This is a genomic window from Streptomyces sp. NBC_01352 (assembly GCF_036237295.1).
GTDB classification, from domain to species: Bacteria; Actinomycetota; Actinomycetes; order Streptomycetales; family Streptomycetaceae; genus Streptomyces; species Streptomyces plumbiresistens.
In genome coordinates this window covers 6,616,137-6,670,777 of record NZ_CP108354.1, presented here as the reverse complement: position 1 = coordinate 6,670,777, position 54,641 = coordinate 6,616,137, and the positions used below count along the sequence as shown (strand labels likewise).

Genomic DNA, 54,641 nt, shown 5'->3' with positions numbered 1-54,641 from the left:
GCTACCACGTCAGCGGTGACAGCGCGTACGCCGACACCGCCGTCGCGATCCTCAACGCCTGGTCGGGCAAGCTGACCAGTCTCGAAGGCAGCGCCGACCGGTTCCTCGCCGCCGGGCTCTACGGCTACCAGTTCGCGAACGCCGCCGAACTCGTGCGTGACCACGGCGACTTCGAGCTCGGCCGGTTCCAGGAGATGCTGAGCACCGTCTTCGCACCGCTCAGCGACGACTTCCTGGTCAGGCACAACGGCGCCGTCATCACCAACTACTGGACCAACTGGGACCTCACCGCCATGGCGTGCGTCCTGGCCACCGGCATCTTCTGCGACGACAAGGCCCAAGTCGCCCGCGCCGTCGACTACTTCAAGCACGGCGAGGGTCTGGGCGCGGTCAAGAACGCCATCCCCGTGGTGCGCGAGGACGGCCTCGCCGAGTGGCTGGAGGCCGGGCGCGACCAGGGGCACGCGCTGCTCGGCGTCGGCCTCATGGGCACCTTCTGCGAGATGGCCTGGAACCAGGGCGTCGACCTGTACGGCTACGACGACAGCCGCTTCCTCAAGGGCGCCCAGTACGTGGCCAAGTGGAGCATGGGCGGCGAGGTGCCCTACACCGCCAACACCCGTGCGAAGGGCGCCATCAACGGCTGGTCCGGCCAGGAGACCGCCGGCGACGCCGCCACGGTGGACCCGGCCATGCAGCGCCCGATCTGGGCCATGATCGCCAACCACTACACCAAGCGCCGGGGCCTGTCCGCCACGTACCTCACCCGGATCGCCGCGCAGGCCGCGCCCGAGGGGGGTGGCGGGGACTACGGTCCCAACAGCGGTGGGTACGACCAACTCGGCTTCGGCACGCTGGCGTTCACCCGGGACCGGGCGGCGGACACGTCGGCTTCCCCGAGCCCGGTTGCCAGTGCGGCTGCCTCCGGCGGTGCGGGGGGCGGTTCGGACGCCCGGCCGCAGACCGGGGCGTCGCCCTCCGCTTCCGCGTCGCCCAACGCCGAAGGTGACCTCGCCGCCACCGGTTCCAACGACATCGTCGGCTGGACCGCCGCGGCGGGTATCACGGCGGTTGCCGGCGGGGTGCTCTTCCTGCGGCGGCGCGACCGGGTGCGACGGGACGGCGCCCAGTAGCGCCCACCCGTGCCGCCCCAACGGTATTTCGCCCCCGCCGCCCCTTCCCGTCCCGTCCTGGGGGCTGCCGCCCCCAGACCCCCGCTTCGGCCCGAAGGGCCTCGTCCTCAAACGCCGGACGGTCTGAAAATCAGCCCCTCCGGCGTTTGAGGAGCGGGGGTTTGGGGGCGGAGCCCCCAAGGTCGGGAACGGGAAGGGGCGGCGGGGGCGAAACCGACTGCCCTGCCCCCTACGCCGTAGCCCTCGCCGCCGACGACGACGCCGCCGTCAAGGGCGTGGCGATGTCCTCCAGGGAGCGGCGTTCCGCACGCACCGCGAGGAGCGCCGCGACCAGGCCGGCCGCGCACATCAGTGCCGCGCCGATCTGGAAGGCGAGGACCGTGTCGCCGACCCTGCCGGTGCCGGTGAGGTCGGCGAAGAGGATGGGGCCGCTGATGCCGCCGGCGGCGGTGCCGATGGCGTAGAAGAAGGCGATGGACATGGCCCGGGTCTCCATCGGGAAGACCTCGGAGACCGTCAGGTACGCGCTCGACGCGCCCGCGGAGGCGAAGAACAGCACCGCGCACCAGCAGGCGGTCAGCGTGCCCGCGCTCAGGGAGCCGCGGTCGAAGAGCCAGGCCGTGCCGAAGAGCAGCAACCCTGAGAGCAGATAGGTCGACGAGATCATCACCTTGCGGCCGACCGTGTCGAACAGCTTGCCGAGCAGCAGGGGGCCGCAGAAGTTGCCGACGGCGATGACGGCGAAGTAGTAGCCGGTGTCGCCGGTCGGGACGTCGTAGAAGGTCGTCAGGATCGCGCCGAAGCCGAAGGTGATCGCGTTGTAGAGGAAGGCCTGGCCGATGAAGAGGGAGAAGCCGAGGATCGCCCGCCTGCGGTAGTCGGAGAAGACGGTGCGGCCGATCTCCAGGAAGGTGACGCTGCGGCGCTGGTGGATGGTGATCTCGCCCTCGGGCCGCGGCAGCGGTTCCTCTCGCTCGGCCTCGACGCGCTGCTCGATCGAGGAGACAATCCGTTCCGCCTCCTCGTCCCTGCCGTGGATCAGCAGCCACCGTGGGCTCTCCGGCACGTGGCGTCGTACGAGGAGGATCACCAGGGCGAGGACGGCGCCCAGGGCGAAGGTCAGCCGCCAGCCGACGTTCGCCGGGAAGATGGCGGTGTTCAGCGCGACGATCGACAGCAGCGAACCGCCGACCGCGCCCAGCCAGAAGCTGCCGTTGATCATCAGGTCGACGCGGCCGCGGTACTCCTTGGGGATCAGCTCGTCGATCGCGGAGTTGATGGCCGCGTACTCGCCGCCGATACCGAAGCCGGTCAGGAAGCGGAAGGCGAAGAACCACCAGGTGTCGAAGGCGATCGAGGTGAGCGCGGTCGCCGCGAGATACACCGCGAGGGTGATCATGAAGAGCTTCTTGCGGCCCCAGACGTCGGTCAGGCGGCCCCAGAAAAGGGCGCCTAAGCAGGCACCGGCCACGTAGAGCGCGGCGGCGATGCCGGTGACCTGGCCGGAGGTGATGGGCAGTCCGCTGCCGGGCTCGGACAGGCGCCCGGCGATGTTGCCGACAACGGTGACTTCGAGACCGTCGAGGATCCACACGGTGCCGAGACCGATCACGATCGTCCAGTGCCAGCGCGACCATGGGAGACGGTCGAGGCGGGCGGGGATGTCGGTCGTCACGGTTCGGCCGGTCTCGGCCTGCGCGGTGGTCATGGGCTCCCTCCTCATCGAGCGAGAACCCGGATCGAGTGCCCTCGACCGACGCGGCTACGCCCCCAGCGCCCGCGACACCGTGTAGATCAACAACCCGACCAGCGAACCGACCACCGTGCCGTTGATGCGGATGAACTGCAGGTCACGGCCGATGTTCGCCTCGATCTTCTTCGTCGTGTGCTCGGCGTCCCAGCCCGCCACGGTGTCGGTGATCAGGGAGGTGATCTCCTTGCGGTAGGTGGTGACGACGTACACCGCCGCGCCCTCCACCCAGCCGTCGACCTTGCCCTGGATCTTCGGTTCGGCGGCCATCCGGGCACCCAGGGACAGCAGGGAGGCCCGCACCCGCAGGCGCAGCTCGCTGCGCTCGTCCTCGGCGGCCGAGACGATCATGGAGCGTACGGCGGTCCAGGCCGAGGCGATCAGGTCCTGGACCTCGCCGCGGCCCAGCACCTCGCCCTTGAGCCGCTCGACCCGCGTGCGCGTGTCGGTGTCGGACTGGAGGTCGGAGGCGAAGTCGGTGAGGAAGCGGTCGAGGGCGCCGCGAGCGGGGTGGGAGGGCATGTCCCGCATCTCGGCGCAGAAGCGCAGCAGTTCCTTGTAGACGCGTTCGCCGACCCGCTTGTCGACGAACCTCGGGGTCCAGCCGGGCGCCCCGCCCTGTACGGCGTCCATGACGGAGTCGCTGTGCAGGATCAGCCAGTCGTGCGCGCGGGAGACGATCAGGTCGACGGCGCGACGGTGGCCGCCGTCCGCGACGACCTTCTCCAGCATCTTGCCTATGCCGGGCGCGATCTCCTGCGCGTCGGCCCTTCTCGTGATCGCCTCGCCGACCACGGCCTGGACGTCCGAGTCGCGCAGGACGGTCAGCGCGCCCCTGAGCGCCGCCGACAGCTCCGCCGTCACCCGGTCCGCGTGCTCGGGGTCCGCCAGCCACGCGCCGAGCCGGCTGCCGATGCCGACGGCGCGCAGCCGCTGGCGTACGACGTCCTCGGAGAGGAAGTTCTCCCCGACGAACTCGCCCAGCGACACCCCCAGCTGGTCCTTCTTGGTGGGGATGATCGCGGTGTGCGGGATGGGCAGGCCCAGCGGGTGCCGGAAGAGGGCGGTGACCGCGAACCAGTCGGCCATCGCGCCGACCATGCCGGCCTCGGCGGCCGCGGCGACATAGCCCGCCCAGGCGCCGGCGCCCTGGTGGGAGGCCCACTTGGCGAGGACGTACACCAGCGCCACGAACAGCAGCATCCCGGTCGCGGTGAGCTTCATCCGGCGTACGCCGCGCTGTTTCTCCTCATCGGCCTCGCTGAACGTGTTCATGGCGCGGTTCGTGAAGGCGCCGGGGCGGGCATGCTGCCCTTCGGCACCGGTTGATCCCGTTTCCGTACGTTCCATCCGCTCCACCCGTTCGGTGATCCCTCACACATTGTCCCTTCCCGACCGACTCCTGGAACGGAACAAGAGTTCCCGGCGTCTGTCCGGTCGGGGGAACGCGGCGGGGTCCTGTCAGTTTTCCCCAGCCCATGGCTCATCATGGGCTCATCAGATCGGAGCCTTGGGCTCCCATCGCCCGAGGAGAACAACACCGCATGACCCGGCGTCATGGATACGCCCTGCTCGCCGCGATCCTCTCCATGATCGTGGCCCTGTCCACCGCCATCTACGTCGGAGTGGCAACCGACGACGGTACGCATCAGCGCACCACGCTGGCCGGCGGACGCGCCCCCCACAACTCCGCCGCCCCCGCCTCCACCGGCGTCTGGGTCGGCACCTGGTCCGCCTCCCCGGTCGGCGGCGAGCCCGGCACCGAGACCGACGGCATGGCGGGCCGCTCGGTGCGCAACGTCGTCCACGCGAGCATCGGCGGTACGAGTGCCCGCGTCACGCTGTCCAATCTCTACGGCCAGTCGCCGCTGACCATCACCCACGCGTCGATCGCCCTCGCGGCCGGTGCCCAAACCGCCGAGGCGGCCGCGCAGACCATGCGGCGCCTGACCTTCGGCGGCAACACCCTCGTCGTCGTCCCGGCCGGGCAGCAGGTGCTCAGCGACGCCGTCGTCCTGCGCATCCCGGCGGGCAGCGACGTCCTGGTCACCACCTACTCCCCCGTTCAGTCCGGCCCGGTCACCTACCACCCGCGTGCCCGCCAGATCTCGTACGCCGCCGAGGGCGACCGTACCGAGGACCCGACTGGGACCGCGTACACCGAGCAGACCGAGTACTGGCGTTACCTGACCGCGCTGGACGTGCTCAGCGACGAGGCCGAGGGCACCGTCGTCGCCTTCGGCGACTCGCTGACCGACGGCGTCGGCTCCACGACCAACGCCAACCACCGCTGGACCGACCTCCTGTCCCGGCGGCTGCGCTCGGCGATCGAGGCGGGCCGGAACGTGCCCCGCTACAGCGTCGTCAACCAGGGAATCGGCGGAAACCAGGTCCTCGTCGACGGCCTCGGCCTCCCCCACTCTCGGCTTCGCTCGAGCGGGGGGACCCCCATCGCCGAGAACCAGGCCGGAGTCGCCCGCTTCGCCCGGGACGTCCTCGGCCGCTCGAACGTCAAGGTCGTGATCATCGACCTCGGCATCAACGACATCCTCCGCAACCCCCGACTGGCCGACCCCGACGCCATCCTCGACGGCCTGCGCACCCTGGTCGACCAGGCCCACGCCCGCGGCATCAAGGTCATCGGCGCGACCCTCATGCCCTTCGGCGGCCACCGCGGCTACACCGACGCCCGCGAGTCCGTACGCCGGCAGATCAACGCGGAGATCCGCTCGGGCAAGGTCTACGACGCCGTGGCCGACTTCGACAAGGCCGTCCGCGACCCCTACAACCCCCGCAAGTTCCGCTCCGACTACGACTCCGGCGACCACCTCCACCCCAGCGACAAGGGCTACGAGCGGATGGCCGCGGCCATCGACCTGGACGACCTGAAGGGCGCGGCACCGGCGGAGCTGTGATCTTTCCGGGAGGGGCAGGGGTCAGTACTCCCGGCGGCGCCGCCGGTCCCGCTCCTCCCGGCGTTCCTCCCGGCGCTCACGACTGCGGTCCCGCATCAGGTCGTGGTGGCCTTCGAGCATCCTGCGGTGGGAGTCGTGGAGCTCGTCCCGGGAGGACTCACCCAGCTCACGCAGCGACGCCTTGCGGTCCAGCTTCTCCTGGCGGCGCTCCTCCTTCAGGCGTTGCCGCTCGGCGCGGGTGAGCTTGCGTTCCACGCCGACGCCGCCCCAGAAGGCGAAGCCCGTCACGATCACGCGCGGGGCGCCCGGGTCGCCCGGCACGCCCTCCTCGCGCTGGTCGAAGCCGCCCATGATGCCGAGGCCGCGCACGAGGACCTCGACGCCGGGCGGCACGATCACCTGCATCCCGCCCATGATGGCGATGCAGTTGATCTCGACCTCGCTGTCCGCGAAGTTCGCCTCGCGCAGATCGATCTCGCCGCCGCCCCAGAAAGCGAAGCAGTTGAACCGCCTCGGCACCGTCCAGCGCCCCTTGCGCTGGAAGCCCGACATGATCGCCACGGCCCACGTCGACGACCCCTCGCCGCCGACGATCCGCCCCGCCCAACTCCCGCTCTGCGCGGGCTCCTTGGTCATCGAGATCCGAGGAGCGGGGGCGCCGCCCGGGCCGGACGGCAGGTCACGGGTGATCGGTGCGAGCTCGCCGTACGTGCGTGCCTTGTACGTCGCGTCCAGCCGTTCCCCGAACTCCTCCATGTCGAGGCGCCCCTCCGCGAGGGCGTCCCGCAGGACCTCGGCGACTCGTTCACGATCGGCGTCGGAGGCGCGCAGCTCCGGGGCATCCTCGGTCATACCCGCCAGCCTACGAGTTCCGGGCGACGGGCACTACGGCAGCCGCGCCCGCGCCCGCAGCCGCTACCGCAGCCACTATGCGGTCGTCGCCCGCTCCGGCGGGGGTTTGGGGGTGTCCCCCATTGAATGCAGCATCTTCGCGATCACGGCCTCGATGTCCGGCTCCCGCACGGACAGGTCCACCAGCGGGTACTCCGCCGCGATCCGCGCCACCAGCGGCGCAGCCGACGCCGACGCCGGGAACGCCAGCCACTGCCGGGGCCCCTCCACCTTCACCACCCGCGCGGGCGGCGGCGCCTCGATCGGCGGCAGTTCGCGCTCCAGGTCGACCACCAGGATCCGCTCGCTCTCCCCCGCCTCGTGCAGACCGGCGAGCGGACCGTCGTACATCATCCGCCCGTGGTCGATGACCATCACCCGCGAGCACAACTGCTCGATGTCCTGGAGGTCGTGCGTGGTCAGCAGCACCGTCGTGCCGTTCTCGGTGTTCAACTCCCGCAGGAACTCCCGCACCTTGGCCTTCGACACGACGTCCAGCCCGATCGTCGGCTCGTCGAGGTACACCACCTCCGGGTCGTGCAGCAGCGCCGCCGCGATGTCGCCGCGCATCCGCTGGCCGAGCGAGAGCTGCCGCACCGGCACGTCCAACAACTCGCCGAGTTCGAGGAGTTCGACGAGCCGGCCGAGGTTCTCGCGGTAACGGCCGTCCGGGATGCGGTACATGCGGTGCATCAGCCGGTAGGAGTCGATCAGCGGAAGGTCCCACCACAGCGTCGTACGCTGCCCGAACACCACCCCGATCCGGTGCGCCAGCCGCGACCGCTCCCGCGACGGGTCGATACCCGCCACCCGCAGCCGGCCGCCGCTCGGCGTCAGGATGCCGGTGAGCATCTTGATCGTCGTCGACTTCCCGGCACCGTTCGGTCCGATGTAACCGACCATCTCGCCGCGCGGCACGGTGAAGGAGATCGAGTCGACCGCCCGCACCTGACGCCGCTCCCGCTTCAGAAAGCCGGTCTTCTTGCGCACGTCGAAGACCTTCTCGACGCGGTCCAGTTCGATGAACGCCGTATCCATCAGTCCTCAGCTTCCCGTACTCCGATACGACCGCAGCCCCGTCCGCCACGCCAGTCCCGCCAGCGCACAGCTCGCCGCCGCCACCAGCGGCGGCGCGAACGCCGTCCACTCGGGCAGCCCCAGCGGATACGACCGCCCCAACACGTAGGCCGCGGGCACCCAGTTGACGAACGCCACCGGGAAAACAAAGGTCACCCCGCGCACCAGCTCCTTGCCGAACACGGTCGGCGGGTACTGCAACAGCGTCTGGCCGCCGTAGGTGAAGGCACTCTGCACCTCGGACGCGTCCTGCGCCACGAACTGGAAGGCCGCGCCCGCCACGAACACCGCGGAGAAGATCACCCCGCCGCAGACCAGCATCAACGGCACCATCAGCACCTTGACCGGCGTCCAGCCGATGTCCAGCGCGACCAGCGCGTAGCCCAGGACCAGCGCCCCCTGGGTGATCCGCCCGACCCGGCGCAGCGCGAAACGGTCCGCGGCGACCTGGGCCAGCACCGGCGCGGGCCGTACCAGCAGCGTGTCGAGCGTGCCGTCACGCACCCGCGTGCCCAGCCGGCCCGCCGAGCCGATCGTCAGGTCGGCGATCCCGAAGGACGTCGCCGACAGCCCGTACAGGAAGGCGATCTCGGGCAGCGTGTAGCCGCCGAGCACGTCGACCTGCGAGAACATCAGCAGGATCGCGACGAAGTCCAGCCCCGTCACCAGCAGGCCCCCGAGCACGGTCATCACGAAGGACACCCGGTAGGCCAGCGTGGAGCGGATCCACATCGCGGAGATCAGCCGGTAGGCCCGCAGCCCCTCCAGCACCGGGTTACGCCCCGCCACACGGATGCTCTCCCTCGCCCGGCTGTCCGCCACTACCCGCCCGTCCGCCACCACAGGATCGCCCTCACCCACCCTGGACCACCACCCGCCGCGTCGCCGCACCCTGCACCAGCCGCCCGGCCGCCAGCAGCACCACCGCCCACACCGCCTGGAAAGCGAAGGCGGGCAGCGCAGCCGTCTCCCCCATCAGCACGTCGGCGGGCATCTGAAGCTGGGCCGCCCACGGCAGCGCCCGTACGACATCGCCCAGCGCCCCCGGGAACGCGTTCAGCGGCAGCGCCATCCCCGAGCAGAAGATGCCGGTGACCATCAGCGCCTGCAGCGCGCCGGTGCCGTCCATCAGCCAGAACCCGCTCAGCGCTACCAGGAACCTGATCGCGAAGCTGACGATCATCGCGAGCACGAGAGCGACCAGGAAGGCCAGCCATGTCATCGGATCGTCCGGGAGCGCGGTCGGAAAGAAGAGCACCCCGAACGCGAAGGGGATCACACCGCGCCCCAGCAGCTGGAACAGCGCACGCCCCAAGTCGTTCGCCAGCCACCACAGTTGGAGGTCGGCCGGCCGGTACAGGTCGATGGCCACGTCACCCGTGCGGATGCGTTCCATGAACTCGTTCTCGAAGCCGCCGCCCTGGATCGCCAGCGTCGCGTACAGCGCCTGCCCCAGCCACACGAAGGTCACCGCCTGCGCCTGGTCGTACCCCCCGAGATGCGGCCGCTCCTCCCACAACGCCAGATACGTGTAGACGAGGATCAGCCCGAAGACGGTGTTCGTGAACACCCCCGCGGCCGTGGCCACCCGATACGTCGCGTACCGTCGGAAACCACCCGCCGCGACCGCCGCGTACAACCGCGCCGTATCCACGGCACACCGCCCTCCTCGCCCGCCCGGCCCTGTTCCGACACCGAAGCGCAGGAGCCTAGTCCGCAGGCTGTGGGCCACGCCACGCATTTTCCGGGCACGCGCGTGCCGATTGTCGGGAACGGAACGCGTGGTGCGAGAGTCTTCAACTGGGGGCGCACAAGGCGTACGAGACGTACGGGAACGTAAGACGCGAAACAGGAGTCCGTGCACGACATGAGCGACGAGCCGCAGCCGCAGCAGCCGACCCAGGGCTGGGCACCGAGAGAGCCGGAAGCGGCCGCCGAACCCGAGGGCAAGCCCAAGCGGCCCAAGCGCACCGGCTGGCGGCGGATCATCCCCACCTGGCGCATGGTGCTCGGCACCTTCGTCATCGGCGTGCTGGTCCTGGCCGGCCTGTTCTTCCTCGGCTACTCCCTGGTCAAGATCCCGGCCGCCAACGCCTTCGCCACCAAGCAGAGCAACGTCTACCTCTACGCCGACGGCAGCCAGCTCGCCCGGGACGGCGAGGTCAACCGGGAGAACGTCAGCCTCGCGCAGGTCTCCAAGGACGCCCAGCACGCCGTACTGGCCGCCGAGGACCGCGACTTCTACTCCGAGTCCGCCATCGACCCCAAGGCGATGCTCCGCGCCGGGTGGAACACCGCGACCGGCAAGGGCAAGCAGTCCGGCTCCACGATCACCCAGCAGTACGTCAAGAACTACTACCTCGCGCAGGAACAGACCGTCACGCGCAAGGTGAAGGAGTTCTTCATCTCGATCAAGCTGGACCGCACCGAGAGCAAGGACCAGATCCTCGAGGGCTACCTCAACACCAGCTACTTCGGCCGCAACGCCTACGGCATCCAGGCCGCCGCCCAGGCCTACTACGGCATCGACGCCACCGACCTGGACCCGGCCAAGGGCGCCTACCTCGCCGCACTGCTCAACGCGCCCAGCGAGTACGACGTCGTCGCCCACCCCGAGAACAAGGCCGCCGCCCAGGGCCGCTGGAGCTACGTCCTCGACGGCATGGTCACCAAGGGCTGGATCAGCGCCTCCGAGCGCGCCGGCATGAAGTTCCCGATGCCGAAGGAAGCCACCGTCTCCACCGGCATGTCCGGACAGCGCGGCTACATCGTCGACGCGATCAAGGACTACCTCACCGAGAACAAGATCCTCGACAAGGACCAGCTCGCCGTCGGCGGCTACCGCATCACCACCACCCTGCAGAAGCCCAAGCAGGACGCCTTCGTCGACGCCGTCAACGACCAGCTGATGGACAAGCTCGACAAGAAGAACCGCAAGGTCGACACCTACGTCCGCGCCGGCGGCGCCGCCGTCGACCCGAAGACCGGCAAGGTCGTCGCGATGTACGGCGGCATCGACTACGTGAAGCAGTACACGAACAACGCCACCCGCGGCGACTTCCAGGTCGGCTCCACCTTCAAGCCGTTCGTGTTCACCTCCGCCGTCGAGAACGACTCCCAGACGCAGGACGGCCGCACGATCACCCCGAACACCATCTACGACGGCACCAACAAGCGGCCCATCGTCGGCTGGGACGGCGGCACCTACGCCCCCGAGAACGAGGACCAGGGCTCGTACGGCAACATCACCGTCCGCGAGGCCACCGACAAGTCCGTCAACTCGGTGTACGCGCAGATGGCCGTCGACGTCGGCTCCGACAAGGTCAAGGAGACCGCCATCGACCTCGGCCTCCCGGCCGACACCCCCGACCTCACCGCCTCCCCCTCCATCGCGCTCGGCCCGTCCACCGCCAGCGTCCTCGACATGGCCCAGGCCTACGCCACCCTCGCCAACCACGGCAAGCACGGCACGTACACGATGATCGAGAAGATCACCAAGGACGGCACGAACGCCATCGAGCTGCCGGCGAAGAAGACCAGGCAGGCCGTCAGCCGCGAAGCCGCCGACACCACCACCTCCATCCTGCAGAGCGTCGTCGAGGGCGGCACCGCCACCGCCGCCCAGGCCGCCGGCCGCCCCGCCGCGGGCAAGACCGGCACCGCCGAGGAGGACACCGCCGCCTGGTTCGCCGGCTACACCCCCGACCTCGCCACCGTCGTCTCCGTCATGGGCCAGGACCCGGTGACGGCCGCGCACAAGTCGCTGTACGGCGCGATGGGCCTGGAGCGGATCAACGGCGGCGGGGCGCCCACCGAGATCTGGGCACAGTTCACCAAGGACGCCCTCAAGGGCGAGCCGGTCACCGACTTCGACCTCGAACTCCAGCCGGGCGCCGACGTGGTCCAGCCCCCCGTCACCGACGTCCCCTCCGACCCCGCCACGGGCGACGAGAACACCGGCGGCACCACCGGAGACACCACCGGCGGCCAGGACACCGAGGGCCAGACCGGGAGCCAGACCGGCGACCCCAGCACCGGCACCACCGACGGCACCACGGGAGACACGACGACCGGCGGCACGACCGGGGACACGACCACCGGCGGCACCCCGACCACGGACGGCGGCACGACCGACGGAACGACCGGCGACACCACCGGCGGCGACCCGGCCACCGGCGGCACCACGGGAGACACCACCGGCGGCGACACCGAAGGCACGACGGGCGGCGGCACGACGACCGGAGCGGGCCCGGGCTAGTGCCCGGAGGTCGCCTTCAGCCCCACCACGGCCACCAGCAGCAGACACACGAAGAAGATCCGGGCGGCGGTCGCCGGCTCCCCCAGCACCACCATGCCGAACACCGCCGCCCCGGCCGCCCCGATCCCGACCCACACGCCGTACGCGGTACCGATGGGCAGGGACCGGGAGGCGTACGACAGCAACAGCATGCTCGCGACGATGCCCGCACCGGTGAACAGGCTGGGGACCAGCCGCGTGAAACCGTCGGTGTACTTCATACCGATCGACCAGCCGACCTCGAGCAGACCGGCGACGAGAAGCAGAACCCAGGCCATGACAGGCACCTCCGAGACGAACGTCCTTGACTTCGGGGGCGTCGTCTTTGCCTGCGTCCCGGTACGGCGCGTCTCGTCGGGTCTCTTCCGAATGTAGCAAAGGGGCAGCAGAAAGGGCCGGTGACGATGGTCACCGGCCCTTTCGGCCGCTGTTTCACAGGTACAGCAAGGTTCTACGGCTCTACAGATCGGCTCTACAGATACAAGCCTGTCGAGTCCTCGGACCCCTCGAACCGGTCCGCGGCCACCGCGTGCAGATCACGCTCACGCATGAGCACGTAGGCGATACCCCGCACCTCCACCTCGGCCCGGTCCTCCGGATCGAACAGCACCCGGTCACCCGGCTCCACCGTCCGCACGTTCTGCCCCACCGCGACGACCTCCGCCCAGGCCAGCCGGCGACCGACGGCCGCGGTGGCCGGAATCAGAATCCCGCCACCCGAACGCCGCTCGCCCTCGCTGGCGTCCTGCCGCACGAGTACACGGTCGTGCAGCATCCGGATGGGCAGCTTGTCGTGCTGGTCGCTGTGCTGGTTTCTCTTGGCGCTCACGTCTCTGAACCTACCTGCCTTCGCCGGCCCAGGAGGCCGGAGGGTCAGCCCTCGCCCAGACCTCGCTCAGCCCTTACGCCGCCGGGTCCCCAGGGCGAGCAGCCCCACGAGCCCGACGACCACGAGCGCGACCGGCACGACCCGCTCCAGCCGAGGCGCGCCTTCCTCGTCGACGAACTGCGCCTTCACATCGCTCACGGCCCGATTGACCCCGACATAGGCCCGCCCGAGCGTGTGATCGATATTGGAGACGACCTTGGCCTTGGCATCGCCCACGATCGTCTTCGGGTGCACCCGCACCCCGATCTCGTCGAGCGTCTCAGCCAGCATTTCGCGGCGGCGCTTGATGTCCGCCTCGATCTGCGCCGGGGTTCTCGTGTCCGACGTGTCCGCCACCGTACGGCCTCCGAAGTCAGCTGATGCTTGTTCCGGACAGTCTGTCAGCTCGACGCCGGATCGCACCGTCAGGCTCCCCGTTACGCTGGACCGATGAGCGAGCGACTCCAGCCCGGGGACCTGGCCCCCGCCTTCACCCTCCCCGACGCCGACGGCACCGAGGTGTCCCTGTCCGACCACAAGGGCCGCAAGGTCATCGTCTACTTCTACCCGGCGGCCCTGACGCCCGGCTGCACCAAGCAGGCCTGCGACTTCACGGACAACCTCGAGCTGCTGGCCGGCGCGGGCTACGACGTCATCGGCATCTCCCCCGACAAGCCGGAGAAGCTGGCCAAGTTCCGCGAGAAGGAATCCCTCAAGATCACCCTCCTCGCCGACCCCGACAAGACCGTCACCGAGGCCTACGCCGCCTACGGCGAGAAGAAGAACTACGGCAAGACCTACATGGGCGTCATCCGCTCCACGATCATCGTGGACGAGGAGGGCAAGGTCGAACGGGCCCTGTACAACGTCCGCGCGACGGGCCACGTGGCGAAGGTCATCAAGGACTTGGGTATCTGAACGACACCCACACATCAGGAGCCAGGTCGGGCCGCTCGGGCACCGGCCTGCGCTCCTCGGTCCACTCCCCCGGGTCGATCTCGCCGGCCACCCGCCGCCAGAACCGAACGGCACCGGGGTTGGCGTCCTGAAAGGCGACCTCCCACTCCCCGGGATGCCGGGCCACAACCTCCCGCACGGCCCGCAGCCCCACCCCACTCCTCCGCACCCCCCGCACGACGAAGAAGCTGTTGAGCACGCGGGTCGGCCCACGAAGCCCCCGCACAAAGGCAAACCCGACGGGCTGCCCACCCAGGCTGAAGAGATACGGCGCCCAGTCGACGTCCCCTGAAAAGGCAGCCTCCAACCGCTCCCTCCGGAACGTCCCGTCAGGGTTGGGCAGTTGCCCCCCGAACTCGGACAGATCATGCCGGAAGAGAAGCCAGAGGCGTTCGACGGTGGGGCGATCGGCGATGGTTGCTGGTCGGACGTTCAACTCTGCTGAGGTCATGAAAAAGCCTCCCGAGCGGACAAGTCCGCACCTGGAAGGCCTCACCACTAAGCATATCAACCGCCTTTACGTTCCGAGCGTGACTGTCCGATAACCGGTCCGTTACTCCGTACGGGCCACGAACGCGTGGCCGGGATCGGAGGGGAACGATGGGGGCCAGTGCGTATCCGAAAGAGCGGTTGGAAGAGGCGGCTCGGGGGGCGCGGACGTTGTCGGAGGCGTGCGGGAGATTGGGGGTGGATCCGAAGAGCTGGAAACGGCGGTACATCTCCCAACGGATGAAGAAACTCGGGGTGGATGTCTCGCACTTCGAGCGCGAGGGAGCCAAGTGGACGAGGGAGATCCTTGAGCCGACGGTCGCGGCGTCGTCGAGCGTCAACGAGGTTCTACGGCGACTCGGGCTCGATGTGGTCGGCGGTCACCACACGCACATCTCGCGTCGCATCAAGGCTTACGGCATCAACACCTCCCACTTCACGCCAGCGGTCCGCACGGAGCGGCAGCGGCACAACCAGCGCCGTCGGACTGCCGAGGAGATCCTCACCGAGGACATGTCGGCCCACGCCATGCGGGTCCCGAGCAACCGTCTGAAGCGGGCGATGGGCGAGATGGGCATGGAGGAGCGCTGCGCCTTGTGTGGGATCGAAGGAGTGTGGCTCGGAGAGCCGCTCCCCCTTGAGGTCGACCACATCGACGGCAACTGGCGGAACAACCGCATCGAGAACCTGAGGCTTCTGTGCCCCAACTGCCACTCGACGACGGACAGTTACCGCGGACGCGGCAAGGGGCGCGCCTCGTGACCAGCGGCGTGCAGTACACCCATGAGCGCCTGGTCGAGGCAGCAGCTCGATGTTCCGACCTGGACGAGGTCATTGCCTTCTTCGGCACCCGTCCATACGGCTACCTCCGCAAGTACCTCACCAGGCGATTCGCCCACTTCGGCATCGACATCTCACACTTCGCCCCCTGCGGCCGATCCGCCCGGCCAACACGCGAAGAGTTGCGGGCAGCCGTCACCGCGTCCTCCTCCTTGGCGGAGGCGCTACGCAACCTAGGCTGTGCGGACAACGGTGCGCAGCGGAAGAAGCTTCGCAAGTGGATCGCCGACGATGACCTGACGACGGCGCACTTCCTGGGGCAGGCACACCAGCGGGGAAGGCCGGCCCCGAACGCTAAACGGCCTGAGGATGTTCTGGTACTGCACGAGGGCAAACAGCGGACGACGACAAAGCGCCTACGCCGAGCACTCAACGAGGTTGGCACAGCCGAAGAGTGCGCCAGGTGCGGCACTGGCCCGGAATGGCTCGGCAAGCCCATGAGCCTGGAGATCGACCACATCAACGGGGACTGGAGGGACGACAGGCGCGAGAATCTGCGGCTGCTCTGCCCCAACTGTCACGCGATCACCAGCACCTGGTGCAGGGGAGGCAACAAGCCCCGAGCGGCTCCCGGTACGATGGCAGACGGCTAGCGGCGGTGGTGCAATTGGCGACACAGCAGTTTTAGGTACTGTGGCCCCTGACCGGGCTTGAGGGTTCGAATCCCTTCCGCCGCACATAAACGGCCTGCGAATCGAAGGATCGATGCGCAGGCCGTTGCCGTAGGATCCTCAACCCAACAGCTCCCGAACCACCGGCACCAACCCCCTGAACGCCTTCCCCCGATGGCTGATCGCGTTCTTCTCCTCGGCGCTCATCTCCGCGCACGTCCGCGTCTCCCCCTCCGGCTGGAGGATCGGGTCGTAGCCGAAGCCGTTCGTGCCGACCGGTGTGTGACGCAGCAGCCCCCGCAGTCGGCCCTCGACCACCCTCTTCGTGCCGTCCGGCAGGGCAAGCGCCGCCGCGCATGCGAAGTGCGCGCCCCGGTGTTCGTCGGCGATGTCGGAGAGCTGGGCCAGCAACAGGTCCAGGTTCGCGCGGTCGTCGCCGTGCCGGCCTGCCCAGCGGGCGGAGAAGATGCCGGGGGCGCCGTTCAGGACGTCCACGCAGAGGCCGGAGTCGTCGGCCACGGCGGGCAGGCCTGTCGCCTGGGCCAGGGCGTGGGCTTTGAGGAGGGCGTTCTCGGCGAAGGTGATGCCTGTTTCCTTGACGTCGGGGACGTCGGGGTAGGCGTCGGCGCCGACGAGGTCGTGAGGCAGGCCGGCGTCGGCGAGGATCGCGCGGAGTTCGGTGATTTTTCCGGCGTTGCGGGTGGCGAGGATCAGGCGGGTCATGGGGGTCAGTATCCCGGCCTCCATGACCCGTACGCCTCCCGGTCGGCTTACGGCGTGCAGACCTTCGTCAGTTCGCCCGCCGCGTCCGTGATCGGGCTGAGGTCGGGGGTGCTGTCGCCGTTCTCGACGGAGGTGCGGACGTTGGTGACGGCCTCCGCGAGGTCGTCGACGGCCTTGTTGACGTCGGCGTTGTCGGTCTTGTCGCCTATTTCGTCGAGGTTCTTGTCGATGGCGTCGAGGGATTCCTCGAGCTGCGTCGGGTCGTTGGACGCGCTCTCCACGGCCTGCTGGAGGTCGGTGACGCTGTCGGCGATGGCGTCGGCGGTCTGGACGCAGTCCAGTGCCTTGTTCACGGCGTCGCAACCGGTGGTGAGGCCGGTCGTCAGTCCGACGGCGGCCACCGCTGCGACGATGGCGATTCGGCGACTGCGGCGGCGTCGGCTCGCGGCCATGGATCTGTTCCCTCCCGTTGGCAGGGCCCTGGGACAGTCCCCGTCGGCCCTCATGCTGGCCGGGCGTACAGCGGTGAGCCGCACGCCCGTACCCGTAGTGACGCGAGGACGGGCGGCCGGGTTGCGACCGGCGGCCGTCCTTCTTGGTGCGTCCTTTACTTTTCGAGGACCGTATCAAGTGCCTTGCGCTGCAGGGCGGCCAGGTCGGTGCAGCCGGTGACGGCGAGGTCGAGGAGGGCGTTGAGTTCGTCGCGCGCGAAGGGTTCGGCTTCGGCGGTGCCCTGGACCTCGACGAAGCGTCCGTCGCCGGTGCAGACGACGTTCATGTCGGTCTCGGCGCGGACGTCCTCCTCGTAGCAGAGGTCCAGCAGCGGGACCCCTCCGACGATGCCGACCGAGACCGCGCTGACCGTTCCGGTCAGGGGCTGGCGGCCGGCCTTGATCAGCTTCTTGCCCTGGGCCCAGGAGACGGCGTCGGCGAGTGCCACGTAGGCGCCGGTGATCGCTGCGGTGCGGGTGCCGCCGTCGGCCTGGAGCACGTCGCAGTCGAGGACGATGGTGTTCTCGCCGAGGGCCTTGTAGTCGATGACCGCGCGCAGGGAGCGGCCGATGAGGCGGCTGATCTCGTGGGTGCGGCCGCCGATCTTGCCGCGGACGGATTCGCGGTCGCCGCGGGTGTTGGTGGCGCGGGGGAGCATGGAGTACTCGGCGGTGACCCAGCCTTCGCCGCTGCCCTTGCGCCAGCGCGGGACGCCTTCGGTGACGGAGGCGGTGCAGAAGACCTTGGTGTCGCCGAAGGAGACGAGGACGGAGCCTTCGGCGTGCTTGCTCCAGCCGCGTTCGATGGTGACCGGGCGGAGTTGTTCGGGGGTGCGGCCGTCGATTCGAGACATGGCGTTGAGCCTAGCCGTACCTGCGGAAGGGGTCCCTCCCCCGGTGGGAAGGACCCCTGAAGCGGTGAACGGTGAGCCGGCGGGCTCACATCATGTCTTCGATCTCCGTGGCGATGGGGTCGGCGTCGGTGCCGATGACGACCTGGATGGCGGTGCCCATCTTGACGACGCCGTGGGCGCCGGCGGCCTTCAGGGCGGCCTCGTCGACCTTGCCGGCGTCGATGACTTCGGTGCGCAGGCGGGTGATGCAGCCTTCGACCTCTTCGATGTTGTCGATGCCGCCGAGCCCGGCAACGATCTTCTCAGCCTTGCTGGCCATGTTGTTTCTCCCTGATCCGAACCGCTTTGTCGCAGTAACCCACAGTTGGCCCATCTTCGCGAGCGATCGTGCCGCGTGTACCGAAGGATGACGTCACAGCACCGAAATCGTCCGTAGCTGGTCTACACCACCTGACAGGCGGTCGCCAAACCATGAGTGCCGAGAACGCCGGGGGTGCCGGGGGTGCCGGGGGTGCCGATACGGCGGTGAGTCCCGCGCGCGCTCGCTGGAACAACGTGTTCCAGGGGCTGCAGAAGATGGGGCGCAGTCTTCAGCTCCCGATCGCGGTGCTGCCGGCCGCGGGCATCCTCAATCGTCTTGGTCAGCCTGATGTGTTCGGGGACGACGGGCTCGGCTGGACGAACGTGTCGAAGGTGATGGCGGGCGCGGGTGGTGCGCTGCTCGACGGTCAGTTGGGGTTGCCGCTGCTCTTCTGTGTCGGTGTGGCGATCGGTATGGCGAAGAAGTCGGACGGTTCGACGGCGCTCGCGGCGGTGACGGGGTTCCTCGTCTACTACACGGTGTTGCTGGAGTTCCCGGAGGACTGTCCCGAAGGCGCGAAGGCCATTCCCGACATCGGTTGCCAGGCGACGGTCGAGGGCACGGTGACGGCGTTCACGTTCCAGAATCCGGGGGTGTTCGGCGGGATCGTCATGGGGCTGATGTCCGCGTACTTCTGGCAGCGGTATCACCGTACGAGGCTGGTGGACTGGCTCGGTTTCTTCAATGGCCGTCGGCTGGTGCCGATCATCATGGCGTTCGTGGCGATCGGGTTCGCGGCGCTGTGTCTGTGGGTGTGGCCGCCGATCGGTGACGGCCTGGAGAACTTCAGCGACTGGCTGGACGGTCTGGAGGCGTGGGGTGCGGGCATCTTCGGGGTGGCGAACCGTGCGCTGCTGGTGATCGGGCTGCACCAGTTCCTGAACGTGCCCATCTGGTTCCAGTTCGGCACGTACACCAAGCCGGACGGCTCGGTGGTGCACGGCGACATCAACATGTTCCTGGCGGGTGACCCGGACGCGGGTCAGTTCACCTCGGGTTTCTTCCCGATCATGATGTTCGCGCTGCCGGCGGCGGCGCTGGCGATCACGCACTGTGCGAGGCCGGGCCGTCGGAAAGAGGTCGGCGGTCTGATGCTGTCGGTGGCGCTGACGTCGTTCGTCACGGGGATCACCGAGCCGATCGAGTACTCGTTCCTGTTCGTCGCGCCGCTGTTGTACGTGGTGCACGCGCTGCTGACGGGTGTGTCGATGGCGGTGACGTGGGCGCTGGGGGTGCACGACGGGTTCAGTTTCTCGGCCGGGTTGATCGACTACGTCATCAACTGGAATCTGGCGACGAGACCGTGGGCGATCATTCCGATCGGCCTGTGCTTCGCGGTCGTGTACTACGTGATCTTCCGGGTGGCGATCACGAAGTTCGATCTCAAGACTCCGGGCAGGGAGCCGGAGGAGGAGGTCGAGGACACGACGAAGGCGTAGCCGTTTCGTCACAGAAAATCGCGGGTTCCTTATCCGCCCTTCACCGTGCTACAACAGGTCTACACCACTGAGTGGTGTAGACCATGCGGTGTTTCCGCGTGGCGAAGAGAAGCCGCCGTCCCCCTTCCCATGTCCCCGGGCGGCGCCATGCCCTCTGGAGGAACTTGTGACCACGGCCAGCGCCGCTCCCGCGGCCGACAAGAAAAAGGGCGCGGGCGTGATGGCTGTCATGCAGCGTATCGGCCGCAGCCTGATGCTGCCGGTGGCCGTCCTGCCCGCCGCCGCTCTCCTGGTCCGCCTCGGCAACACCGACATGCTGGGACGCCCGGAGTTCCCCGCGTTCATCACGAAGATCGCCGGTTTCATGGCGGCCGGCGGCAACGCGATCCTCGACAACATGGCGCTGCTGTTCGCCGTGGGCATCGCGATCGGCTTCGCCAAGAAGTCGGACGGCTCGACGGCTCTCGCGGCCGTGGTCGGCTACCTGGTCTTCAAGAACGTGCTCGCCACGTTCACCGACAAGAACCTGCCGAAGGTGGCGACGGCCGTCGACGGCAAGGTCGTCATGGTGGACGCGCCGGTGGACGCCAAGGTCCTCGGCGGTGTGGTGATGGGCATCGTGGTGGCCCTGCTGTACCAGAAGCTGTACCGGACCAAGCTGCCGGACTGGGCGGGCTTCTTCGGCGGCCGTCGTCTGGTCCCGATCGTGTCGGCCTTCGCGGGCCTGGTCATCGGCATCGTCTTCGGATACATCTGGCCGGTCCTCGGCACGGGTCTGCACAACCTCGGCGAGTGGCTGGTCGGTTCGGGCGCGGTGGGCGCCGGCATCTTCGGTGTCGCCAACCGTGCGCTGATCCCGATCGGCATGCACCACCTGCTGAACTCGTTCCCGTGGTTCCAGGCGGGCGAGTACGAGGGCAAGAGCGGCGACATCGGCCGCTTCCTGGCCGGTGACCCGACGGCGGGCCAGTTCATGACCGGCTTCTTCCCGATCATGATGTTCGCGCTGCCGGCCGCGTGTCTGGCGATCGTGCACTGTGCCCGTCCGGAGCGCCGCAAGGTCGTCGGCGGCATGATGTTCTCCCTCGCGCTGACGTCGTTCGTCACCGGTGTGACCGAGCCGATCGAGTTCACGTTCATGTTCATCGCGCCGGTCCTGTACGGGATCCACGCGGTGCTCACCGGTGTCTCGATGGCCCTGACCTGGGCGCTCGGCATGAAGGACGGCTTCGGCTTCTCGGCCGGCGCGGTGGACTACGCCCTGAACCTGGGCATCGCGACCAACCCGCTCGGCCTGGCCGTGGTGGGCTTGTGCTTCGCGGTGGTCTACTACGTCGTCTTCCGCTTCGCGATCATCAGGTTCAACCTGCCGACACCGGGCCGCGAGTCCGACGAGGAACTGGCGGAGCTGCAGAAGGCGGAGGCCAAGTAGGCCGTAGGCCGCTCACGCACGCAGGAAGGCCCCCGGAGCGCCGAGCTCCGGGGGCCTCGTGTCGTTCGGGGAGTCAGATCTCGTACGACTTCCTCGGCGCCGCCAGTTCCACCGGACCGTCGTACACCGCGCGCGCGTCGGCCAGGTTGGTCTGGGGGTCGGTCCACGGGGGGATGTGGGTGAGGACCAGGCGGCGGGCTCCTGCCCTGCTCGCCGTCTCGCCCGCCTCGCGGCCGTTGAGGTGCAGGTCGGGGATGTTCTCCTTGCCGTGCGTGAAGGCGGCCTCGCACAGGAACAGGTCGGTGTCGCGCGCGAGTTCGTCCAGGGCCGGGCTGATGCCGGTGTCGCCGGAGTACGTCAGGGACTTCCCGGCGTGCTCGACGCGGATGCCGTACGCCTCCACGGGGTGGGCCACGCGTTCGGTGTGGACCGTGAACGGGCCGATCTCGAAGGTGGACGGCTTGACCGTGTGGAAGTCGAAGACCTCGCTCATGGAGGAGGCGGTGGGAGTGTCCGCGTAGGCCGTGGTGAGGCGGTGCTCGGTGCCCTCGGGGCCGTAGACCGGGATCGGGTCGCAGCGGCCGCCGTCGTGGCGGTAGTAGCGCGCGACGAAGTACGCGCACATGTCGATGCAGTGGTCGGCGTGCAGATGGCTGAGGAAGATCGCGTCGAGGTCGTAGAGACCGCAGTGGCGCTGCAGCTCGCCAAGGGCACCGTTGCCCATGTCGAGAAGCAGCCGGAAGCCGTCGGCCTCGACGAGGTAGCTCGAGCAGGCCGATTCCGCGGACGGGAACGACCCCGAGCAGCCGACGACGGTGAGCTTCATAAAGCAGAAACCTCCGCTGGCGGGAACTTTTCTGGGAAGGAGACGGGGGTCGTGCGGTGCGTCGAGCGTAAGGCGCAAAACTCATGGTCGCTCCTCCACCAGGGGCTGTTGTGGGCGAACTCACCTGTGGTGTCACCGGTTCGGCTGGCCCCGGGGCGTGCGCGGCGTGCGGAAGGGCGCGCGGGCGTTGGAGCGCCGGTAACGTCATGCCCATGGATACGTCCTGGTGGCTGGCGCTCGCGGCGGTGGTACTGCTCGCGATGGTCGCGACGCTCGTCGACGGCTGGGGGCGCGGCCGGCGTCCCGCGGGGCGGCGGACCCGGCCGCCGGGGCGTCCGACGGGGCCCCGCGGGCGGCCGGGGACACGTCCGCGGCCTGCGGAGATCTGGTGGGCGACCGTGCCGTACGAGGACGGGCCGGGGAGTAAGGACCGGCCCTGTCTGGTGCTGGTGGTGCACGGGGAGCGGGCGACCGTCGCGAAGATCACCAGCAAGTACCGCGACGAGCGGGCCGGGGTGATCCCGTTGCCGCCGGGCGCGGTGGGCGATGCACACGGGCGCGCGAGCTTCCTGGAGACGGACGAGCTGCGCGAGGTGCCGGTGTGGGAGTTCCGGCGCAGGGCGGGGGTGGTGGACCCGGTCCTGTGGGACCAGGTCCGTCACCTCGCCACGTAAATAACGGATCCGGCGGGGGCTTACGCCCAGAGCTGGCCCTGGAGGGCCTCGATGGCCTCCTCCGTGGTGGCCGCCGTGTAGACACCCGTGGACAGGTACTTCCAGCCGCCGTCGGCGACGACGAACACGATGTCCGCGCTCTCGCCGGCCTTGACAGCCTTGTTGCCGACGCCGATCGCCGCGTGCAGCGCGGCGCCGGTGGAGACGCCCGCGAAGATGCCCTCCTGCTGGAGGAGCTCGCGGGTGCGGGTGACCGCGTCCGCCGAGCCGACGGAGAAGCGGGTGGTGAGGACGGAGGCGTCGTACAGCTCCGGTACGAAGCCCTCGTCGAGGTTCCTGAGGCCGTAGACCAGGTCGTCGTAGCGCGGCTCGGCGGCGACGATCTTGACGTCCGGCTTGTTCTCGCGGAGGTAGCGGCCTACGCCCATCAGGGTGCCCGTGGTGCCGAGGCCGGCGACGAAGTGGGTGACGGACGGGAGGTCGGTGAGGATCTCCGGGCCGGTCGTCGCGTAGTGGGCGCCCGCGTTGTCCGGGTTGCCGTACTGGTAGAGCATCACCCAGTCGGGGTGCTCGGCGGAGAGCTCCTTGGCGACCCGGACGGCGGTGTTGGAGCCGCCCGCGGCGGGCGACGGGATGATCTCGGCGCCCCACATGCCGAGCAGGTCACGGCGTTCCTGCGAGGTGTTCTCGGGCATCACGCAGACCATGCGGTAGCCCTTGAGCTTGGCGGCCATGGCGAGGGAGATGCCCGTGTTGCCGCTCGTCGGTTCCAGGATCGTGCAGCCGGGGGTCAGGCGGCCGTCCTTCTCCGCCTGCTCGATCATGTGCAGGGCGGGGCGGTCCTTGACCGAGCCGGTCGGGTTGCGGTCCTCCAGCTTCGCCCAGATACGGACGTCGGCGGACGGCGAGAGCCGCGGCAGGCGCACCAGAGGGGTGTTGCCCACCGCGGCCAGCGGGGAGTCGTAGCGCATGGGGGCAGCGGGCCTTAGACCATGCCGCCGGCCACGGCCGGCAGGATCGTGATGCTGTCGCCGTCGGCGAGCTTGGTGCTGATGCCGTCGAGGAAGCGGACGTCCTCGTCGTTCAGGTAGACGTTGACGAAGCGGCGCAGTTCGCCGCCGTCCACGATGCGGGCCTGGATGCCCGTGTGCCGGGTCTCGAGGTCGGTGAAGAGCTCGGCGAGGGTGTCCCCGGTGCCCTCCACGGCCTTCTGGCCGTCGGTGTACTGGCGGAGGATGGTCGGGATGCGGACCTCGATGGCCATGGCTCAGGGCTCCTGTCGGAAGGTGTCTGGTCGGTGGGCGCGCGGCAGCGCTGTACAGCGGGGGTGGTGCGGGTCAGGCGCCGCGGCTCACGGCCGTACGGCGGCAGGGCAGCGTCAACAGATGGCGCTGGCGAGCCTGCACAGGTCGACGTGCAGCCGCGCCACGAGCAGCATGCCCGGCGTCTTTTCGCTCACGTCGTGGGAAACCATGGGCTCATCGTATCGATTCCCGGTCGGGGTCCCGGAATGTGATCCCACATGCCGGACGGATTCCGGCCGGGGAATGAGACCGCGCTGCTGAGGCGGGCCCGCGCGGGGCCGGTCAGGCGGAGTCGCGCAGGACCAGCCGGGTCGGTACGACGACGGAGGGCGGCGCCTCGGTCCGGCCGGTGCGCTCCGTGCGGTCGGCCCGCTCCGTGCGGTCGAACAGCAGCCGGGCCATCAGGCGTCCCATGCCCTCGACGTCCTGGTGGACCGTGGTCAGGGGCGGGTCGGTCGACTCCGCGATGTCGGTCAGGTCGTCGAAGCCGACGACGGCGACGTCCTCGGGCACCCGGCGTCCGCGTGCCCGCAGGGTCTGCAGGGCGCCGGAGGCCATGAGGTCCGAGGCGACGAACACGGCGTCCAGGTCGGGGCACCGGTCCAGGAGGGCGGCCATGGCGTCGGCGCCGCCCTGCCGGGTGTAGTCGGCGCGCTCGGTCAGCTCGGGCGGCGCGTCGAGGAGGACGTCCCGGTAGCCGGCGAGGCGGTCGGCGGCGGAGGTCTCCTGGTCGTGGGGGCCGGTGACGGTCGCGACGCGTTTCCTGCCGAGCGAGACCAGGTGCCGGACGGCCTGCCGGGCTCCCCCGCGGTTGTCGCCGTCGACGTAGGCGTGGCGGTGCACGGTGTCGCCGGCGCGCAGCAGCGGCCGGCCGCCGAAGACGGCGGGCAGGCCGATCCGCTCGATCATCTCGTGCAGCCGGTCGCCGGGGCGCAGCGAGAACAGGACGGCTCCGTCGACGTGGCCGCCGCCGAGGTAGTCGGCCACGCGCGCGTAGTCGTCCGGTTCGTCCAGGAAGAGCAGGACCGCCTGGGCGCCGTGCCGGGCGAGTTCCCGGCGGATGCCGCGCAGGAGGCAGTCGAAGAACGGGTCGAGGAAGAGCCGGTTGTCGGGCTCGGTGGCCACGACCGCGACGGCGTTGGTGCGGTGGGTGACCAGCTGGCGGGCGGCCTGGTTCGGTACGTAACCGAGCTCGGTGATCACTTCCCGGACGCGGTCGACGACCTCGGCGCGCACCTTGGGCTCGTCGTTGATCACCCGGGACACCGTGGACTTCGAGACGCCGGACCGGCGGGCGACGTCCTCCAGGGTGGGGCGCCGTGGGGTCGGCCGCTGCGTCAACACCATCTCCGATACGGCGAGTTGCTCGGGTGGGTACGACGCTCAGTATGCCTCGACGACCTTGATCTCCTCCTCGGTGATCTCGCCCTCGACGATCCGGAAGGAGCGGAACTGGAAGGGGCCCGCCGCGTCGCTGTCCGCGGTCGAGACCAGGACGTAGTGCGCGCCGGGCTCGTTGGCGTAGGAGATGTCGGTGCGGGACGGGTAGGCCTCGGTCGCGGTGTGGGAGTGGTAGATGATCACCGGCTCCTCGTCGCGGTCGTCCATCTCGCGGTAGAGCTTGAGCAGGTCCTGCGAGTCGAACTCGTAGAAGGTGGGCGAGCGGGCGGCGTTCAGCATCGGGATGAAGCGCTCGGGGCGGCCGGTGCCCGCCGGGCCCGCGACCACGCCGCATGCCTCGTCGGGGTGGTCCTCGCGCGCGTGGGCGACGATCTGGTCGAACAGGACCTGGGTGATGGTCAGCATGCTGGCCAGGATAAGCAGAGGGGCCGCCCTGTACCGAGGGGTGGTACCGGGCGGCCCACATGGTGAGCGGAGAGGTCAGCCGATCTTCTCGAACTCCGGCTCGCCGCCGCGGTCCGCGATCCGCGGGTTGCGGCTCTTCAGGATCGCCCAGCCGATGCCCAGGGCGGCGGCCCAGACCGCCATCACGTAGAGGCAGACGCGGGAGTCGGCGTCGTACGCGATCAGGCCGGTGACGAAGAGCAGGAAGGCGATCGCGACGTAACTGCACTTCGAGCCGCCCGGCGCCGGGAAGGGCGAGGCGGGCAGGCGGCCGGCCTCGACCGCGCGGCGGTACAGGACGTGGCTGATCAGGATCATCAGCCAGGTCCAGATGCCGGCCGCGGTGGCGACCGAGACGACGTAGCCGAAGGCCTTCTCCGGGACGATGTAGTTCAGGATCACGCCGACGCCCATGAAAAGGACGGAGACCGTGATGCCGAAGGCCGGCGCCTTGGTCGAGGACAGCTTCTTGAAGACGGCCGGGGCCTCACCGCTCTCGGCCAGGTTCCGCAGCATGCGGCCGGTGGAGTACATGCCCGAGTTGCAGGAGGACAGGGCCGCGGTCAGCACGACGAAGTTGACGATGCCCGCGCCCGCCGGGATGCCGATCTTCGCGAAGGCCTCGACGAAGGGGCTCACCCCTGGTGCGAACTCGGTCCACTTGACCACGCACAGGATGACGGTGAGGGCACCGACGTAGAAGAGCGCGATGCGCCAGGGCAGCGTGTTGATCGCCTTGGGGAGGGTCTTCTCCGGATCCTCGGACTCGCCGGCCGTGACGCCGACCAGTTCGACGGCGAGGTAGGCGAACATGACGCCCTGCAGGGTCATCAGGGACGAGCCGATGCCCTTGGGGAAGAAGCCGTCGAAGGCCCAGAGGTTGGAGACGGCCGCGGTGTCGCCGGCGCTGCTGAAGCCGAAGGTGAGGACGCCCAGGCCGATCACGATCATGCCGATGAGGGCGGTGACCTTGACCATCGAGAACCAGAACTCCAGCTCGCCGAAGAGCTTCACGGAGATCAGGTTGACCCCGAAGAGGATCACCAGGAAGACCAGGGCCGTCACCCATTGCGGAATGGACGGGAACCAGTAGTTGACGTAGATCGCGGCGGCCGTCAGTTCGGCCATGCCGGTGACCACCCACATCAGCCAGTACGTCCAGCCGGTGAAGTAGCCGAAGAACGGGCCGAGGAACTCGCGGGAGTACTCCGCGAACGAGCCCGAGACCGGGCGGTAGAGCAGGAGCTCGCCGAGCGCCCGCATGATGAAGAAGATGATCACGCCGGCGATGGCGTACATGAAGATGAGGCTGGGTCCGGCCTTGGCGATGTTCGCCCCGGCACCCAGGAAGAGTCCGACGCCGATGGCGCCGCCGATCGCGATCATCTGGACCTGGCGACTGCCGAGCCCTCGTTCGTACCCCTCTCCCTCGGGGGTCTTCTCCGTGTCGACCTGCGCTGAGGTCATGTGTGGTGCGCCTTCCTCCATGCCGACCCGGGCCTCTCGTCGGCCTCGGATCGGGTTCCGATCCCCCCGGATTGATGGAGCTGAGCGGGCCTTGCGGGCCCGCTCGTGCCTGGCCGGCGATCCGCCGGCTCGGTGGCGCACCCGGCCGAACATTCGGGTGGTGTTCGCCGGGCGGTCGTGAAGATTTATCACGGCCGCAATGATGATCGCCTGAGCGACGTGTGGCGCAGCACACAGGGAGAGTTGGACAAAAGCCACCCTGGAGGGGCATAGGTGTCCGTCACGGTGACGCGATCGTTATCCGGATTTGAGCGTCCGCTGAGCGAACACACAACCGTCACAAGTCAGGGCATGAGTGTCGAAACGAGGGTCTCCTGGAGCCCGCCCAGCCACAGATACGCCATGACCATCGGCTTGCGGGGGTCCTCGTCCGGCAGACGGTAGAGGAGGTCCGTGTCCTCTTCGTCCGTGATGTCCAGCCGGGAGCCGATCGCCAGGCGCAGGTCGTTGAGGGCGCCGAGCCACTGCTGGGACTGCTCCGGGGACAGCTTGAGAACCGCCCCGCCCTCGCCCGCGGCGTTGAGCTCGTCCAGGGCGCGGATCACCGCGAGGGCGTTCTCACGCTTGCCGGCCCGCAGGTCGTTCTCGGTGTAGCGGCGGAACTCGGAGGAGTACGCCCGCTGTTCCTCGGCCTCCTTGGGGCCCGGGGTGCCCTCGGGGTCGCTGTAGGCGTCCGGGAAGAGACGCATCAGGACGGGATCGGAGGGCGGCTCGCTGGGGCCGTCGGCGAAGAGCTCGGCGAGCGGGTCCTCTGGGGCGTCCTCGCCGGGGCCGGGGCCGATGAGCTCCAGGAGCTGGACGGCCAGCGACCGGATGATGGAGATCTCGACGTCGTCGAGGGCGACGGCCGCGCCGCCGCCGGGGAGCGGTTCGAATTGTCCTGGCATCAGGGGTTATCGCTACTTCCGGTCCTGCGGGCGGCTGGGGCGGGTCACTTCCGGTGGGTCACTTCCGGTCCTGCTGGAGGGTGGCCCACAGGCCGTAGCCGTGCATCGCCTGCACGTCGCGTTCCATCTCCTCGCGACTGCCGCTGGACACGACCGCCCGGCCCTTGTGGTGGACGTCGAGCATGAGCTTGGTGGCCTTGTCCTTGGAGTAGCCGAAGTACGACTGGAAGACGTACGTCACATAGCTCATGAGGTTGACGGGGTCGTTGTGGACGATGGTGACCCAGGGGACGTCCGGCTCGGGGACGGCGAAGACCTCTTCCGCCGACTCGGTGCGTTCGATCTCTACGGGAGCGGGTGACGTCACACGGCCATGCTGCCACGCATGCCACAAATCGTCACACTGACGCAAATGGGGGTAGCATCTCTTGCCATGAACACAGCGGACCTTGGGCTGCCGGTGGACGTTCCCTCGACAGCGCTCTTCACGGACCAGTACGAGCTCACGATGCTGCAGGCCGCCCTGAAGGCGGGTACCGCCGAACGGCGCAGCGTGTTCGAGGTCTTCACCCGGCGGCTGCCGGAGGGGCGGCGCTACGGCGTCGTCGCGGGCACCGGCCGAGTGCTGGACGCGGTCGAGAACTTCCGTTTCGACGCGGACGTCCTCGGCTTCCTGCGCGAGGGCGGCATCGTCGACGACGAGACCCTGGACTGGCTCGCCTCGTACCGCTTCTCGGGTGACATCTGGGGCTATCCGGAGGGGGAGGTGTACTTCCCGGGCTCGCCGATCATGCGGGTCGAGGGCTCCTTCGCCGAGTGCGTGCTCCTGGAGACCGTGATCCTGTCGATCCTCAACCACGACTCGGCGATCGCCGCGGCCGCCTCCCGGATGTCCTCGGCCGCCGGGGAGCGCCCCCTGATCGAGATGGGGGCCCGCCGCACCCACGAGCTGGCCGCGGTCGCCGCCGCGCGCGCCGCGTACGTCGGCGGCTTCACCACCACCTCCGACCTGGCGGCGGGCTTCCGCTACGGCATCCCCACGGTGGGCACGAGCGCGCACGCCTTCACCCTGCTCCACGACCACGAACAGGACGCCTTCCAGGCCCAGGTGAACTCGCTGGGCCGGGGCACCACGCTGCTGGTGGACACCTACGACGTCACGGAGGCCGTCCGTACGGCCGTCGAGGTCGCCGGGCCCGAGCTGGGCGCGGTGCGCATCGACTCCGGTGACCTGCTGCTGGTCGCGTACCGGGTACGGCAGCAGCTGGACGAGCTGGGCGCGACGGACACGCGGATCATCGTGACCTCCGACCTGGACGAGTACGCCATCGCCTCGCTCGCGGCGGCGCCCGTGGACGCGTACGGCGTCGGCACCCAGTTGGTGACCGGTTCCGGGCACCCGACCTGCTCGATGGTCTACAAGCTGGTCGCCCGCGCCGAGTCCGCCGACCTCAAGGCCCCGCTGGTGCCGGTGGCGAAGAAGTCGTCCGGCGGCAAGACGTCCATCGGCGGCCGCAAGTGGGCGGCGCGGCGCCTGGACGAGTACGGGATCGCGGAGGCGGAGGTCGTCGGCACCGGGGCGGTGCCGGGCGAACTCGTCGACCGGCAGCTGCTCGTCGAGCTCGTCAAGGCCGGCGAGGTCGTCGCGCGGGAGCCGCTGGACGTCGTACGCGACCGGCACGCGGCCGCCCGGGCCAACCTGCCGCTGTCGGCGACGCAGTTGTCGCGCGGAGAACCGGTCATCCCGACGGAGTACGTGCACGGGCGCTCGGGTAGCTAGAGCCTGACACAGGATCCAAAGGGGGGGCCGTGCTTCACGCCCTGCCGTGCCCCCTCCCGTCCCGCCCCACAAGTCCGTAGGCTCGGAGGTTCACCGGCCGGGCCCGCACCCCTGCTCCACCCCGACCCCATAGTCGAAGGACACCGACCATGCGCCGCGCCTTGATCGTCGTTGACGTGCAGAACGACTTCTGCGAAGGGGGCAGTCTCGCGGTGGCCGGGGGTGCCGATGTGGCCGCCGCCGTCACCGAGCTGATCGGGCAGGCGGCCGGCTCCGGCTACCAGCACGTGGTGGCCACCCGCGACCACCACATCGCCCCCGGCGGCCACTTCGCCGACAACCCCGACTACGCCCACTCCTGGCCCGCGCACTGCGTCGCCGGCACCGAGGGCGTCGGCTTCCACCCGAACTTCGCCCCGGCCGTCGCCTCCGGCGCGGTCGACGCCGTCTTCGACAAGGGCGCGTACGCGGCCGCCTACAGCGGCTTCGAGGGCGCCGACGAGAACGGCGTGACACTCGCCGACTGGCTGCGCGCCCGGCAGGTCGAGGAGGTCGACGTCGTCGGCATCGCGACCGACCACTGCGTGCGCGCCACCGCCCTGGACGCGGCCCGCGAGGGCTTCCGTACGCAGGTGCTGCTGGACCTCACGGCCGGGGTGGCCGAGGAGACCACCGAGCGGGCCGTCGAGGAGCTGCGCGCGGCCGGCGTGGAGCTGACCGGGAAGCCGGTCGTCTAGGGCCTGTTGCGAAAGTGGCGTCGTCGCCCGAAGGGCGGCCGCGCGGCGTCCGGTGCGTGCTCTCGGCGTGCCGCCCGGAAGCCCTCGTACCGGGCGTACTCGGGCTTTCGGGCGGTGCGGCGAGTGGGGGCACCGCCCACGCCCTCAAGGCAGTGGGGGAGCGTGCCGGGCGTCGCGCGGCAGGCGCCACTTTCGCAACAGGCCCTGGAGCCCGCGCAGCCCCGCGCAGCCCGGCGGGGTCACGCCGGGGCCGGGGGGCGTCTGAGCAACGCCCTGATCGGGTGCCAGAGCTCCTGGACGAGCTCCGGTCCGCCGACAGCGTTGTCAGGCGCCGTACGCCATATCAGGCCGTCCGGATGGTGCAGGACCGCGGTGATCTCGTCGGGGGTCGGCGGCGCGGCGTTGCCACGCAGGTAGACCGCCCGCATGCCGAGGTTGCGGAGCCTGGTCAGGGCGCGCGCACGGTTCTGGGCATGGACGAGGAAGCGGACACTGCCCGTGCCGTCGGCGGTGGGGCTGGGCAGGTTCAATGCCACCACCACGCTGCCGGTCGGCAGCTTGCAGAAACCTCCTGCGGCCATGCGGTCACACCCCCGTGCGAGTCGGCGTCAACATCGGTGTCAATAAGAGAACCACAGGACGCACCTAAACACGATCGGCGGCAACCCGCCAGGGGGTCACCGCCGATACGCTTCTGACCTGCGAAAATACTGTCTACTTCGCGGACGGTCCGACCTGGAGCGTGATCGTCGAGCCGCTCAGCGGCTCCTTGACGATCTTGATCCGGGTGTCGGTGTCAGTGACCCTGACGCCCGCGAGCGGGGTCGACTCGTCGTAGTACGTCGACGTGCCGTCGTCGAAGACCGGGACTCCGGGACGCGACTTGATCTTCGTGGCGACGCCCGCGTTGTGGAGCGTGAGCGCGTCCGTCGGGTACCAGCTGAAGGTCGAGTCGAAGGACTGGATGCGGTTGCGCATCAGCGAACCGTCCGACCACTTCAGCGGCGTCGGGTGGGAGTCGACCGGCAGGATCAGACCCTCACCGGGGTGCTGGCTGGTGTTGTCGTCGGCCTGGGAGGTGTCCCACTTCCAGATCAACAGGCCGTTCTGGTAGGCGTAGTGCTCCACCCAGTCCGGACGGGTCGTCGAGAAGCCGAAGTTGTACGGGCCGACCTTGAGGGTCTTGTCGTACGACACGTACTGGCGGTTCTCGGCGATGTAGTACTGCGCGTAGTCGTCGGTGATGGACGCGCCGATGCGGGAGAAGCCGTTCGCCGTCCAGGCCGCGTCCGCGGACTCGGCGGTGTCGGAGAACAGGGCCGCGCCGTCTGCGGTCACCGTGATCTGGTCGGCCGCGAAGCCCTTCTGGGCCACGCCGCCGTCGGTGGCGTAGCGGAAGCGCAGGTCGACCTTTTGGCCCGCGTAGGCGTCCAGCGGGTAGGTCAGCTTCTGGTAGGCGTCCACCGTGCCGGTGAGGGCGGGCTTGCCGCTGCCGTCGCGCGGGACGGCGGTGCCGTCGGCCAGAGTGCCGTCGATCGGCGTCCAGTTGGTGCCGCCGTCGGTGGAGACCTCGGTGTAGAGGTAGTCGTAGTCGGCCTCGATGTCCCACCAGCCGTCGAGGGTCAGCGCCGCCGACGCCTTGCCGGTCAGGTCGACCGTACGGGCCAGGGTGTTGCGGAGGTTGTCGCCGCTGCCGCTCCACCACTGGGTGGCGCCCTGGGCCGGGGTGACCACCTCGGTGGTGACCTTCTTGTCGGGCAACTGCACGATGAGGGCCTGCGGGTTCTTGGTGTTGTACTCCGCGACGCCCAGCGTGTGGGTGGACTTGGTGCCGGCCTTGGCCACGTCGTAGTCCAGCCAGCCCAGTTGCAGCTTGTCCCAGGCGTTCATGTCGCCGGGCAGGTCGCCGATGGAGTCCTTGCCGGTGCCGAGCCAGGAGCCGGACGACATCAGGGTCCAGAAGCCGGTGGAGTTCTCGCCGCCGCCGGAGGTGTCGTACTCGTCGGGCAGGCCGAGGTCGTGGCCGTACTCGTGGGCGTAGACGCCCAGGCCGCCGTTCTCCGGCTGGATGGTGTAGTCGCCGACCCAGATGCCGGTGTCGCCGATCTGGGCGCCGCCGAGCTTGTTGGTGTCGGGGCCGGTGGAGCCGGCGTCGGTGCCGAAGGCGTACCAGCGGTGGGCCCAGATCGCGTCCGCGCCCTGGGCGCCGCCGCCGGCGGACTCGTCCTCACCGGCGTGCACGATCTGGAAGTGGTCGATGTAGCCGTCGGACTCGTTGAAGTCGCCGTCGGCGTCGAAGTCGTAGCGGTCCCACTGGTCGAACTCGGCCAGCTCCGCCTTGATCTCGGCGGCGGTGGCTCCGGCGGCCTCGCGCTCGGCGACCCAGGCGTTGACGCCGTCCTGCACCGCGTACCAGGCGCCGGTGGCGGCGTCGTTGGAGCCGTAACGGGCCTCGTTGTAGGGGACCTTGACCCAGTCGGTGACCTCGCCCTCGACCGAGTAGCGGCCCGAGGACTGCTTCTCGTAGTACTTCTTGAGGGACTCGGTGTTCTTGCCGGTGCCGAAGTACAGGTCCTGGAAGTGCGCCTGGTTGTAGTCCGCCTGCCAGGCCGTGCTGTTGTCCACCGCGCGGTCGGGCTCGGCTATCTCGTTGTGCAGCGGGCCGACCGTGCCGCCGTAGCGGCTGTCGATCTGGTCGCCGAACTCGACGAGGATCGTGAAGATCTTGTCGGTCTTCTCGCGGCCGAGCTCGACGTACTTGTCCTTGCCCTTGGAGCCGTCGAGCCTGACGACCTTCGAGCCGTCCCGGTCCTTGACCGTGGCGGCGCCGGATATGACCTGGTCGAGTGCTTCCTTGCGCTGGGCCTCCTGCGTCTTGGACAGGGGGCCGTCGAGGTCGTGCTCCCTGCTCTTCGCCGGCTGCGGGTCGTGCCCGTCGGCGGTGGCGGGTGCGGCGGCCGGATCGGCCTGCGCCACCGCGAAGGTGGAGATGGTGGCGGTGGCGGCGGCGAGCGCCACCACGGTCGCGGCGGCTCTGAGCTGCCAGGGTCTACTGGTCACTTCAGTCTCTCCCCATTGGTCAAGTGCCGGTATTCGACTAAAGGTTGGGGAGAAAAGACAGACCTTGACTTGAGCACGCCAATTGCACTATGCGGAGACCCAGTTCACATTGCGGACACATGACGGAGTGCCGAACAGGCGCGCGAGTCCGTCCACTTGCTGGACGTCATGACTCCGTGCGCCCCCCGTGCTCCGGCACTGTTGGTCAGGTCACGCTTACCGTTCGTTCCACTCGGGCATGCAGGCGATTAGAGTCGATTGGCGGAACGCCCGGAATACGGCGGAAAGCCAGGCCGACACCCCCCGTGGACCCCACTTCCGAGGACACGATTGACATGCCTCGTCCGACTGTCACGCCTCGCCCGACGGCCGCACAGCTCGCCTACGGTTCGTGCACCGTGATTTTCTCGACGCTCGCCATGCTGCTGCTGTCACAGACGAGTTCAGGTGTGGGGATCGCGATCATCGCCTTCTCGGCGCTCGTCCTCGGGCTGCTGGTGGCGATGACCGTACCGGTGCACAAGCCCCGCGTGGTCGCGGTACACCGCCCCGCCACGGAAACGGCACAGGCGCCCGTACCGGCCTCGGTCGCCTCGCTGGCATCCGAACAGCCCGTGCACGAGCGCGCTGCGTCCTGACGTAAGCCTTCTGTCGAGACCTCTCCGGTCGAGTCTTCTCTGATCGACACTTCTGTGGTCGGTGGTCAGGTGGTCCTGACCACCACCGTCTTCGCCGCCTTGTCGTGCAGGCCCTGCTTGTAGGGCTTGTCGAAGTAGCTCCAGCCGCCCGAGATCGCGGTCCAGATACAGGCGCAGCAGAACGCGAACGGGATCCACAGCACCGCGGAGCGGGTCAGCGTGCTCTGCATGGACGGTGTGGCCCCGTTGTCCAGGTTGGCCACCCGCATGCCCAGCCACTTCTTGCCGAGCGTCTGCCCCGACTTGACGATCATGAAGGTGTCGTAGCCGATGTAGAGCAGGGCCGCGACCAGCGACTGACCGAGCGACTTGCCGTACTCCACGTCGTCGCCGTCCACGTTGTACTCGTTGACGCCGAAACCCCACGTGAGCAGCCAGACGACGATGCCCACGAGGATCATGTCGATGATCCGGGCGAGCGTGCGCCGGCCGCTCTCGGCGAGCGGGGGCATGCCGGCCAGCGGATCGCCGGGATACCCGCCACCGCCGCCGTACGGGGCGCCACCTCCCCCGTAGGGGTCACCGCCGCCCTGGTAAGGCGGGGGCTGGCTGCCGTACGGGGGCTGATCGCCGTACGGCGATCCCGAGCCCTCGGCCGGAGGGGGCTGCTTCCTGAACGGGTCGTCTTCCGGTGGCTGCTGACCGGAGCCGGGAGGCGGTTCGCTGCTCATGGCCCGAGTCGACCGTGAACCCTCCCGTTCCGCATCCGGCGAGCGGCCGTCCGGGCTACCGAATCGTGTACGCCGTCCGCTGTACGCCGTCAGCCCGCCACGAACGTATGCGCCGCCTTGTCGTGCCAGCACTGGTGCCACGGCCGGTCGAACAGGCCCCACGCGACGCCCACGAGCCCGATGCCGAGCAGGCCGGGCACACTGTAGACCAGCCAGCGGCGCAGGGCCCCGCCGAAGGTCGGCGGCTCGCCGCCCTCGATGTCCCGCACCTCCAGGCCGAGCAGCTTCTTGCCGAGGGTGCGGCCCCACTTGGCGGTGGGCAGCGCCTCGTAGAGGACGCCGAAGAGCAGCAGGACGGCGAGGATGATGCCGAGGTAGACCGACGTCGTGCCGTCGAGCAGCCAGACCGTGACGGTCTCACCGGACAGCTTGGCCGCGTCGATCTTCTCGTTGACGTGGTCGATCGCCTTGGTGCCGAGCGGTACGGCGGCCCCGGCGGTGACGGCCGCGAGAACCAGGGTGTCCACCAGACGGGCGGCCAGCCGCTTGCCGAGGCCCGCGGGGCGGGCGGACGCCTGACGCCGGGCGGCGGCCTGGAAGATGTCCTCCACCGGCGGCTTCCAGGGCGCGACCGGCTGCTCCTCGTCGGACGCGCCCGCGAGCCGGTGCACCTGCTGCGCCCAGGAGGGCTGGCCGCCACCGGCGCCGCTCGCCATCGGCGTGCCGCCGGAGGCGGCGGGCTGCGGCTGCGGTGCGCCGGGCTGCTGGGGCACGCTCGGGGCGGCCTGCTGCGGGCCGGACGCCGGGGACGCCGGGGGCGTCTGCTGGGGGCCGGAGAGGGCGGCGGGGGCGGCTGCGGCTCCCCCGGGCCCGGCCTGCCCCTGTGCCTGGTGCCCCTGCGCCGCCGAGGCCCGGGATGCGGCGGCCTTTCCGGCGGCGAAGCCGGGGGCGTCGGGAGACGCGGGCTGCCCGGCGGGGGCGGACTGGGGGCCGTAGCCCTGCGAGGGGGCTCCGGCCGAGCCGCTCGCGGCGGCCGGTCCGGTCGTGGGCCGGGCGCCGAAGCCCGGCGTGCCCGCGCCGCCGGCCTGCCCGGCCCCTGCGCCCGCCGAGTGCTGGTCGTCGGCCCCGGGCGCGGGCTGCGGCCGCAGGCCTGCCGCCTCCGCGCCGGCTGCCGCCCCGCCCGTGCTCCCCCGCTGCGCCCCCGCCGCCCCGCTCTGCTGTGCCGTGCGCGGGGAGAGCGCGCGGAAGGTCATGGTGCCCTCGTCGTCGCGGGGGTCGCCGGGGCCCGGGACGCCGGGAGCCGCCGGGGCCGTACGGCCTGTGGTGCCCGGGCCGGAGCCGTCGGCCGCCGGTCCCGCGGGCCCCGCTGTGGCCCGGCGGAAGACGAACGTGTTGCCGGAGGCGACGTCGCCCTGGTCCGGCTCGGCGGGCGGAATCGTCGCCGAGCCGTCCGTGCGGGCGGAGCGGCCGTCCGGCTGGGCCGGGCCGTCACCGGGCTGCGCGGGACGCGGCAGCCGGGGGTCGCCACCCTGCCCCTGGGCACCCTGGGGAGCGCCCTGCGGCGAGCCCCAGGAGACCCGGCGGTCCTGGTCGCCGCCGAAGCCCGACTGGCGGGAACGGTCGGCGCCCCAGGCGGACGCGGGCTCGGGCCGGCTGCCGTGCTGGGCGTCGCCCGCCGAGGCGGGGCCGGAGGCGTCGGCCGGGTCCTCGTCGAAGAAGTGCGGGCCCGTCTCCTCGACCGGAGCCGCTCCGGGACCGGACGCGGCCCGGGCGCCCGGCGGTGGGGCGAGCGGTTCGCCGTCCGCGGGGGCCGGGCGGCTGGTGCCGGGAACCCAGGAGGCACCGTTCCAGTACCGGACATATCCGGGAATGGACGGGTCCGGGTAATACCCGTCGCGGGGCCTGTCGTCACCGGGTGCCGGGGTTGGGGCGCTCATGTCCGTCGTCCCGTATCTGCTCGGGGGTCAAATGGGGGCCTCCACATCTATCAGACCGGCGCAACAAGCACCGCCAGTCCCACCGGACCCACTCCATTTGAGCACCCTCGTGACGCTGCCGGGAAAAAAGTTCCGCGAACCCGCGTAATGCTTCCGGCCCCGCCCCCTCTCCACTCGTACGGGCCCACCGCGGGTCCCGTGCACGAGGCGCGAGAGAGGAAACACACCATGCACTACACCGTTGTGGAGCGCGAGTTGGAGCTCAGGCTCATCCTGTCGCCGGAGCGCGGCATCCCGGTCCCGGCCCTGTTGATCTACCACACCGACGACCCGTACGCCATCCACATCGCCTTCCACATCAACTCCGACCACCCGGTGCACTGGACGTTCGCCCGCGAGCTCCTCGTGGAGGGGGTGTTCCGGCCGTGCGGGCACGGGGACGTACGGGTGTGGCCGACCAAGGTCGCGGGGCGCAGCGTCGTCCTGATGGCGCTGAGTTCACCTGATGGTGACGCCCTCCTGGAGGCCCCGACGCCCCAGGTGTCCGCCTGGCTGGAGCGGACGCTGCGGGTGGTGCCCCCGGGGACCGAGGGCGAGCAACTCGGTATCGACGAGGCGCTCGACCAGTTGCTCGCCCAGTGACCGTGCCGAGGGAACGCCGGGGAAACGGGGATCAGAACAGCTTGCCCGGGTTCAGGATGCCCAGCGGGTCGAACGCCGACTTGATCGCCCGCTGCATCTCCACGCCCACCGGGCCGATCTCACGGGCCAGCCACTCCTTCTTCAGGACGCCCACGCCGTGCTCGCCGGTGATCGTGCCGCCGAGTTCCAGGCCGAGGGCCATGATCTCGTCGAAGGACTCGCGGGCGCGCCGGGACTCGTCGGGGTCCTGGGCGTCGAAGCAGACGGTCGGGTGGGTGTTGCCGTCGCCGGCGTGGGCGACGACGCCGATGGTGAGCTGGTACTTCTCGGCGATCCGCTCGGTCCCCTCCAGCATCTCGGCGAGCCGCGACCGGGGCACGCACACGTCGTCGATCATCGTCGTGCCCTTGACCGCCTCCAGGGCGGTGAGAGACAACCGGCGTGCCTGGAGGAGGAGTTCGGACTCGGCCGCGTCGTCGGCGGGGACGACCTGGGTGGCGCCCGCGGCCTCGCACAGCGCGCCGAGGGCGGCGAGGTCGGCGGCCGGGTCCGTCGTGTCGAACGCGGCCAGCAGCAGGGCTTCCGTGCTCTCCGGGAGCCCCATGTTCGCGAGGTCGTTGACGGCCTTGACCGTCGTACGGTCCATCAGTTCGAGGAGGGACGGCACGTGGCCGCCCGCCATGATCCGGCACACGGCGTCGCACGCGGCGGCCCCGGACGCGAACTCGGCGGCCAGCACCAGCTGCTCGGGCGGCTGCGGCCGCAGGGCGAGGGTCGCCCGTACGACGATGCCGAGCGAGCCCTCGGAACCGACGAAGAGGCGGGTGAGGTCGTATCCGGCGACGCCCTTCGCCGTGCGGCGGCCGGTGGACATCAGGCGCCCGTCGGCGAGGACGACGTCGAGTCCGAGGACGTACTCGGCCGTCACCCCGTACTTCACGCAGCACAGACCGCCGGAGGCGGTGCCGATGTTGCCGCCGATCGTGCACATCTCCCAGCTGGAGGGGTCGGGCGGGTAGTAGAGCCCGTGTTCGCCCACCGCGCGGGAGAGCGTGGCGTTGACGACACCCGGTTCGACGACGGCGATGCGGTCGACCGGGTTGATCTCCAGGATCCGGTCCATCTTCGTCAGGGACAGCACGATGCAGCCGTCGGAGGCGTTGGCCGCGCCCGACAGGCCCGTGCGGGCGCCCTGCGGGACGACCGGGATCCGCAGCTCGGTGGCGACGCGCATGACGTGCTGGACCTGTTCGACCGTGCGCGGCAGGACGACCACCGCGGGGGCGCCGGCCGGGCAGAAGCTGGCCATGTCGTTGGCGTAGGAGGCCGTGACGTCCGGGTCGGTGAGGACGGTCTCGGCGGGGAGGCCGCCGAGCAGACGGTCGACGAGGTTGCCGGTCGCTGCGATGTCTTCGTCGCGGGGCGCTTCGATACGGCTCATGATCACAGGGTCGCACCGGGGGCCATCGGTGTGAACCCCATGTACACCAGCCTCCGCGTGCCGGGGTGTGGTCGTCGTATTGACGCACAGTGAGCGCCATGGAGAACCAAGAGGAGGCACCCGCGCAGCCACGCTCGTCCGGGCGGAGGCGGGTACTGATCGCCTCCGTCGCCGGGTGTGCCGTGCTCGGCGGTGTGCTGATGCTGCTGCCCTGGGAGCGGACGGCGACGCGGGCTCCCGGGCCGGCCCCGGGGGCGCAGGCGCTGACGGCGGTCACGGCCGGGGTGCCGGCCGCGCTGCCCGACCTGGCGGCGCTGATCGACGAGCGGACGTCGTATCTGCGGGCGCACCCCAGGGACGCGCTGTCGTGGGCGGTGCTCGGGTCGGCCTATGTGGAGCAGGGACGGCGGACCGCGGACCCCGCGTACTACCCGAGGGCCGACAAGGCGCTGCGGACCTCGCTCAAGGTCGCCGCCAAGGGCAACACCGAGGCCCTCGGCGGACTCGCGGCCCTGGCGAACGCGCGCCGGGACTTCCGGGCGGCGCGGACGTGGGCCGAGGCCGCCCGGAAGCTGGAGCCCGGGCGGTGGACGACGTATCCGCTGCTGATCGACGCCTACACCGGCCTCGGCGACTACAAGGCGGCCGATGCCGCCCTGGAGCGGCTGATGGACCTGCGGTCCGGGCCGGCCGTGAAGGCGCGGGCCGCGGCCGTCTACCGCGACCGGGGCCGGCGTGAGGACGCCGCCGCCCACCTCGCGGACGCGGCGGCCGGGGCCGAGGCGCCGGCCGAGCAGGCGGCCTATCTGGAGCGGGCCGGGCAGCTGGCCTGGGAGCGCGGCGACCGCGAGGACGCGCTGCGGCACTTCCAGGAGGCGGTGCGCATCGACCCCGACCAGCGGGCCGCGCTGGCCGGACAGGGGCGGGCGCTCGCGGCGCTGGGCCGCACGACGGAGGCGCTGAACGCGTACCGGATGGCCCTCAGCAAGCAGCCCTGCCCTCAATATGCCCTGGAACTGGGCGAGTTGTACGAGTCGCTGCGGCTTGGACAGGCCGCGCGGGTGCAGTACGACCTGCTGCGCGAGAGGGTGCGGAGTGCGGCCGTGGGCGGGGCCGACGAGGAGCTGGTGCTCGGGCAGTTCGAGGCCGACCACGGCGATCCCCGGGCGGCGGTACGGCGGTTGCGAGCCGAGTGGGCCCGCCAGCCGGGGATCGCGGTGGCCGACGCGCTGGGGTGGGCGCTGCACCGGGCCGGCCGCCACGAAGAGGCGCTGCGCTTCGCCGTGACGGCGACGGACCGGGCCAAGGGGGGTGGCGTACGCAGCGCGCTGTACATGTACCACCGCGGCATGATCGAGCGGGAGTTGGACCGCCACGGACCCGCGCGGCGGCACCTGGAGGAGGCCCTGCGGATCAACCCCTACTTCTCGGCTGTGCGGGTGCGGGCGGCTCGGGCTGCGCTGGCGGCGCTGGGTGAGCCGTCAGTGGAGAAGGTGCCGGAGAACTGGTAGTTCCACGCATTCCCGCATACCGCTCTCACAGGTTGCCGCGCCTGGCCTGCTCCCGCTCGATCGCCTCGAAGAGCGCCTTGAAGTTGCCCTTGCCGAAGCCCATGGAACCGTGGCGTTCGATGATCTCGAAAAAGACGGTCGGCCGGTCCTGGACCGGCTTGGTGAAGATCTGCAGCAGGTAGCCGTCCTCGTCGCGGTCCGCCAGGATCTTCAGTTCGCGCAGGGTCTCGACGGGGACGCGGGTGTCGCCGACCCACTCGCCGAGGGTGTCGTAGTACGAGTCGGGGGTGTCGAGGAACCGCACCCCGGCCGCGCGCATCGTCCGTACCGTCTCGACGATGTCGTTGGTGTTGAGCGCGATGTGCTGGACGCCGGCGCCGCCGTAGAACTCCAGGTACTCGTCGATCTGGGACTTCTTCTTGGCGATGGCGGGCTCGTTGATCGGGAACTTGACCTTGAGGGTCCCGTCGGCGACGACCTTCGACATCAGCGCGCTGTACTCGGTCGCGATGTCGTCGCCCACGAACTCCTTCATGTTCGTGAAGCCCATGACCTTGTTGTAGAAGCCGACCCACTCGTTCATCCGGCCGAGTTCGACATTGCCGACGCAGTGGTCGATCGCCTGGAAGGTGCGGTGGGCGGGGGGTTCGACCAGGGGGTCGGCCGCGACGTATCCGGGGAGGTAGGGACCGTCGTAGCCGGTCCGCTCGACGAGTGTGTGGCGGGTCTCGCCGTAGGTGGCGATCGCGGCGAGTACGACCGTGCCGTGCTCGTCCTTCAGCTCGTACGGCTCGGCGAGCGCGCGGGCGCCGTGCTCGATCGCGTAGGCGAACGCGGCGCGGGCGTCCGGGACCTCGATGGCGAGGTCGACCACGCCGTCGCCGTGTTCGGCCACGTGCTGGGCGAGGAAGTGGCCCCAGGGGGTGGCGGGCTTGACGACGGAGGTGAGGACGAAGCGGGCGGAGCCGTTCTCGAGCACGTACGAGGCGGTCTCGCGGCTGCCGTTCTCCGGTCCGGAGTAGGCGACCAGCTTCATGCCGAAGGCGGTGGAGTAGTAGTGCGCCGCCTGCTTGGCGTTGCCCACGGCGAAGACGACCGCGTCCATTCCCTTGACCGGGAAGGGGTCGGCCTGCCGGGCGGTGTCGGGAGTGTGGTGTGTGGTCTGCGTCATGCCGGAAGCGTCACCCGCGACGGCAAGGTGCGCAATAGTTCGCGAATGTGCTGGGCAATATGTTCAGTGCGGTGCCCGTTTCTGCGGGCCTTCTGTACAGGATGACCAGCGCCGGGAGGCTGCCGTGGGGACGACCGACGGGATCGACGCGCTCGACGGGCGGATCATCGTGCTGCTGGCGCGGGAGCCGCGGATCGGGGTCCTGGAGATGTCCCGGCGGCTGGGGGTCGCCCGGGGCACGGTGCAGGCGCGTCTCGACCGGCTTCAGTCGAATGGCGTCATCCGCGGATTCGGTCCGCAGGTGGACCCGGCGGCGCTCGGCTATCCCGTCACCGCGTTCGCGACGCTGCAGATCCGGCAGGGGCAAGGGCCCGACGTGCGGGCGCACTTGGCGACCGTGCCGGAGGTGCTGGAGCTGCACACCACCACCGGCAGCGGGGACATGCTGTGCCGCCTGGTGGCCCGCTCGAACGCCGATCTCCAGCGGGTCATCGACCGGGTGGTCGGTTTTGATGGGATCGTCCGGGCCTCCACCGCGATCGTCATGGAGAACCCCGTTCCGCTGCGGATCATCCCGCTGGTGGAGCAGGCGGCGGAGGACCGGGAGCCCTCCTGACGGCGACCTGAGGTGAGCGGATGTGAACTTCTGGGAGTACCTGGGCAACCGCCACCAGCAGCTGCTGACGGACGCCTACCAGCACGCGAGTGCCGTCTTCCAGTGCATGGTCGTGGCGACGCTGCTCGGCGTCCTGATCGGCATCCTGACCTATCGGAGCGAGTGGGCGGGCAGCCTCGCGACGACGACCACCTCGACCATTCTGACCGTCCCGGCGCTCGCGATGATCGGTCTGCTCATCCCGGTCGTGGGGCTGGGCGTTCCGCCCACGGTGATCGCCCTGACGCTGTACGGGCTGCTGCCGATCGTGCGGAACTCGATCGTCGGCCTGCGCGGGGTCGACCCCTCCCTGGTGGACGCGGCGACGGGCATCGGGATGTCCCGGGCGATGCGGATGGTGCGGGTCGAGCTGCCGCTGGCCTGGCCGCCGATCCTGACCGGGATCCGGGTCTCCACGCAGATGCTGATGGGCATCGCGGCGATCGCCGCCTACGCCTCCGGACCCGGCCTCGGCAATGTGATCTTCCGCGGTCTCGGCTCCCTGGGCAGCAAGAACGCGCTCAACCAGGTGCTCGCGGGCACGCTCGGGATCGTCGTCCTGGCCCTGCTGTTCGACGCCGCGTACGTCCTGATCGGGCGGCTGACCATTCCCAGGGGGATCCGTGTCTGAGACATCGACGAGCGGGACGGCATCCACGAGCGGGACGACACCCACGAGCGGCGCGACGACCGGCGCCACCATCGAGCTGGAGAACCTCACCAAGCGGTATCCGGGCAATCCCAGCCCCGCCGTGGACAACGTCAGCATGGAGATCAAGGCGGGCGAGATCGTGATCTTCGTCGGCCCGTCGGGATGCGGCAAGTCCACGACACTCAAGATGATCAACAGGCTGATCGAACCGACCGGCGGCCGCATCCGCATCAACGGCGAGGACGTCACCGACATGGACCCGGTGAAGCTGCGCCGGAAGGTCGGGTACGCGATCCAGGCCTCCGGCCTCTTCCCGCACATGACCGTCGCCCAGAACATCGCACTCGTACCGAGGATGATCGGCTGGCCGAAGGCGCGGATCAGGAACCGGGTCGAGGAGATGCTCGACCTGGTCGGACTCGACCCCGGCGAGTTCCACGGCCGCTACCCCCGCCAGCTCTCCGGCGGCCAGCAGCAACGTGTGGGCGTGGCCCGGGCGCTGGCCGCCGATCCTCCCGTGCTGCTGATGGACGAACCGTTCGGCGCGGTCGACCCGATCACCCGCGATCACCTCCAGGACGAGCTGATCCGGCTCCAGCACGAACTGCACAAGACGATCGTCTTCGTCACGCACGACTTCGACGAGGCGATCAAGCTCGGTGACCGGATCGCCGTCCTGCGCGAGCACTCGCACATCGCTCAGTTCGACACCCCGGAGGCGATCCTCACCAACCCGGCGGACGACTTCGTCTCGGGCTTCGTCGGGGCCGGGGCGGCGCTGAAGCGGCTCAACCTCACCCGCGTACGGGACGTGGAGATCACCGACTACCCGACGGTGACCATCGACGACCCGCTCCAGGAGATCTTCAACAAGCTCCGTTCCAGCGGCACCAGCGAGATCCTGCTCCTCGACAAGCGGGGCCGCCCCTACAAGTGGCTCAGGCGCGGCGACCTGATGCGCGCCAAGGGCTCGCTGGCCCGGGCCGGAACGCTGGTGAGCGACACGGTGACCCGGGACGCCACCCTGCGGGACGCGCTGGAGGCGGTGCTCATGGACAGCTCGGGGCGGGTCGCGGTGACCGGGCGGCGCGGCGAGTACACGGGGGTGGTCGACGTGGAGACGCTGATGAACTCGGTGCACGAGCTGCTGGAGGCCGACCGGCTGGAGGCGATGGCCCACCGGCACGACCTGGAGGAGCTGCGGGCCGCCCAGACGCACGCCGAGCAGGAGGGCGTCGGAGGCGTCGTCGAAGGGGGCGTCGGAGGGGTGAAGAAGGCGTGACCACCCCCGAGCTGGAGGAACCGGAAGGTCTGGAACGGCTGGAGCAGCCGCGCCGGGGAGACCGGGAAGAGATCGAAGGCGAAGCCCCGCCGCCACCGCCGGGCCCCCTGAAGCCGCGCATCACCTGGCAGAAGCTGACCCTCCTGCCCGCCGTCCTCATCGCCCTGCTGCTGGCGACCTGGCTGTGGTTCGCACAGGCGGACCTCGACCCGCTCACCGAGAACGCGCTGTCGGACGGCCAGGTGTCGAAGGCGCTGTGGCAGCACATCGAGCTCACGGCGATCTCGACGTTCTTCGTGCTCATCATCGCGATCCCGCTGGGGATCCTCCTGACCCGCAAGGCCTTCCGGAAGGCGACCCCGGTGGCGATGACGATCGCCAACATGGGCCAGGCGACCCCGGCGATCGGTCTGCTCGCCCTGCTGGTCATCTGGCTCGGCACGGGCATGAAGGCGGCCTTGGTCGGCATCATCGCCTACGCCGTGCTCCCGGTGCTGTCGAACACGATCGCCGGGCTCAAGGCGAACGACCCGACGCTGCTGGAGGCGGCCCGCGGCATCGGCATGTCCCCCACGGGGGTGCTCAGGAAGGTGGAGCTGCCGCTCGCCGTCCCGCTGATCCTCGCGGGCGTCCGCACGGCCCTGGTCCTCAACGTCGGTACGGCGACCCTCGCGACCTTCGGCGGGGGCGGCGGCCTCGGCGTCCTGATCACCACCGGCATCACCAACCAGCGGATGCCCGTGCTGGTGCTCGGCTCGATCCTCACCGTCGCCCTGGCCCTGCTGGTCGACTGGCTGGCCTCGCTGGCCGAACTGCTGCTGCGGCCGCGGGGCTTGGAGACGGGCACATGAGCCGGCTTACGTGTCTGCTGCTGGCCGGCGTGCTGGTGTCGGCGAGTGCGTGCGGCCTGACCAGCGGTTCCCCGATGGTCGACGATGTGCGGCCGGGCTCGATCGGCAAAGGAGAGCCCCTCAAGGGCGCCGACCTCACCGTGACGTCCAAGGAGTTCACCGAGCAGCTCATCCTCGGCGCGATCATGGGCATCGCCTTCGAGGCGGCCGGCGCGGACGTGCTCGACCGCACGGGCATCCAGGGTTCCATCGGCGCCCGCGAGGCGGTCAAGTCCGGTGACGCGGACGGCATGTACGAGTACACCGGCACCGCCTGGATCACGTACCTCGGCAACAGCGAGCCCATCGCCGACCCGCAGGAACAATGGCAGGCGGTGCGCGACGCCGACCTGGAGAACGGCCTGACCTGGCTGCCCCCGGCGCCGCTCAACAACACCTACGCCCTCGCGATGAACCAGGCCAACTTCGAGAAGTACGGCACGAAGACCCTCTCGGACGTGGCCGCGCTCTCGAAGAAGGACCCCGGCGCGGTCACCCTGTGTGTGGAGAGCGAGTTCGCCAACCGCGCGGACGGGCTGCCGGGCATGCAGAAGGCGTACGGCATGAGCGTCTCCGCCGGGAACATCACGCAGATGGACACCGGGATCATCTACACCCAGGCCGCGAAGGGCAGTTGCGTGTTCGGGGAGGTCTTCACCACCGACGGGCGCATCAAGTCCATGAACCTCGCGGTGATGCGGGACGACCGGAAGTTCTTCCCCAACTACAACGCGGCCCCCGAGATCAACACGAAGGCCCTGAAGAAGTGGCCGGCCATCGCGGACGTCCTCGCCCCGATCACGAAGAAGCTGGACAACGCCGTGGCCCAGGAGCTGAACGCGAAGGTGGACGTCGCCGGGGAGGATCCGCATCAGGTGGCGCTGGACTGGCTGACGGAGGAGGGATTCGTCAGGGAAGGGTGAGGGTGACGGTGAGCTAGCAGCTCGGTACGGAGCCCTTCCCGCTCTCCAGCGCGGTCAGCGCGTTCACCGCGCCCTTCAGTGTGGTCACCGGGATCAGCCGCAGGCCCTTGGGGAGTTCGGACTTCGCGTCCGAGCACTCGTCCTTCGGCACCAGGAACACCGTCGCCCCGTCCCGCCGCGCCGCCTGCGTCTTCAGGGCCACTCCCCCGACCGCGCCGACCTCGCCGTTCGCCTCGATCGTGCCGGTGCCGGCGATGGTACGGCCGCCGGTGAGGTCGCCGCCGCTGCCGTCGCCCTCGAGCTTGTCGATGATGCCGAGGGTGAAGAGCAGGCCGGCACTGGGGCCGCCGACGTCGGCGAGTTTCAGGGTGACCTTGATGTCCTTGTCGGACAGGTTGAGGTAGTTCAGGGCGGCCGTGGTCGCGGCGTCCTGGGACTCCTGCATCTGCTCGGTGTTGTACTGCTCGATCTCCTTGACGCTCTGGCCGCTCGGGTAGACCGCGTCGCGCGGCATGACCGCCTGGTCCGTGGCGAACCAGGCGTCGAGCACGTCGCCGAGGGAGACGCGGGTGTCCGGGTTGGTCGCCTCGATGGTCGTCATACGGAGCTGCCCGGTCGTGTCGCGGGTCGGAGCGCCGGAGACCGTGATCACCGGGGTGCCCTTGTTCTCGCCGAGGACGTTCGCCGTGAGCCCTGGCCGCGTCAGTGAGAACGGCAGCGGCGCGAAGGCCGCCGTGGCGAGCAGAGCCACGACGGGAACAGCGCAGACAGCGGCGGCCCGGGGGCGCGTGAGGCGAGAGAGCACGGGATCAATCTAACGCGACGCCCACATCCGGCCACGTCCCGGTCAGACTCCCACCCAGCCGCCGCAACCGCGGCACCCGCACCCGCCGTAGCTGCGGGCAGTCGTGCCGCTGGGGCGGCACGGGTGGGCGCAGCGGCACCCCGCAAGCACCGGGCCGCGCGACCCACCCCCGCCCAGCACCGACGCCGGGCGCCGCAGCCGAGCCCGCCCGCACCCGCCGTAGCTGCGGGCAGTCGTGCCGCTGGGGCGGCACGGGTGGGCGCAGCGGCACCCCGCAAGCGCCGGGCCGCGCGACCCACCCCCGCCCAGCACCGACGCCGGGCGCCGGAATCAACGCACGCGCACGGTCAGCCCGGGCCGGCGCACGTCAGTGCAGGACAGCCCGCGTCAGCGCAACGCCTCCGCGACCTCCCGAGCCGCATCCACCACCCGCGGCCCCACCCGCTCCGGCACCGCATCGGCCAGCATCACGACACCAACGCTGCCCTCGACCCCCGTAACCCCGATCAACGGCGCGGCCGCCCCACTGGCCCCCGCCTCCAACTCCCCATGCGTCAAGGTGTACCCGGCATCGTCCACGGCCTGCTGCCGCGCGGCGAGAATCGCCCGCCCCGCAGCCCCGCGGTCCAGCGGATGCCGGAACCCCGCCCGATATGCCACGTGATAGTCCGTCCACGTCGGCTCGACCACCGCAACGGCCAATGCCTCCGCCCCGTCCACCAGCGTGAGATGCGCGGTCGCTCCAATGTCCTCCGCCAGCGACCGCAAGGCCGGCAGCGCAGCCTCACGTACCAGCGGATGCACCTGACGCCCCAGCCGCAGCACGCCGAGGCCGACCCGGGCACGTCCGCCCAGGTCACGCCGTACGAGCGCGTGCTGCTCCAGCGTGGCGAGCAACCGGTACACAACGGTCCGGTTCACGCCCAGTTTGTTGGACAGTTCGGTGACGGTCAGCCCGTGGTCCGTATCGGCCAGCAGCTTGAGGACACGAAGTCCCCGGTCGAGCGTCTGAGAGGTCTCCGCGGTCACGACGCCCACTCCTCCAAGTGGTGAGGTCGGCAGCCCCCTCGCGGCAGATGCGCCACCGAGTCCCGTCGGCGACGCGCTTCAGAGGCCGCCGATCGGCCGGCGGCCCGGCCAGTTGCCGGACCGCGTCGCTTCACGGCTGCGCTCCGCGGCGGCGCTGCCACGGGGCGTATGCGTAGCCGGACATTAGCGAAGCAGGTTCGCTGAGCGGAAGGCTCCGTCCAGAATCCGGGCATCGCCCCGTGCGGACCACTCCCTTTTGTCCGCAAACGTACGGCGCGCAGCACCCCGCGTGCACCACACCCGCACAGAGCGCACACGCCCCAGCTCACGCGCCACCTCACCGTCCCCTCCGACGGCGGGCGTCACCGCATCCGCGTGGCCCACTCCTGCACCTTGGCGATCCGCTGCCGCAGCTGCCCGGCCGTGGCCTCGGCGCTCGGCGGCCCGCCGCACACCCGCCGCAGCTCGGTGTGGATGACCCCGTGCGGCTTGCCGCTCTGATGGACGTACGCGCCGACCATCGTGTTGAGCTGCTTGCGCAGCTCCATCATCTCCTTGTGCGAGACCACCGGCCGCCGCTCGGCGGGCAGTTCGAGCAGGTCGGCCTCCTCGTCCGGCTTCTTGCGGCTGTGCGCGATCTGCCGGGCCTGCCGCTTCTGGAGGAGCAGCTGCACCTGGTCGGGTTCGAGCAGCCCCGGGATGCCGAGGTAGTCCTGCTCCTCCTCGCTCCCCGGGTGGGCCTGCATGCCGAACTCGGCGCCGTCGTAGAGCACCCGGTCGAAGACGGCCTCGGACTCCAGCGCCTCGAAGGCGAACTGCTCCTGCTCGCCGGTGTCCTCGTCCTGCTCCTTGTTCGCCTCCTCCATCTCCTTCTCGGACTCGGCGTACGGGTCCTCCTCGCCCTCCTTCTTCGGCTTGTCGAGGGCGTGGTCCCGTTCCACCTCCATCTCGTTGGCGAAGGTGAGCAGGTCGGGGACGGTAGGGAGGAACACGGAGGCGGTCTCGCCGCGCCGCCGGGACCGTACGAAACGCCCGACGGCCTGCGCGAAGAAGAGGGGCGTGGAGATGGTGGTGGCGTACACCCCGACGGCGAGCCGCGGGACGTCGACGCCCTCGGACACCATCCGCACCGCGACCATCCACCGGTCGTTGCTGCTGCTGAACTCGTCGATCCTGTTGGACGCCCCGGCGTCGTCGGACAGCACGAGCGTCGCCCTGTCGCCCGTGATCTCGCGGATGAGCTTGGCGTACGCGCGCGCCGAGTCCTGGTCGGAGGCGATGACGAGCGCCCCGGCGTCCGGAATGCCCTTCCGGACCTCGGTCAGCCGCTGGTCGGCGGCCCGCAGCACGCTCGGCATCCACTCACCGCGCGGATCCAGCGCCGTACGCCAGGCCTGGCTGATGGCGTCCTTGGTCATGGGCTCGCCGAGCCGGGCGGCGATCTCGTCGCCGGCCTTGGTCCGCCACCGCATGTTGCCGCTGTAGGAGAGGAAGATGACGGGCCGGACGACCCCGTCGGACAGGGCGGACCCGTATCCGTAGGTGTAGTCGGCCGCGGACCGCCGGATCCCGTCGTTCCCCTCCTCGTACGTCACGAAGGGAATGGGGTTGGTGTCGGACCGGAAGGGCGTACCGGTGAGCGCGAGCCGTCGCGTCGCCGGCTCGAAGGCCTCCAGACAGGCCTCGCCCCACGACTTGGAGTCACCGGCGTGGTGGATCTCGTCGAGGATGACGAGGGTCTTGCGCTGCTCGACCCGGTTGCGGTGCAGCATGGGCCGCACGCCCACACCCGCGTACGTCACGGCGACGCCCTGGTAGTCCTTGCCGAGCGGACCCGCGCTGTACTCGGGGTCCAGCTTGATCCCTATCCGGGCGGCCGCCTCGGCCCACTGCTTCTTCAGGTGCTCGGTCGGCGCGACGACGGTCACCTGCTGCACGACATGGTGGTGCAGCAGCCAGGAGGCCAGCGTCAGCGCGAACGTCGTCTTCCCGGCGCCGGGCGTCGCGACGGCGAGGAAGTCACGCGGCTGCTCCTGGACGTATCTCTCCATCGCACCCTGCTGCCAGGCACGCAGCTTGCTGGCGGTACCCCAGGGGGCACGGCCGGGGAAGGCGGGGGAAAGGTGGTGGGAGGAGGCGGCGGTGGTAGTCACGGTCTCCGTCGGTGGGTGGTCGGGCGGCTCGGCGGAACTACTGGGACAGCTGGGCTACGTATGACAACCGGGCCACCCTACCGGCGGCCGGATGGTGTCAACGCGCGGACAAGCCCGGCTCGCCCGTGGGTGGGACCCACGTCACAACCGCCGCAGCCGTCCCGCGATCGCCCCGATGTCCCCCTCCGCTCCGGACGCCACATCGATGACCAGCGCGTACGCCGTGTCCTGGTCCACGCCGGCGAGATCGACACCGTTGAGCGCGAGAAAGGTCGCCGCGGCGAGCCAGGCGGTGCGCTTGTTCCCGTCGACGAGGGGGCTTGGAGCTGTTGCCGATGGAGTGCGTTCAAGAGCGTTGTGGTGAGCGGGAGTGAGTATGGGTGGTCTGTGGCGTGCCTCGGTCGTGGGATCGATTTCTGCGGTGAACTGGCGTTCCCTCATCGAATGCGTGACCTTCACGGGTGACGCTCGTTTCCCATGGCGACGGGGTCTTCGGGGTGGATGCGGGCGGGGGTGACAGGGTGGGTGAGCTGAGGAGCATGGCGGCGTCGTTCGTCGTGTCCGGCCCGCAGGGTGTGGCTGTCCGGACCCGCCTCAAGCACCTGACAGCCGGCGATGAGAAGGTGCTGCGTCTGGTGGGTGCGCATCTGGGGTCGCTGGCCTCGAAGGATCTCAAGGCGCGCTGCCGGGACGGTCTGGAGCACTCCGGCGGGACGTGGGCGGTGCGCAAACGGGGGCTGACACCGCTCTCGTCGTCGCGGTGGGCGGGCAGTATCACCAAGGCCACGCACGACCAGTGGGCGTTGGCCCGCCGCTGCCAGCTGGCGCACATCCGGAACCTGGAAGCGGGCATCCGCACCATCGAGCACCGGCGGTCCCAGCCGGTCGGCCAGAAGGGAACGAAGAAGGCGCCCGGGGGTTACCGGTCCCAGCGGGAGTGGCATGCCAAGTCGAGGCGGCTGCGGGTGCTTCAGGACCGGCTGACTACCGCGCGGGCCGACCGTGAGGCCGGCCTCGTGCAGGTCGTACGGGGCGGCAAACATCTGGCCCGCACCCGGCACCACCTGGAGGCGGCACGCCTCACGGAGTCGGCGTGGCGCGGGCGTTGGGAGGCGGAGCGCTGGTTCTGCCAGGCGGACGGGGAGTCCGGGAAGCGGTACGGCAACGAGACGATCCGGGTCAGCCCGGACGGCGAGGTGAGCATCAAACTGCCCGCACCGCTGACCCATCTGGCCAACGCCCCGCACGGACGGTACGTCCTGGCCTGCCGGGTCACGTTCGCGCACCGGGGTGAGCAGTGGGCGGATCGTGTCGCGGCCAACCGGGCGATCGCCTACCGCATCCACCTGGATACGGGCCGGGACCGCTGGTATCTGACCGCGTCCTGGCAGATCCCGCCCACCCCCACCCTCCCGATCGAGACGGTGCTCGCCCACGGCGTGATCGGTGTCGACATGAACGCCGACCACCTCGCCGCCTGGCGCCTGGACGCCCACGGCAACCCGACCGGTGCCCCGCGCCGTTTCTTCTACGACCTGTCCGGCACCGCGCCCCATCGTGACGCCCAGGTCCGCCACGCCCTCACCCGCGTCCTGCACTGGGCCAGCACCTGCGGCGTCAAGGCGATCGCGGTCGAGGATCTGGACTTCGCGGCCGAGAAGACCCGCGAGAAGCACGGCCGCAGGAAACGCTTCCGGCAACTGGTCTCCGGCATGCCCACCGGGAAGCTCCGCGCCCGGCTGGCCTCGATGGCCGGCCAGACGGGGATCGCTCTCATCGCGGTGGATCCGGCCTACACCAGCCGCTGGGGCGCCCAGCACTGGCAGAAGCCCCTCACCACGACAACTCGTAGGGCCACTCGCCACGATGCTGCCGCCGTGGCGATCGGAAGGCGCGCCCAGGGACACCCGATCCGGCGACGGACGGCACCGCCCCCACAGCACCGGAGTGATGCGGTGGGGCATCGGACCGTCCAGGCCAGGCCAGGCGTTCCTGGGCGTGAGGGAACCCGCCCCCGCATTCCCGGACCACGGACACGATCCGTGCCGCCCGGGCGCGGAGTGAACGCGGGCAACCAGAACGCCCAACACCGTCCGGGGCGTTCGGCCGAGCATGAGACCTGGCAACAGGAATCACTCCCGCTCAGTCCCTAGGAACGGTGGTTGGCGGCGATGCCGTGGAGGAGGGCGGCGGCCTGCTCGTGGAGGTCCTCGTAGGCCGCCGTACCGAACATGCGGGCGCGCGGCCGGTGCACGGCGGAGGCGAGCAGCCCGGGCGCCCTGGCCTCGGGCGCCCGCCCACCGAAGGCGACCTCGGCGAGCGCGGTGACCTCCGCGACGGTGAGGTACCGCGTCATTCCCCGAGCCTCCGCAACAGCCCCGCGTGCGCCGAGGCGAGCCGCTCCCCGACGGAGCGCACGCCCAGGGCCTCTTCGTCCAGATATCGCCGTACGGCCTCCCGCGCGATGTCCTCGGGCAGACGACCGCACGCGTCGGCGAGGTCGTCGAGGGCCCGGCCGTCGGACGGGTCGAGGCGAAGCGTGAGCTCGTGCATGGACGGAGGCTAGGCCCCGCGATCACCGTTCCACGACCGGTTTACGGTTCACCGCTCCCGCAGCCGCGTGGTCACCCAGGCTCCCACCAACGCCACCCCCGCCATCGGCAGGAACACCGCGGCGAAGGCCGCCGGATGAGACCCGGACGCCTCGGTGGCCGCATGGGTCACCGTGCCGCCTCCCAGCGCGGCGAACGCGGCGCCGCCCATCGCCAGCAGGATGACGTTGGACAGGCCGTCGGAGATCTGAAGGGCGGCTGAGTTGGTGCCGGCCTCGTCGGGTGCGGAGAGGTGGAGGAGCAGGACGCTGGTGGAGGAGATCACCAGGCCCATCCCGAAGCACCCGAAGCCCCAGGCGACCGCAAGGGTCCAGGCGGGCACGGCCTCGATCAGCACACTCGGCGCGGCGGCGATCGCGGCGGCGACCAGCACCATCCCCACCGTCATCAGACGGTCCCGGTACGGCCCCACCCGCGGCCGCGCCTGCACCCACGACCCCAGCGCCCACGTGACCCCGCCCGCCGCGAGCGAGAACCCGGCCAGCGTCGGCGACAGCCCCCGCTGGGTGACCAGCATCAGCGGCACGAACGACTCGGCGGCGACGAACGACCCCGCCGCAACGCCCCGCAGCAGCACGACGGAGGGCAGCCCGCGCGCCGCCCGGTACGTACCGCGCGGAAGCAACCCGAGTACGGCGGGCACCAGCAGCGCGACGCCGGCGGCGGCCGGGAGGAGCGAGAGGGGGCGCAGATCCTGGGCCGCGTACTGCAGCAGACCGGCACCGAGGGAGATCCCGAGGGCGAGCCGGATCCGGCGTCGGTCGATCGACCCGCTCCCCTCGGCCCGCTCCACCGCCCCGGCCGCCCGCCGCCGTATCTGCGGCAGCGCGAGCGCCAGCGGAAACACGACCAGCACCGGAATCCCGACGAACACCCACCGCCATCCCAGATGTTCGGTCACCGCCCCCGAGGCGAGCGGCCCGACGATCGACGGCACGACCCAACTGGCCGCGAACGCCGCCATGATCGCCGGCCGCAACCGCTCGGGATACACCCGTCCCACCACGACGTACAGCGCCACGATCACCAGCCCGCCGCCGAGCCCCTGCACGGCCCGCCCGAGAATGAACAGCCACATGACCCCCGCGGTCCCGGACAGCAGCAGCCCCGCGGCGAAGGCCCCGATCCCGGCGGTCAGCGGCCCGAGCGGCCCCCGCCGGTCCGACCACTGCCCGGACAGCACCATCCCGAACAGCGAGGTCGTGAAATACCCCGAGAACGCGAACGCGTACAACGACACCCCGTCCAGCTCCCGCGCCGCGACCGGCATCGCCGTACCGACCGCGGTCGCCTCGAAGGCGATGAGCAGCACGACGGACACGATCCCGACACTGAGCGCCCGATACGGCCGACTCAGCACACTCTCGTCGACGGAGGGCAGGTCGGAGGCGGTGTCCGCGACGCCGGTGTCGCGTGGGTCCAGAGCGGTCATGGTCGCCAGCGTAAGGGCCACGGGCCCGTTTGACCCCTGTCGAGAGATGGGCCCGCCCCTGGACCTTGGTCGTACGACCACCCCCACGCACCGCCCTTTCATGAACGGCGTATGGCAGTCCCGTTGCAGGCCCGGCGATTCCCTTGAGCCCCTTCCCGACCGGGCCGTACGGTCAAGTCACCGAGCTACCCGGGAGCGTGACCGGGAAGCCCGACCGATTGATCACGGCCGTATGCCCGAGTGGTTGAGGGGCTCGCCTGCAAAGCGAGTTACGTGGGTTCGAATCCCGCTACGGCCTCCACTGCACCGGAACGTCTACTGCACCCGGAACGTCTCCCCGTACATCTCCCACCGCAGCGGTGTCTTCAG

Annotated in this window: 57 protein-coding genes, 2 tRNA genes and 1 riboswitch (2 of these 60 cut by a window edge); of the genes, 22 read left to right on the top strand and 37 right to left on the bottom strand. The window is 70.1% G+C overall.

From position 1 onward, the window contains the following. Positions 1 to 1,133, top strand: the 3' portion of a protein-coding gene (locus OG252_RS31060; RefSeq protein ID WP_329345224.1) for an alginate lyase family protein. It extends 319 nt beyond the left edge of the window; the window shows 1,133 of its 1,452 coding nt (coding positions 320-1,452); its start codon lies off the left edge, out of view; it ends in the stop codon at positions 1,131 to 1,133. 229 nt (positions 1,134 to 1,362) lie between these two features. Here the strand turns inward: OG252_RS31060 and OG252_RS31055 are convergent, their stop codons facing one another. Both OG252_RS31055 and OG252_RS31050 read right to left on the bottom strand, forming a co-directional pair. Beyond that, entirely contained in the window at positions 1,363 to 2,841 is a 1,479-nt protein-coding gene (locus tag OG252_RS31055; protein WP_329340217.1) for an MFS transporter, read from the bottom strand. 54 nt (positions 2,842 to 2,895) lie between these two features. Beyond that, a complete protein-coding gene (locus OG252_RS31050; RefSeq protein ID WP_266438998.1) occupies positions 2,896 to 4,233 on the bottom strand; it encodes a DUF445 domain-containing protein in 1,338 nt (445 codons plus the stop codon). A 194-nt stretch (positions 4,234 to 4,427) separates the two neighbouring features. On the opposite strand from OG252_RS31050, the gene OG252_RS31045 reads away from it, so the two are divergent. After that, positions 4,428 to 5,798: an SGNH/GDSL hydrolase family protein gene (locus OG252_RS31045; RefSeq protein ID WP_329340215.1), complete on the top strand. Its 1,371-nt coding sequence runs from the start codon at positions 4,428 to 4,430 to the stop codon at positions 5,796 to 5,798. A gap of 21 nt (positions 5,799 to 5,819) precedes the next feature. On the opposite strand, the gene OG252_RS31040 is transcribed toward OG252_RS31045, so the two are convergent. The 4 genes from OG252_RS31040 to OG252_RS31025 all read right to left on the bottom strand — a co-directional run bounded on the left by OG252_RS31040 (position 5,820) and on the right by OG252_RS31025 (position 9,420). Then, positions 5,820 to 6,650, bottom strand: coding sequence for a DUF1707 SHOCT-like domain-containing protein (locus OG252_RS31040; RefSeq protein ID WP_329340213.1), 831 nt, complete (start codon positions 6,648 to 6,650; stop codon positions 5,820 to 5,822). Positions 6,651 to 6,725: 75 nt separating this feature from the next. After that, positions 6,726 to 7,727 (bottom strand): ABC transporter ATP-binding protein, encoded by a 1,002-nt coding sequence (locus tag OG252_RS31035; RefSeq protein WP_266438992.1) that lies wholly within the window; start codon positions 7,725 to 7,727, stop codon positions 6,726 to 6,728. Positions 7,728 to 7,733: 6 nt separating this feature from the next. Next, positions 7,734 to 8,498, bottom strand: a complete 765-nt coding sequence (locus tag OG252_RS31030) for an ABC transporter permease (protein WP_266448451.1) — start codon at positions 8,496 to 8,498, stop codon at positions 7,734 to 7,736. A 121-nt stretch (positions 8,499 to 8,619) separates the two neighbouring features. Next, positions 8,620 to 9,420 carry an ABC transporter permease gene (locus OG252_RS31025; RefSeq protein ID WP_329340210.1) on the bottom strand — a complete coding sequence of 267 codons (801 nt, stop codon included), beginning with the start codon at positions 9,418 to 9,420 and terminating at the stop codon, positions 8,620 to 8,622. Between the two features lie 213 nt (positions 9,421 to 9,633). Between OG252_RS31025 and OG252_RS31020 the strand changes: the two genes are divergently transcribed. Further along, positions 9,634 to 12,024 (top strand): transglycosylase domain-containing protein, encoded by a 2,391-nt coding sequence (locus tag OG252_RS31020; protein WP_329340209.1) that lies wholly within the window; start codon positions 9,634 to 9,636, stop codon positions 12,022 to 12,024. Here the strand turns inward: OG252_RS31020 and sugE are convergent. The 3 genes from sugE to OG252_RS31005 all read right to left on the bottom strand — a co-directional run bounded on the left by sugE (position 12,021) and on the right by OG252_RS31005 (position 13,288). Beyond that, positions 12,021 to 12,341: a quaternary ammonium compound efflux SMR transporter SugE gene (sugE, locus tag OG252_RS31015; protein WP_266438984.1), complete on the bottom strand. Its 321-nt coding sequence runs from the start codon at positions 12,339 to 12,341 to the stop codon at positions 12,021 to 12,023. The genes OG252_RS31020 and sugE overlap by 4 nt on opposite strands. A 35-nt stretch (positions 12,342 to 12,376) precedes the next feature. Next, positions 12,377 to 12,444, bottom strand: a riboswitch (guanidine-III (ykkC-III) riboswitch). Positions 12,445 to 12,535: 91 nt separating this feature from the next. Beyond that, positions 12,536 to 12,892, bottom strand: coding sequence for a GroES family chaperonin (locus OG252_RS31010; RefSeq protein ID WP_266438981.1), 357 nt, complete (start codon positions 12,890 to 12,892; stop codon positions 12,536 to 12,538). 66 nt (positions 12,893 to 12,958) lie between these two features. Beyond that, on the bottom strand, positions 12,959 to 13,288 hold the full coding sequence (locus tag OG252_RS31005) for a DUF3618 domain-containing protein (RefSeq protein WP_266438978.1): 330 nt from the start codon (positions 13,286 to 13,288) through the stop codon (positions 12,959 to 12,961). Between the two features lie 93 nt (positions 13,289 to 13,381). Here OG252_RS31005 and bcp point away from each other — a divergent pair, with 93 nt between their 5' ends. After that, positions 13,382 to 13,849 carry a thioredoxin-dependent thiol peroxidase gene (gene bcp, locus OG252_RS31000; protein WP_329340205.1) on the top strand — a complete coding sequence of 156 codons (468 nt, stop codon included), beginning with the start codon at positions 13,382 to 13,384 and terminating at the stop codon, positions 13,847 to 13,849. Here the strand turns inward: bcp and OG252_RS30995 are convergent. Beyond that, complete coding sequence (locus OG252_RS30995) at positions 13,830 to 14,339, bottom strand: GNAT family N-acetyltransferase (protein WP_329340204.1); 510 nt, start codon at positions 14,337 to 14,339, stop codon at positions 13,830 to 13,832. The two genes, bcp and OG252_RS30995, sit on opposite strands and share 20 nt — an antisense overlap. A gap of 149 nt (positions 14,340 to 14,488) precedes the next feature. Between OG252_RS30995 and OG252_RS30990 the strand changes: the two genes are divergently transcribed. The 3 genes from OG252_RS30990 to OG252_RS30980 all read left to right on the top strand — a co-directional run bounded on the left by OG252_RS30990 (position 14,489) and on the right by OG252_RS30980 (position 15,894). Continuing rightward, a complete protein-coding gene (locus OG252_RS30990; protein WP_329340202.1) occupies positions 14,489 to 15,139 on the top strand; it encodes an HNH endonuclease signature motif containing protein in 651 nt (216 codons plus the stop codon). After that, positions 15,136 to 15,810 (top strand): HNH endonuclease, encoded by a 675-nt coding sequence (locus OG252_RS30985; RefSeq protein ID WP_329340200.1) that lies wholly within the window; start codon positions 15,136 to 15,138, stop codon positions 15,808 to 15,810. Before OG252_RS30990 ends, OG252_RS30985 begins: the two co-directional genes overlap by 4 nt. Continuing rightward, a tRNA-Leu gene (locus tag OG252_RS30980) sits at positions 15,810 to 15,894 on the top strand. The genes OG252_RS30985 and OG252_RS30980 overlap by 1 nt, the downstream gene beginning before the upstream one ends. Before the next feature lie 54 nt (positions 15,895 to 15,948). On the opposite strand, the gene rdgB is transcribed toward OG252_RS30980, so the two are convergent. The 4 genes from rdgB to OG252_RS30960 all read right to left on the bottom strand — a co-directional run bounded on the left by rdgB (position 15,949) and on the right by OG252_RS30960 (position 18,215). Next, complete coding sequence (gene rdgB / locus OG252_RS30975) at positions 15,949 to 16,551, bottom strand: RdgB/HAM1 family non-canonical purine NTP pyrophosphatase (protein ID WP_329340199.1); 603 nt, start codon at positions 16,549 to 16,551, stop codon at positions 15,949 to 15,951. 47 nt (positions 16,552 to 16,598) lie between these two features. Further along, positions 16,599 to 17,003: a hypothetical protein gene (locus OG252_RS30970; RefSeq protein WP_266438967.1), complete on the bottom strand. Its 405-nt coding sequence runs from the start codon at positions 17,001 to 17,003 to the stop codon at positions 16,599 to 16,601. Positions 17,004 to 17,158: 155 nt separating this feature from the next. Further along, positions 17,159 to 17,896 carry a ribonuclease PH gene (gene rph, locus OG252_RS30965; protein ID WP_266438964.1) on the bottom strand — a complete coding sequence of 246 codons (738 nt, stop codon included), beginning with the start codon at positions 17,894 to 17,896 and terminating at the stop codon, positions 17,159 to 17,161. A gap of 85 nt (positions 17,897 to 17,981) precedes the next feature. Next, positions 17,982 to 18,215, bottom strand: a complete 234-nt coding sequence (locus OG252_RS30960) for a PTS glucose/sucrose transporter subunit IIB (RefSeq protein ID WP_266438963.1) — start codon at positions 18,213 to 18,215, stop codon at positions 17,982 to 17,984. A gap of 152 nt (positions 18,216 to 18,367) precedes the next feature. Here OG252_RS30960 and OG252_RS30955 point away from each other — a divergent pair, with 152 nt between their 5' ends. Beyond that, the gene (locus OG252_RS30955) at positions 18,368 to 19,696 is read left to right on the top strand and encodes a PTS transporter subunit EIIC (RefSeq protein ID WP_329340195.1); all 1,329 of its coding nucleotides are present in this window, start codon (positions 18,368 to 18,370) and stop codon (positions 19,694 to 19,696) included. A gap of 166 nt (positions 19,697 to 19,862) precedes the next feature. Continuing rightward, positions 19,863 to 21,128: a PTS transporter subunit EIIC gene (locus OG252_RS30950; RefSeq protein ID WP_266438961.1), complete on the top strand. Its 1,266-nt coding sequence runs from the start codon at positions 19,863 to 19,865 to the stop codon at positions 21,126 to 21,128. Positions 21,129 to 21,201: 73 nt separating this feature from the next. Here OG252_RS30950 and OG252_RS30945 read toward each other — a convergent pair whose 3' ends face one another. Beyond that, positions 21,202 to 21,954, bottom strand: a complete 753-nt coding sequence (locus OG252_RS30945; protein ID WP_266438958.1) for an MBL fold metallo-hydrolase — start codon at positions 21,952 to 21,954, stop codon at positions 21,202 to 21,204. A gap of 212 nt (positions 21,955 to 22,166) precedes the next feature. On the opposite strand from OG252_RS30945, the gene OG252_RS30940 reads away from it, so the two are divergent. Then, complete coding sequence (locus OG252_RS30940; RefSeq protein ID WP_266438955.1) at positions 22,167 to 22,628, top strand: type II toxin-antitoxin system PemK/MazF family toxin; 462 nt, start codon at positions 22,167 to 22,169, stop codon at positions 22,626 to 22,628. Between the two features lie 20 nt (positions 22,629 to 22,648). On the opposite strand, the gene OG252_RS30935 is transcribed toward OG252_RS30940, so the two are convergent. From OG252_RS30935 to clpS, 8 genes are all read right to left on the bottom strand, one after another. Beyond that, the gene (locus OG252_RS30935; protein ID WP_266438953.1) at positions 22,649 to 23,599 is read right to left on the bottom strand and encodes a PLP-dependent cysteine synthase family protein; all 951 of its coding nucleotides are present in this window, start codon (positions 23,597 to 23,599) and stop codon (positions 22,649 to 22,651) included. A gap of 14 nt (positions 23,600 to 23,613) precedes the next feature. Then, positions 23,614 to 23,892 carry a MoaD/ThiS family protein gene (locus OG252_RS30930; RefSeq protein ID WP_266438951.1) on the bottom strand — a complete coding sequence of 93 codons (279 nt, stop codon included), beginning with the start codon at positions 23,890 to 23,892 and terminating at the stop codon, positions 23,614 to 23,616. 114 nt (positions 23,893 to 24,006) lie between these two features. Next, positions 24,007 to 24,102: a putative leader peptide gene (locus OG252_RS30925; protein WP_019759525.1), complete on the bottom strand. Its 96-nt coding sequence runs from the start codon at positions 24,100 to 24,102 to the stop codon at positions 24,007 to 24,009. 112 nt (positions 24,103 to 24,214) lie between these two features. Next, entirely contained in the window at positions 24,215 to 25,279 is a 1,065-nt protein-coding gene (locus tag OG252_RS30920; RefSeq protein ID WP_329340191.1) for a LacI family DNA-binding transcriptional regulator, read from the bottom strand. A gap of 36 nt (positions 25,280 to 25,315) precedes the next feature. Further along, positions 25,316 to 25,738, bottom strand: coding sequence for a M67 family metallopeptidase (locus OG252_RS30915; RefSeq protein ID WP_329340189.1), 423 nt, complete (start codon positions 25,736 to 25,738; stop codon positions 25,316 to 25,318). Positions 25,739 to 25,813: 75 nt separating this feature from the next. Next, on the bottom strand, positions 25,814 to 27,244 hold the full coding sequence (locus OG252_RS30910) for an amino acid permease (protein WP_266438943.1): 1,431 nt from the start codon (positions 27,242 to 27,244) through the stop codon (positions 25,814 to 25,816). Between the two features lie 344 nt (positions 27,245 to 27,588). After that, complete coding sequence (locus tag OG252_RS30905; protein WP_266438941.1) at positions 27,589 to 28,191, bottom strand: DUF2017 domain-containing protein; 603 nt, start codon at positions 28,189 to 28,191, stop codon at positions 27,589 to 27,591. Between the two features lie 58 nt (positions 28,192 to 28,249). After that, the gene (gene clpS / locus OG252_RS30900) at positions 28,250 to 28,558 is read right to left on the bottom strand and encodes an ATP-dependent Clp protease adapter ClpS (RefSeq protein ID WP_053749283.1); all 309 of its coding nucleotides are present in this window, start codon (positions 28,556 to 28,558) and stop codon (positions 28,250 to 28,252) included. Positions 28,559 to 28,624: 66 nt separating this feature from the next. On the opposite strand from clpS, the gene OG252_RS30895 reads away from it, so the two are divergent. Beyond that, positions 28,625 to 29,971: a nicotinate phosphoribosyltransferase gene (locus OG252_RS30895; protein WP_329340186.1), complete on the top strand. Its 1,347-nt coding sequence runs from the start codon at positions 28,625 to 28,627 to the stop codon at positions 29,969 to 29,971. Positions 29,972 to 30,120: 149 nt separating this feature from the next. Continuing rightward, positions 30,121 to 30,708 carry an isochorismatase family protein gene (locus OG252_RS30890; RefSeq protein ID WP_266438935.1) on the top strand — a complete coding sequence of 196 codons (588 nt, stop codon included), beginning with the start codon at positions 30,121 to 30,123 and terminating at the stop codon, positions 30,706 to 30,708. 239 nt (positions 30,709 to 30,947) lie between these two features. Here the strand turns inward: OG252_RS30890 and OG252_RS30885 are convergent, their stop codons facing one another. Both OG252_RS30885 and OG252_RS30880 read right to left on the bottom strand, forming a co-directional pair. After that, a complete protein-coding gene (locus OG252_RS30885) occupies positions 30,948 to 31,289 on the bottom strand; it encodes a hypothetical protein (protein WP_329340183.1) in 342 nt (113 codons plus the stop codon). Between the two features lie 133 nt (positions 31,290 to 31,422). Next, entirely contained in the window at positions 31,423 to 33,768 is a 2,346-nt protein-coding gene (locus OG252_RS30880; RefSeq protein WP_329340181.1) for an immune inhibitor A domain-containing protein, read from the bottom strand. A 335-nt stretch (positions 33,769 to 34,103) separates the two neighbouring features. Between OG252_RS30880 and OG252_RS30875 the strand changes: the two genes are divergently transcribed. Then, positions 34,104 to 34,406 carry a hypothetical protein gene (locus OG252_RS30875; protein ID WP_266438928.1) on the top strand — a complete coding sequence of 101 codons (303 nt, stop codon included), beginning with the start codon at positions 34,104 to 34,106 and terminating at the stop codon, positions 34,404 to 34,406. Between the two features lie 65 nt (positions 34,407 to 34,471). On the opposite strand, the gene OG252_RS30870 is transcribed toward OG252_RS30875, so the two are convergent. Both OG252_RS30870 and OG252_RS30865 read right to left on the bottom strand, forming a co-directional pair. Next, positions 34,472 to 35,137 (bottom strand): RDD family protein, encoded by a 666-nt coding sequence (locus tag OG252_RS30870; RefSeq protein ID WP_329340179.1) that lies wholly within the window; start codon positions 35,135 to 35,137, stop codon positions 34,472 to 34,474. Positions 35,138 to 35,226: 89 nt separating this feature from the next. Further along, positions 35,227 to 37,074, bottom strand: coding sequence for an RDD family protein (locus OG252_RS30865; RefSeq protein ID WP_329340178.1), 1,848 nt, complete (start codon positions 37,072 to 37,074; stop codon positions 35,227 to 35,229). A 228-nt stretch (positions 37,075 to 37,302) separates the two neighbouring features. On the opposite strand from OG252_RS30865, the gene OG252_RS30860 reads away from it, so the two are divergent. Next, positions 37,303 to 37,716: an SsgA family sporulation/cell division regulator gene (locus tag OG252_RS30860; protein WP_266438921.1), complete on the top strand. Its 414-nt coding sequence runs from the start codon at positions 37,303 to 37,305 to the stop codon at positions 37,714 to 37,716. A gap of 31 nt (positions 37,717 to 37,747) precedes the next feature. Here the strand turns inward: OG252_RS30860 and OG252_RS30855 are convergent, their stop codons facing one another. Next, on the bottom strand, positions 37,748 to 39,163 hold the full coding sequence (locus tag OG252_RS30855) for an FAD-binding oxidoreductase (RefSeq protein ID WP_266438918.1): 1,416 nt from the start codon (positions 39,161 to 39,163) through the stop codon (positions 37,748 to 37,750). 92 nt (positions 39,164 to 39,255) lie between these two features. Here OG252_RS30855 and OG252_RS30850 point away from each other — a divergent pair, with 92 nt between their 5' ends. Then, a complete protein-coding gene (locus OG252_RS30850) occupies positions 39,256 to 40,668 on the top strand; it encodes a tetratricopeptide repeat protein (RefSeq protein WP_266438916.1) in 1,413 nt (470 codons plus the stop codon). Between the two features lie 25 nt (positions 40,669 to 40,693). Here the strand turns inward: OG252_RS30850 and hppD are convergent, their stop codons facing one another. After that, entirely contained in the window at positions 40,694 to 41,839 is a 1,146-nt protein-coding gene (gene hppD, locus OG252_RS30845) for a 4-hydroxyphenylpyruvate dioxygenase (RefSeq protein WP_266438914.1), read from the bottom strand. 124 nt (positions 41,840 to 41,963) lie between these two features. On the opposite strand from hppD, the gene OG252_RS30840 reads away from it, so the two are divergent. The 5 genes from OG252_RS30840 to OG252_RS30820 are packed head-to-tail and all read left to right on the top strand — an operon-like array spanning position 41,964 to position 46,241. Beyond that, the gene (locus OG252_RS30840; protein WP_266438912.1) at positions 41,964 to 42,455 is read left to right on the top strand and encodes an Lrp/AsnC family transcriptional regulator; all 492 of its coding nucleotides are present in this window, start codon (positions 41,964 to 41,966) and stop codon (positions 42,453 to 42,455) included. Positions 42,456 to 42,477: 22 nt separating this feature from the next. Next, complete coding sequence (locus OG252_RS30835; protein ID WP_266438909.1) at positions 42,478 to 43,125, top strand: ABC transporter permease; 648 nt, start codon at positions 42,478 to 42,480, stop codon at positions 43,123 to 43,125. Then, entirely contained in the window at positions 43,118 to 44,428 is a 1,311-nt protein-coding gene (locus OG252_RS30830; RefSeq protein ID WP_406493291.1) for a betaine/proline/choline family ABC transporter ATP-binding protein, read from the top strand. Before OG252_RS30835 ends, OG252_RS30830 begins: the two co-directional genes overlap by 8 nt. Next, complete coding sequence (locus tag OG252_RS30825; protein WP_406493293.1) at positions 44,425 to 45,279, top strand: ABC transporter permease; 855 nt, start codon at positions 44,425 to 44,427, stop codon at positions 45,277 to 45,279. The genes OG252_RS30830 and OG252_RS30825 overlap by 4 nt, the downstream gene beginning before the upstream one ends. Continuing rightward, positions 45,276 to 46,241: a glycine betaine ABC transporter substrate-binding protein gene (locus tag OG252_RS30820; protein ID WP_329340177.1), complete on the top strand. Its 966-nt coding sequence runs from the start codon at positions 45,276 to 45,278 to the stop codon at positions 46,239 to 46,241. Before OG252_RS30825 ends, OG252_RS30820 begins: the two co-directional genes overlap by 4 nt. Before the next feature lie 13 nt (positions 46,242 to 46,254). Here the strand turns inward: OG252_RS30820 and OG252_RS30815 are convergent, their stop codons facing one another. The 4 genes from OG252_RS30815 to OG252_RS30800 all read right to left on the bottom strand — a co-directional run bounded on the left by OG252_RS30815 (position 46,255) and on the right by OG252_RS30800 (position 50,687). Next, positions 46,255 to 47,046, bottom strand: coding sequence for a YlbL family protein (locus tag OG252_RS30815; RefSeq protein WP_329340176.1), 792 nt, complete (start codon positions 47,044 to 47,046; stop codon positions 46,255 to 46,257). A gap of 387 nt (positions 47,047 to 47,433) precedes the next feature. After that, the gene (locus OG252_RS30810) at positions 47,434 to 48,075 is read right to left on the bottom strand and encodes an IclR family transcriptional regulator (RefSeq protein WP_266438901.1); all 642 of its coding nucleotides are present in this window, start codon (positions 48,073 to 48,075) and stop codon (positions 47,434 to 47,436) included. Positions 48,076 to 48,437: 362 nt separating this feature from the next. Continuing rightward, positions 48,438 to 50,228: a DEAD/DEAH box helicase gene (locus OG252_RS30805; RefSeq protein WP_266438899.1), complete on the bottom strand. Its 1,791-nt coding sequence runs from the start codon at positions 50,226 to 50,228 to the stop codon at positions 48,438 to 48,440. A 141-nt stretch (positions 50,229 to 50,369) separates the two neighbouring features. Next, the gene (locus OG252_RS30800; RefSeq protein ID WP_266438897.1) at positions 50,370 to 50,687 is read right to left on the bottom strand and encodes a hypothetical protein; all 318 of its coding nucleotides are present in this window, start codon (positions 50,685 to 50,687) and stop codon (positions 50,370 to 50,372) included. Positions 50,688 to 50,749: 62 nt separating this feature from the next. On the opposite strand from OG252_RS30800, the gene OG252_RS30795 reads away from it, so the two are divergent. Continuing rightward, a complete protein-coding gene (locus OG252_RS30795; protein WP_329340174.1) occupies positions 50,750 to 52,381 on the top strand; it encodes a transposase in 1,632 nt (543 codons plus the stop codon). Here the strand turns inward: OG252_RS30795 and OG252_RS30790 are convergent. Genes OG252_RS30790 through OG252_RS30780 form a run of 3 tightly spaced genes read right to left on the bottom strand, consistent with a single transcriptional unit; the run spans position 52,378 to position 54,272 of the window. Continuing rightward, complete coding sequence (locus tag OG252_RS30790) at positions 52,378 to 52,584, bottom strand: hypothetical protein (RefSeq protein ID WP_443068437.1); 207 nt, start codon at positions 52,582 to 52,584, stop codon at positions 52,378 to 52,380. The two genes, OG252_RS30795 and OG252_RS30790, sit on opposite strands and share 4 nt — an antisense overlap. Beyond that, on the bottom strand, positions 52,581 to 52,781 hold the full coding sequence (locus OG252_RS30785; protein ID WP_266438891.1) for a hypothetical protein: 201 nt from the start codon (positions 52,779 to 52,781) through the stop codon (positions 52,581 to 52,583). The genes OG252_RS30790 and OG252_RS30785 overlap by 4 nt, the downstream gene beginning before the upstream one ends. 48 nt (positions 52,782 to 52,829) lie before the next feature. Beyond that, positions 52,830 to 54,272 carry an MFS transporter gene (locus OG252_RS30780; RefSeq protein WP_266438888.1) on the bottom strand — a complete coding sequence of 481 codons (1,443 nt, stop codon included), beginning with the start codon at positions 54,270 to 54,272 and terminating at the stop codon, positions 52,830 to 52,832. A 226-nt stretch (positions 54,273 to 54,498) separates the two neighbouring features. Here OG252_RS30780 and OG252_RS30775 point away from each other — a divergent pair. Continuing rightward, positions 54,499 to 54,573, top strand: a tRNA-Cys gene (locus tag OG252_RS30775). A gap of 14 nt (positions 54,574 to 54,587) precedes the next feature. Here OG252_RS30775 and OG252_RS30770 read toward each other — a convergent pair. After that, positions 54,588 to 54,641 carry the 3' portion of a chitosanase gene (locus OG252_RS30770; RefSeq protein WP_329340171.1) on the bottom strand. It continues 861 nt past the right edge of the window, so only the last 54 of its 915 coding nucleotides appear in the window; the start codon falls outside the window, past its right edge — the gene reads right to left on this strand; the stop codon is at positions 54,588 to 54,590.

Excerpts from the sequence above, each read along its gene's own strand:
- OG252_RS31055 (WP_329340217.1), bottom strand. The coding sequence starts at position 2,841 with ATGACCACCGCGCAGGCCGAGACCGGCCGAACCGTGACGACCGACATC.
- OG252_RS31050 (WP_266438998.1), bottom strand. The coding sequence starts at position 4,233 with ATGGAACGTACGGAAACGGGATCAACCGGTGCCGAAGGGCAGCATGCC.
- OG252_RS31045 (WP_329340215.1), top strand. The coding sequence starts at position 4,428 with ATGACCCGGCGTCATGGATACGCCCTGCTCGCCGCGATCCTCTCCATG.
- OG252_RS31040 (WP_329340213.1), bottom strand. The coding sequence starts at position 6,650 with ATGACCGAGGATGCCCCGGAGCTGCGCGCCTCCGACGCCGATCGTGAA.
- OG252_RS31035 (WP_266438992.1), bottom strand. The coding sequence starts at position 7,727 with ATGGATACGGCGTTCATCGAACTGGACCGCGTCGAGAAGGTCTTCGAC.
- OG252_RS31030 (WP_266448451.1), bottom strand. The coding sequence starts at position 8,498 with ATGTGGATCCGCTCCACGCTGGCCTACCGGGTGTCCTTCGTGATGACC.
- OG252_RS31020 (WP_329340209.1), top strand. The coding sequence starts at position 9,634 with ATGAGCGACGAGCCGCAGCCGCAGCAGCCGACCCAGGGCTGGGCACCG.
- sugE (WP_266438984.1), bottom strand. The coding sequence starts at position 12,341 with ATGGCCTGGGTTCTGCTTCTCGTCGCCGGTCTGCTCGAGGTCGGCTGG.
- bcp (WP_329340205.1), top strand. The coding sequence starts at position 13,382 with ATGAGCGAGCGACTCCAGCCCGGGGACCTGGCCCCCGCCTTCACCCTC.
- OG252_RS30995 (WP_329340204.1), bottom strand. The coding sequence starts at position 14,339 with ATGACCTCAGCAGAGTTGAACGTCCGACCAGCAACCATCGCCGATCGC.
- OG252_RS30990 (WP_329340202.1), top strand. The coding sequence starts at position 14,489 with ATGGGGGCCAGTGCGTATCCGAAAGAGCGGTTGGAAGAGGCGGCTCGG.
- rdgB (WP_329340199.1), bottom strand. The coding sequence starts at position 16,551 with ATGACCCGCCTGATCCTCGCCACCCGCAACGCCGGAAAAATCACCGAA.
- OG252_RS30970 (WP_266438967.1), bottom strand. The coding sequence starts at position 17,003 with ATGGCCGCGAGCCGACGCCGCCGCAGTCGCCGAATCGCCATCGTCGCA.
- rph (WP_266438964.1), bottom strand. The coding sequence starts at position 17,896 with ATGTCTCGAATCGACGGCCGCACCCCCGAACAACTCCGCCCGGTCACC.
- OG252_RS30960 (WP_266438963.1), bottom strand. The coding sequence starts at position 18,215 with ATGGCCAGCAAGGCTGAGAAGATCGTTGCCGGGCTCGGCGGCATCGAC.
- OG252_RS30955 (WP_329340195.1), top strand. The coding sequence starts at position 18,368 with ATGAGTGCCGAGAACGCCGGGGGTGCCGGGGGTGCCGGGGGTGCCGAT.
- OG252_RS30945 (WP_266438958.1), bottom strand. The coding sequence starts at position 21,954 with ATGAAGCTCACCGTCGTCGGCTGCTCGGGGTCGTTCCCGTCCGCGGAA.
- OG252_RS30940 (WP_266438955.1), top strand. The coding sequence starts at position 22,167 with ATGGATACGTCCTGGTGGCTGGCGCTCGCGGCGGTGGTACTGCTCGCG.
- OG252_RS30935 (WP_266438953.1), bottom strand. The coding sequence starts at position 23,599 with ATGCGCTACGACTCCCCGCTGGCCGCGGTGGGCAACACCCCTCTGGTG.
- OG252_RS30930 (WP_266438951.1), bottom strand. The coding sequence starts at position 23,892 with ATGGCCATCGAGGTCCGCATCCCGACCATCCTCCGCCAGTACACCGAC.
- OG252_RS30925 (WP_019759525.1), bottom strand. The coding sequence starts at position 24,102 with ATGGTTTCCCACGACGTGAGCGAAAAGACGCCGGGCATGCTGCTCGTG.
- OG252_RS30920 (WP_329340191.1), bottom strand. The coding sequence starts at position 25,279 with ATGGTGTTGACGCAGCGGCCGACCCCACGGCGCCCCACCCTGGAGGAC.
- OG252_RS30915 (WP_329340189.1), bottom strand. The coding sequence starts at position 25,738 with ATGCTGACCATCACCCAGGTCCTGTTCGACCAGATCGTCGCCCACGCG.
- OG252_RS30910 (WP_266438943.1), bottom strand. The coding sequence starts at position 27,244 with ATGACCTCAGCGCAGGTCGACACGGAGAAGACCCCCGAGGGAGAGGGG.
- OG252_RS30905 (WP_266438941.1), bottom strand. The coding sequence starts at position 28,191 with ATGCCAGGACAATTCGAACCGCTCCCCGGCGGCGGCGCGGCCGTCGCC.
- OG252_RS30895 (WP_329340186.1), top strand. The coding sequence starts at position 28,625 with ATGAACACAGCGGACCTTGGGCTGCCGGTGGACGTTCCCTCGACAGCG.
- OG252_RS30890 (WP_266438935.1), top strand. The coding sequence starts at position 30,121 with ATGCGCCGCGCCTTGATCGTCGTTGACGTGCAGAACGACTTCTGCGAA.
- OG252_RS30885 (WP_329340183.1), bottom strand. The coding sequence starts at position 31,289 with ATGGCCGCAGGAGGTTTCTGCAAGCTGCCGACCGGCAGCGTGGTGGTG.
- OG252_RS30875 (WP_266438928.1), top strand. The coding sequence starts at position 34,104 with ATGCCTCGTCCGACTGTCACGCCTCGCCCGACGGCCGCACAGCTCGCC.
- OG252_RS30870 (WP_329340179.1), bottom strand. The coding sequence starts at position 35,137 with ATGAGCAGCGAACCGCCTCCCGGCTCCGGTCAGCAGCCACCGGAAGAC.
- OG252_RS30865 (WP_329340178.1), bottom strand. The coding sequence starts at position 37,074 with ATGAGCGCCCCAACCCCGGCACCCGGTGACGACAGGCCCCGCGACGGG.
- OG252_RS30860 (WP_266438921.1), top strand. The coding sequence starts at position 37,303 with ATGCACTACACCGTTGTGGAGCGCGAGTTGGAGCTCAGGCTCATCCTG.
- OG252_RS30850 (WP_266438916.1), top strand. The coding sequence starts at position 39,256 with ATGGAGAACCAAGAGGAGGCACCCGCGCAGCCACGCTCGTCCGGGCGG.
- hppD (WP_266438914.1), bottom strand. The coding sequence starts at position 41,839 with ATGACGCAGACCACACACCACACTCCCGACACCGCCCGGCAGGCCGAC.
- OG252_RS30820 (WP_329340177.1), top strand. The coding sequence starts at position 45,276 with ATGAGCCGGCTTACGTGTCTGCTGCTGGCCGGCGTGCTGGTGTCGGCG.
- OG252_RS30790 (WP_443068437.1), bottom strand. The coding sequence starts at position 52,584 with ATGACGCGGTACCTCACCGTCGCGGAGGTCACCGCGCTCGCCGAGGTC.
- OG252_RS30785 (WP_266438891.1), bottom strand. The coding sequence starts at position 52,781 with ATGCACGAGCTCACGCTTCGCCTCGACCCGTCCGACGGCCGGGCCCTC.
- OG252_RS30780 (WP_266438888.1), bottom strand. The coding sequence starts at position 54,272 with ATGACCGCTCTGGACCCACGCGACACCGGCGTCGCGGACACCGCCTCC.